The following is a 57,671-nucleotide window of genomic DNA, read 5'->3' as shown; positions in this document are numbered from 1 at the left end:
ATCCGTTCCACGGCCAGGAAGCGCAGGATGAACAGATCGCGCAGCGCGCGGCCGCGCGGCACCTCGGGCGCGCGGTCAGCGGGCCCCGAGCCGTGCGGCTCGCCGAGCGCGAAGTCCCCGCAGCGCAGGCAGCGCCACACCTCGCCGAGCGCGGTCTCGGCACGCAGTCGCTCGCGCAGGTGCGTCTCGTCGGGCGCGTACGTGATGTGCCCGCGCCGGGCGCAGTGCCGGCGGTCCCAGTCGAACGTCATGTGGTGCAGGACGCCGGGGAGGCGTACTTGGTTCATCCGGTCCGCGCCGCACCCGGCCCCGGGCGCGGGGCGGCGCGGGGGTGGGGTGATAATGGCCAGGGCCCTTGTGAGCACATTCACAATCGCCCCGGCGCCGTACCGACCGCTCCGCCGCTCGCCCCTGCCCCGTTAGTGAGGTCCCGTGGACGTCAAGACCGCATCCGCCCTGAACCGGCTCCGCCTGGTCTCCGCCCCGGAGGCGGTGTCCTTCCTGCTGCTGCTGATCTGCTCGGTGCTCAAGCGCACCACGGACTTCAACGCGGTCCCCGTCATGGGGGCGGTCCACGGCGTCCTGTTCATCCTCTACGTCCTGTTCTGGCTGGACGCGTGGGTCCGCGCCAAGTGGTCGATCGGCCGCGCCGCGCTCTACTTCCTGCTGTCCGTCCTGCCCACCGGCGGCTTCTTCGCCGAGCGCAGGCTGCGCCGCGAGGCCGAGGACAGCGTGATCGCCGCCCGTGCCCGCAAGGAGCTCAAGGACCTCGGGCGAGGGGCGGCCGAGGCATGATCGTCGCCTTCTCCGTCAGCCCGGTCGGCGTCGGCGAGGACGTCGGTGAGTACGTCGCGGACGCGGTCCGCGTGGTCCGCGAGTCGGGGCTGCCCAACCGCACCGACGCGATGTTCACCTCGATCGAGGGCGAGTGGGACGAGGTCATGGACGTCGTCCGCCGCGCCGTCGCCGCCGTCGAGGCCCGCGCCCCCCGGGTCTCCCTCGTCCTCAAGGCCGACATCCGGCCGGGCGTCACGGACGGACTGACCTCGAAGGTCGCCACCGTCGAGCGGTACCTCGCGGGCGAGTAGCGGGAAGCCATCCCGGAACGAACGCCGGGGCGGGCTGGACATCCAGCCCGCCCGGCGTCTTTTGCGCCCGCACACGTCTTGAGCGGTCGCTGTGGACGCGGGAGATCGAGCAGGTGCTCGCCCGGGTCCTGGGCGGCACCCCGCTCGCCGAGTTCGTGGACACCGCGGGGTTCGCCAAGGCCGTGGCGGCGGGCTTCGTGGGACTGGAGCTGTACGAGGGCGTCGACCCCGAGGGCGCCGAGCGCGCCTTCGCCGCGGTCGAGCAGGTCGCGGCTCTGGCCGGCGCTCTGGAGGAACTCGGCCCCGTCGCCCAGCGGGCGGTACGGGCGCGGCTGCGGCGCTCAGTCGCCCGTCAGGGCGGTGCCCAGTGGGGTGCGCTCGTAGAGGACCTGGTGGCTGTAGCGGCGTGAGGTGAGCAGGCCCGCGTCGCGGAGCACCGACAGGTGGGAGGACACGGACGACAGGGCGAGGCCGTGGCGGTGGGCCAGTGCGGTGGTCGTCGCCGGTTCGCCGAGACCGGCGAGGATGGCGGCCCGGTTGGCGCCCAGCAGGCGTTCGAGGGTCTCCGAGCCGGCCCGCGGGGCCTGCCAGAGTCCGCCGATGCCGCGCGCCGGGTAGACGACGGTGCCCTGCCAGGGCGGGTCGAAGCCCGATGCCACGTCCGGCCAGACGAAGACGCTGGGGGCGAGGACCAGGCCGTCGCCACCGAGGTCCCGGTCGTGCTCGGTGGTGCGGCGGTGCAGCGTCAGGGTGCCGTTCGCCCAGCTCAGCGACGGGTGCAGGTCCGCGAAGAGTCCGGTCAGGCCGTCGTCCGCGAGCCGGCGGGCCCGGAAGGCGACGTCGGCCTCGAGCACGGCGCGCAGCCGGGGCCAGTACGGAGCGATCAGCGCGTGCCAGGCCCGCTCGTGGAGATCGGCCAACTCCCGCACCGCACGGGCCGGATCGGCGAGCATGGCGCGGCCCTGCGGGGTGTCCGCGACGCCCGGGGTGTCGGCCAGGGAGCGGGCCAGGTCGTCGCGGGCGGCTCCGGGGTCGGTGGCCCGCATGCGGGCCAGTTCCTCCTCGATGGAGGCCAGCGGGCCGCCCGGCGGCGGGCACAGGAAGTCCGGGATGTGACCGCGGCGGGGCATCAGCAGCCACAGCGGCGTGAGGTCCAGTTCCCGCGCCGCCGCCTCCGTCTGCCGCAGCCAGGGCACGTGGTACGCCTGCAGCCGGGTCTCCTTGAGCGTGCGGACCGCGCCCGCGACCTCCCACAGCGGGGAGATCCCGAAGCGGCAGCGCAGCAGGTCGTCCGGCCCGAACCGCAGGTGGAACGGCATCGGGGACCTCCTCGGGATGCGGAGTTTCGGCTGCAGCCGAAAGACTACGGCGGCCGGTCCCGGCCCGCCACGCTGCGAACCATGACGCTGAATGCCGACGCCGTACCCGCCGCCGCGTCCGCGGGATACCGGGCCGTCTTCGCCGTGCGCGAGTTCCGGGCCGTCTTCGCGGCGCACGTGCTGTCCTTGCAGGGCACGGTCGTGTCCCAGATCGCGCTGTCCGTGCTGGTGTTCCGGCTCACCGCCTCGCCGCTGCTGTCGGCGCTGACCTTCGCGCTGGGCTTCGTGCCGTACGCGGTCAGCGGCACGCTGCTGGCCGGCGTCGCGGACCGCTTCCCGCCGCGCCGGGTGCTGGTGCTCTGCGACCTGCTGTGCGCCGCGTGCGCGGCCGGGATGGTGCTGCCGGGGACGCCGATCGCCGTCCTGCTCGCGCTGCGGGGCGTGATGGCGCTCGTCGGCCCGGTGTTCACCGGGACGCGGGCGGCGAGCCTGGCCGACATCCTGCCGGGCGACGCCTTCGTGCTGGGGCGCTCGCTGATCCGGATCGTGGCGCAGGGAGCGCAGGTCGTCGGGTTCGGGCTCGGCGGGGTCCTGCTGGTCTTCCTCACCCCGCGCGCCGCGCTGCTGCTCACCTCGGCCGCGTTCCTCGGCTCGGCGCTCCTGCTGCGCCTGGGCACCCGGCGGCGGCCCGCGCGCGGCGCTCGGGAGCGCGATGGCGGCGGTGGCGGCACGGGACGGCTGCTGGCCGACCGCCGGGTGCGCTCGCTGCTGCTGGTCGGGTGGGTGCCGTCGTTCTTCGCCGTCGTCCCGGAGGCGCTGGCGGCGCCGTACGCGGAGTCGGTCGGGGCGGGGACGACAGGGCTCGGGCTCTTCATGGCGGCGATGCCGGTCGGCATGGTCCTCGGTGAGTTGCTGGCGGGCGGGTACCTGAGCCCGGCGGCCCGCGGCCGGATCGCCGGCCCGCTGGTGGCGTGCACCCTGCTGCCCTACGCCGTCTTCCTGCTGCGGCCCTCGCTGCCGTGGTCCCTGGCCGCGATGTTCGTGGCCGGGCTGACCGGTGCCTGCACCCTGGGCGTGGACCAGTGGTTCGTCGAGGCCGTCCCGGAGGGGCTGCGGGGCCGGGCGATGACCGTGCAGTCGGCGGGCGTGATGTCGGTCCAGGGGGCGGGGATGGCGGCGGCCGGCGCCGCCGCGGAGTTCGTGCCCGTCCATCTGGTGAACGGGTGGGCCTGTGTGATCGGCACCCTGTGCGTCCTCGCGGTGCTGCGGACCGTATGGGGCGGTCCGCAGCACCGCGAGTGATCAGGGGGCCGGCCGGGTCAGCCGGTCACCGGGCCACCGTCAGGCGACGTTGACGCCGGTCCAGGCGGCGGCGACCGCGTTGTACTCGGCGGAGCCGCTGCCGTACAGGTCCTTGGCCGCGTTCAGCGTCGCGGTGCGGGCCTTGGCGTAGTTGGTGGACGAGGTGAAGTACACCGTCAGGGCGCGGTACCAGATGGCCGCGGCCTTGGCGCGGCCGATGCCGGTGACGGTGGAGCCGTTCTTCGTGGGGCTGTTGTAGCTGACACCGTTGATCGTCTTGGCGCCGCTGCCCTCGGAGAGCAGGTAGAAGAAGTGGTTGGCGACGCCCGACGAGTAGTGCACGTCGAGGTTCTTCACCGAGGAGGACCAGTAGTCGGCGGAGGCGCCGTCCTTGGACGGCTTGTCCATGTAACGCAGCGGGGTGCCGTCCCCGTTGATGTCGATCTTCTCGCCGATGAGGTAGTCCGGGGTGTCCGAGGCGAGGTTGGCGTTGAACTCGACCATCGTGCCGAAGATGTCGGAGGTGGCCTCGTTCAGGCCGCCGGACTCGCCGGAGTAGGTCAGGCCCGCCGTGGCGCTGGTCACGCCGTGGGATATCTCGTGGCCCGAGACGTCGAGCGCGGTCAGCGGGTGGGTGTTGCCCGAACCGTCGCCGTAGGTCATGCAGAAGCAGCTGTCGTCCCAGAAGGCGTTGACGTAGTTGCTGCCGTAGTGGGCGCGCGACACCGAGCCCTTGCCGTCGTTCCTGATGCCCGAGCGGCCGAAGGTGTTCTTGTAGAAGTCCCACGTGGCCGCGGCGCCGAACTGGGCGTCCACGCCCGCCGACTGGCGGTTGGACGCGGAGCCGTTGCCCCAGACGTCGTCGGTGTCGGTGAACGTGGTCCCGGTGCCGCTGGTGCGGTTGTTCAGGTCCGTGGTGGAGATGCCGCCGCGGCTCGCGTCCTTCAGCGAGAAGGTGCTGCCGGACTTGGTGGTGGTGAGGGTGACCGAGCCCACGTGGACGCCGGTGCCGGTACCGGTCTGGATGCCCTCGTACTTCTGGATCACCGCGCCGGTGCGGGCGTCGGTGATCACGTTGAGCTCGCTGGGGGTGCCGTCGGCCTGGGTGCCGTGGACGACGGTCCGGTAGGCGAGCCGGGGCGTGCCGCTGACGGCCCAGACGACCTTCTGCGGGGCGGTGGCCGTGCCGACCGCCTTCAGCGGCTCCTCGCCCTTGACCAGCGGCGTCTTCAGCAGTCCCTTGACCGTGGCGGCGGCCGCGTCGCGGGCCGCGGAGGGCGTCACGGCCGGGGTGAGGGTGGCGGGGGCGATGTCCGCGGTGACGGCCCGCGAGACCGACCGGGTGGCGCCGTTCTCGTCCTGGTGCACCACGAGGTCGCCGCCGAGCACCTCCAGGCCCGCGTAGGTGCGGTCGTACCGCAGGTGGCGCGTGCCGTCGGGGTCGACGACGACGTCCTTGACCGTCAGCCGCTCCTGGGCGCCGAGGCCGAGGGAGCCCGCCAGCGCGGCGGCCTGGCCGTGGGCGTCGGTGAGCGCCTTCGCGTGGGAGGCGGCGAGTGCGGTGGCGGACGGCGCGGGCCGCGCGGTCGCCGCGAAGGACTGGAGACCGCCGGCCAGAAGTGCCGATGCGGCCACGAGGGTGCCGAGTGCCAGCTTCTTGCGCAATGTGACTCCTTGTGTCCCGCCGTGTGGGGACGGCAGGGCCGGTCCCCGGGCGGACAGCACCCGGGGGTGTGGGGGGTGCGCGGTGTTCCGCGCGGCAAGGAGCCTCGCACTGAACGGGCCGTTAATGACAGGTGCATTTCATCGATTGGCCGGTTGTCGCGAGCGGGTGCGGCGCCGCGTCGCAGGTCATCCGGGCCAAAGGGTGCCAAGCCCGGCCCGGAAGTAGGGGAAACCCTGCCCGGCAGGGGAAGGATTTCGGTCGGAACCCCCGTCCGGGGTGGCTGAAACACTGCGTTCACACGGGTGCGGCGGGTGGCCGGTACGATCACGAACCCGCGGTCCCTGACGTGCCGTTGTCCCGCCCCGCGAGACACGGCTGCCCGCCATGTGACCGGCGGGTAGGCTCGGGCCTGTGTCCAAGCCGCTCAGCCTGCCCTTCGACCCCATCGCCCGCGCCGACGAGATCTGGACCCGGCGCTGGGGGCGTGTGCCGTCGATGGTCGCGATCACGTCGATCATGCGCGCCCAGCAGATCCTGCTGGGTCAGGTCGACGCCGTGGTCAAGCCCTACGGGCTGACCTTCGCCCGTTACGAGGCGCTGGTGCTGCTCGCCTTCAGCAAGGAGGGCGAGCTGCCGATGTCCAAGATCGGCGAGCGCCTGATGGTGCACCCGACGTCGGTCACCAACACCGTCGACCGCCTGGTCGCGGCCGGCCTCGTCGCCAAGCGCCCCAACCCCAACGACGGGCGCGGCACGCTGGCCTCCATCACGGCCAAGGGCCGCGAGGTGTGCGAGGCCGCCACCGACGACCTCATGGGGATGAAATTCGGCCTGCAGGCCTACGACGACGACGAGTGCGCGGAGATCTTCGCGTTGCTGCGGCCGCTGCGGATATCCGCCGGGGACTTCGAGGCGTGATCCCGCAGGCGTGACCCCCGCGGGACAGGGCGCCGTCCGCTTCGGGGCGGCCCGGGGCAAACCGGCGGAAGGGCACCGGTTAGGCTTCGGCGCATGAAGCAGAGTGTCCTGACCCGGTACCGCGTCCTCGCCTATGTGACGGGTGTGCTGCTGGTCCTGCTGACCGCCGGCGTGATCGCCAAGTACGTCCTGGACATCGACGGCGCCCAGGGCTTCACCCGGGTCGTCGCCATCGCCCACGGCTGGCTCTACGTCCTGTACCTGGTGTTCGCCTTCGACCTCGGCTCCAAGGCGAAGTGGCCCTTCGGCAAGCTGCTGTGGGTGCTGCTGGCCGGGACCGTGCCCACCGCCGCGTTCTTCGTCGAGCGCAAGGTGACCCGCGAGGTGGCCCCGCTGGTGGCCCCCACGGGTGAACCCGTCAAGGTCTGACACTCGCCTGACCTGCGGATACCCCCCTTCCCTGCTGGGATGGGGGGTATGACCGTCGACAAATACTAGGACGTCCTAGTATTTTCGGCCCACAGGGGTACACCTCCTTGTACAAGGACGTGCGAGGACGGCCCCGCACCGATGAGAGGCGGACACCGGCATGGACGCTGCAGCCATTGACGAGGGGCGCAGCCGCTGGCAGGCGCGCTACGACGCCTCCCGCAAGCGCGAGGCGGACTTCACCACGCTCTCGGGCGACACCGTGGAGCCGGTGTACGGGCCCCCGGCCGGCGCCGAGGTGCCCGGTTTCGAGCGCATCGGCTGGCCGGGCGAGTACCCGTTCACCCGCGGTCTGCACGCCACCGGCTACCGGGGCCGCACCTGGACCATCCGCCAGTTCGCCGGCTTCGGCAACGCCGAGCAGACCAACGAGCGCTACAAGATGATCCTGGAGGCGGGCGGCGGCGGCCTGTCCGTCGCGTTCGACATGCCCACCCTCATGGGCCGGGACTCCGACGACCCCCGCTCGCTGGGCGAGGTCGGGCACTGCGGCGTGGCCGTCGACTCCGCCGCCGACATGGAGATCCTCTTCAAGGACATCCCGCTCGGTGACGTCACCACCTCCATGACGATCTCCGGCCCCGCGGTCCCCGTCTTCTGCATGTACCTGGTGGCCGCCGAGCGCCAGGGCGTCGACCCCGCGGTGCTCAACGGCACCCTGCAGACCGACATCTTCAAGGAGTACATCGCGCAGAAGGAGTGGCTCTTCGCCCCCGAGCCGCACCTGCGCCTGATCGGCGACCTGATGGAGCACTGCGCGACGGGGATCCCCGCGTACAAGCCGCTGTCGGTCTCCGGCTACCACATCCGCGAGGCCGGCTCCACGGCCGCGCAGGAGCTCGCCTACACCCTGGCCGACGGTTTCGGCTACGTTGAGCTGGGCCTGTCACGCGGGCTGGACGTCAACACCTTCGCCCCCGGCCTGTCCTTCTTCTTCGACGCCCACCTCGACTTCTTCGAGGAGATCGCCAAGTTCCGCGCCGCACGCCGGATCTGGGCCCGCTGGATGCGCGACGTGTACGGCGCGACGTCCGACAAGGCGCAGTGGCTGCGCTTCCACACCCAGACCGCGGGCGTCTCGCTCACCGCGCAGCAGCCGTACAACAACGTGGTCCGTACCGCGGTCGAGGCGCTGGCGGCGGTGCTCGGCGGCACGAACTCGCTGCACACCAACGCCCTGGACGAGACGCTGGCGCTGCCCAGCGCCCAGGCCGCGGAGATCGCGCTGCGCACCCAGCAGGTACTGATGGAGGAGACCGGGGTCGCCAATGTCGCCGACCCGCTCGGCGGCTCCTGGTACGTCGAGGCGCTGACCGACCGCATCGAGGCGGACGCGGAGAAGATCTTCGACAAGATCAAGGAACTGGGCGCCCGCGCGGTGCCCGACGGCAGGCACGCGGTCGGCCCGATCACCTCCGGCATCCTGCGCGGCATCGAGGACGGCTACTTCACCGGCCGGATCGCCGAGGCCGCCTTCGAGTACCAGCGCTCCCTGGAGAAGGGCGACAAGCGGGTCGTCGGCGTCAACTGCCACACCGGATCGGTCACCGGGGACCTGGAGATCCTGCGGGTGAGCCACGAGGTGGAGCGCGAACAGGTACGGGTCCTGGCCGGCCGCAAGGACCTGCGGGACGACGCGGCCGTGCGCAAGGCGCTGGACGCGATGCTCACCGCCGCCCGCGAGGGCACCAACATGATCGAGCCGATGCTGGAGGCGGTGCGCGCCGAGGCGACCCTCGGCGAGATCTGCGGCGCGCTGCGCGACGAATGGGGCAGCTACACCGAGCCCGCGCGCTTCTGAGCAGGAGCGGACCACCGCAACACCGCGGCGCCGGGGGCCGGCGGGAACCCAGGGTTCCCGCCGGCCCCCGCGACTCGTGTCGCTGTGCGCCGTGCCGGCTCAGAACTCCTGCACGAAGTACGGCTCGACGGTCATCCAGCCGTTGCCGCGGGCGCCGTAGCGGGTGCCGTTGTCGCTCTGCGCCAGGGTGTACCAGGAGTCGACGTAGTCCGGGTCGTCGGTCCACCAGTCGTCCGGGATCGCGTCCAGGACCGCGGTCACCAGTGGGATGTAGGTGCCCTGGTCGGTGATGGTGAGCAGCGCCGTGGCGATGGCCTTGGCCAGGTCGCGGTAGTTGGTGCTGCCGTCCTCCTCCATCATCACGGCGTCGGCGAGGTTGTACTTGTAGTTCGACCAGTTCACCAGGATCTGGTTGGGCCGGTACACCGTGCCGTCGTTGTCCAGGTACGGCATGTCGACGGGGTCGACGCGCACCGCGCCGTCCTGCCCGAAACCGGTGACCAGGGTGTAGATCTCGGCGTCGCCCTTGACCCAGGGCTCCTCGTCGTCCGACAGCTCGACCGAGGTGATGCGGGTGGTCCAGAAGCCGCCCGCGGCCGCCTGCGCCCGCGCCCCGGCCGCGGGGGCCTCGGTGCGGGACGGCGTGGCCTTGGCGGAGGCCACGCCGTAGCGGGTGAGCTCCTTGTTCATCACGGCCAGACCGGCGGCCAGCGCCTTGGAGCCGTCGATGTCCACGACGTACACCGGGTGCGAGGGCGCCTTGCGGGCGTCCAGCGTGTGGGCGCGGCCCCGGCTGTCCCAGGCGGTGACGGTGGCGGCGTCGTCGTCCAGGGAGGCCGCGGTCACCCACGGCGCCACGCCGGCGGCCAGCGCCGCGCGCATGGAGTCGTCGCCGAGCCGCAGCCGCAGCAGCGGGCCGACACCGGAGTCCAGGCCCTTGGCGGCGGCGATCCGCCGGTCGGCGGCGGCCAGTTCGGCCTTCAGGGAGCCGCCGGCCCTGCCGGCCAGAGCGGTGACGGCGACCTCGTCGGAGGCGAGCGTCGCCCTGCCGACCCGGGCGCGCCAGGCGGAGTCGGTGAGCGAGCCGGCGATCGCACGCGCCGCCTGCTCCTCGGCCGCGGAGACCGCGGAGGCGGGTGTGTGGGGGTTGGGGGCGGCCGTGGCGGGCAGGGCGCTCACGGTCTGGCCGGCCGTCAGGGCGAGCAGGGAGGCGGCGAGGGAGACGACGGCGCCGCGCCGACGAGGGTGATGACGTCTCACGTGGATCGATCCTCCTGGGGGCGAGCGATCTGTGACGCACTGTCAGGACAGAGCAGTGCGGAACTGCGACGAGCTGGGCAGGACTTCGCGGAACTGTGCTGAACTGCGCGGAGCTGTGCGGAGCTGTGCGGAACCGGTGAGGAATCTATGCGAGTAGATACCCGCGGGTAAGCATGGCGGTGCCATGACATCCCGGCAAGAGGTCGGCGCCGCGTGATCGGTGAACTTCCGGGAACGCCCGCCGGAAGACGTCCTGCCGAACGGCGCCCGGACGCACAGGAGTTGCCGTCCCGCCGGAGCGGGCCGCAACGGCCGGCGGCGGTCAGTCCGCGGCGGCCGAGAGCCCACCGAGCAGGACCGTGGTGAAGCGGGACGCCCAGTCGGCGTCGACCGGCTCGCAGGAGACAAGGGTCCGGTGCACGACGGCCCCGGCGATGACGTCGAAGATGAGATCGATCTGCGGCGTCGGGTCGCCGTTGTCGGGCGGGATCTCGCCGCGCGCCTGGGCCCGCCGGCGGCCCTCGATCACCAGCCGTTTCTGCCGGTCGACGATCGCCTCGCGGATCCGCTCCCGCAGCGCCTCGTCGTGCGTCGCCTCGGCGACCACCGCCATCAGCGCTGTCTTGGTGGCGGGTTGCTCCAGCAGGGCCGCGAACTGCAGGACCACGCCCTCCACATCGGCGCGCAGAGTGCCGCGGTCGGGAAGTTCCAACTCGTCGAAGAGCGCGGCCACCGCGTCCACCACGAGTTCGCTCTTGCCGGCCCAGCGGCGGTAGAGAGTGGTCTTGGCCACCTTCGCGCGCGCCGCGACGTCGCCCATGGTCAACTTGCCCCAGCCGGTCTCGACCAGGGCCTGCCGCGCGGCGTCCAGGATCGCCCGGTCGGCCTCCGCACTGCGGGGGCGGCCGGTCCTTCGTCCTGTTTCACGCGGGCACATGGCTGGGCACCCTATCCCCGTTGCGCGGTGCGCGACCATGGAGTTACGCTACGACCCGTATCGAAACAGGCGGCAGCCACGAGGCGTGGGCGGGGACCCCGCGTCGTGCTTCCACCATGATGACTCGCCAGTGCGGCGCTTTCGGGGGGCGATTCCCCGGGAACCGCGACGAGGGGGGAGGATTGGTCCCATGCAGCCACGGAACATGTCCATGAGCGGCGTGGTCGACCTCGCCGCGGTGAAGGCGGCCGGTGAGGCCAAGGCGAAGGCCGAGCAGGCCCGTGCGGAAGCCGCCCGCACCGGGGTGGTACCCACCCCCGTCCTGGTGACCGAGGTCACCGAGGCCACCTTCGAGACCGACGTCCTGCAGCGCTCCACCGAGGTCCCGGTCGTCGTCCACTTCTGGACCGACCGCGCGGACGCCAGCGTGCAGTTGGAGGACGCGCTGGAGCGGCTCGCCGCCGAGTACGCGGGCCGGGTCGTCGTCGCCAAGATCGATGTGTACGCGAACCAGCTGCTGGTGCAGCAGTTCGGCGTGCAGGGGATTCCCGCGGTGTTCGCGGTGCTGGCCGGCCAGGCGATGCCGCTCTTCCAGGGCGCGGCCCCGGAGGACCAGATCCGCGAGGTGCTCGACCAGCTGATCGCCGTCGCCGAGCAGCGCTTCGGCATCGTCGGCGTCCCGGTCGAGGGCGGCGCGCCCGCCGCACCGGCCGAGGAGCGCCCGCCGAGCCCGCAGGAACTGGCCCTGACCGCCGCGCACGACGCGCTCGACCAAGGCGACCTCGGTGGCGCGATCCAGGCGTACCGCAACGTGCTGTCCGGCGACCCGGGCAACCTGGAGGCGAAGCTGGGCCTGGCCCAGGCGGAGCTGCTGCAGCGCGTGGAGGGGGCCGACCCGCAGGCGCTGCGCAAGGCCGCCGCGGACCGCCCCGACGACGTTCCGGCGCAGATCGCCGTGGCCGACCTCGACCTGGTGGGCGGACATGTGGAGGACGCCTTCGGGCGGCTGGTGGAGGCGGTGCGCCGCTCCACGGGTGCGGACCGTGACGCCGCCCGGACGCGCCTGCTGGAGCTGTTCGAGGTGATCGGCCCGGACGATCCGCGGGTGACCGCGGCCCGCTCGGCGCTTGCCCGCGTGCTCTTCTGACCTGATCGCGCCGACCCTCCCCACCTCGAAAGACCTTTCGAGCCGAATGTGACCCCGGCCGCGCTTTACCAAATCTTGATGAAGCGCGGCCGCTGTTACTTCCGGTAAGAGAGTGACGGACTTCTGTCCGGATCTATCACCCCTTGAGGCAATTTCACACCCTCATCGCAACCACCCTGCGTAGTCGATCTGGTCCAGACCATGCGAGCTGGGTTATCGCACCGTTACCCGCTAGTAACGAAGCCCCTTGTGCAGCGGCGCCGAATGGACCACGATCGGCCAAGCTCGGTCCGTTGCCGAGGTGTCGGCATCCAGCCGCCCGCTCGTCGTACGGGTCCCCACCGGGCCGGGACGCGAAGGCTGTGCCAGCAGCGGCCGCGTCTCGTGGACAGGGGGGTCTCTGCCACCCGGCAGGGCCTGTCCAGCAGGTTGCGCGAGAGCGTGGCCAGTGGTTGTCGCTCGGGGGTGATCGCCGAATTCCGGACAACGCCGTCCGCCATCCCGCGTGCGGCCGTCTGTACGGCGCTCTCCTTCCCGAGGACGTAGCTCTTCTCCCATCCCGCCGCAATCCCCACGATTCCGGCCGGAGATGTACGTCCGAGAAGGAGGAAAGTCATGGAGTCGCTCATTCGCGGCGGTACCAGATGGAAGCGGTTCGCCGTTGTCATGGTGCCGAGCGTCGCGGCCACCGCCGCGATAGGCGTGGCCCTGGGTCAGGGCGCGCTTGCCGCGTCGTTCAGCGTGTCCGGCCAGCAGTTCAAGGTGAAGGCCGACAGCCTGCACGGTGAGGGCTTCGTCCAGTACGGAGCCATCGACGTCCAGCACGGCGGCAAGCCGATCCCGGTCGCGGTCTCCGCGTTCAGCAACGCCCAGATCTCCGGGCTGTGCCAGTCCGTCGTCGTGCCGGTTCCGGTCTTCGGCGACGTGACGCTGAAGCTGGGCGCCGGCAACGGTGACAAGAAGGTCGAGGCGAAGAACCTCTACATCGACCTCGACCAGCTGAACGCGGACGCCACGTTCACCAACATCAACATCGGCGTGGCGGCCGGAGACAGCAAGAAGGGCCCCGGCATCAAGGCCGGCGACCAGTCGGACCCGGGTTCCTTCGCGCAGGAGGCCGACTCGGCCGACCTGACCGACGTGAAGCAGACCGCCTGGGCCACCAGCGCGGGAACCTTCAAGCTCAGCGGGCTGAGCATGTCGGTCAAGAAGGGCTCGGGCGCGGGCTACGAGTGCTTCTAAGCACCGCCAGGGGGGTGAGGGGCGCGGGACGCCCCTCACCTTCCCCCGACCACTCGCTTTTTTCTTTGTAACGCCAGTCCCAGGGAGCAGTTTTCCATGAGCGCCGAGACACATGGACTGAGCGGGTTCGACTATTGGCGGTTCCGCTTCCGCGTATGGCGCGGGCAGCGGCCGTTCTGGGCGGGCCTGCTGACGGTTCTGGCCGGACTGCCCATCGCCTACTTCCCGTACGCCAACATCACCCTTGGCTCGCTCAGCCTGACCATGGCCACCACGGCCGGCTCCGGTTCGCTGATCATCGGCGTGCTGCTGGTCGTCCTCGGTCTGACCATGTGGTTCCAGTCGGCGGTCCGGGTCTTCGCGGGCATCGCCTCGATCCTGCTCGCCCTGGTCTCCCTGGTGGTCTCCAACTTCGGCGGCTTCTTCGCGGGCTTCGTGCTCGGGCTGGTCGGCGGAGCGCTCTCCGTGGCGTGGGCCCCGGGTGTCCCGCCCGCCGAGGGCGGCCCGCAGGCGGCGGAACTGCCCGACGGCGGCAAGGGGTACGACGGCGACACCGGCTACGTGCCCCCGCCGGACTCGCCCTACGCGCAGGCGTACGGCGAGTACCGCGCCGAGGCGTCGGACGGCACCGTCTCACAGGAGGCGGCGGACGGCACAGAGCGAACCGCAGACGCGAACGGGAGGCACAGTGCGGGGTGATGAGGATCAGCCGGCTTCCGCGGCCGCCGGTAGCGGCACCCGCGTGAGACCGGGGCCGCGGCACGCGGCCCCGAGGAAGTCGCTGCTGACCAAGCTGCAGATGCCGGCGGGCAAGGCGATAGCCCTGGCCGCGATGCCGACGGCGGTCCTGATGGGCATGGGACTGACCCCGAGGCTGGCCTCTGCCGACGAACTGCCGAAGAACCCGTTCTCGGGTACGAAGTGCGTGGAGCAGCCCGACGAGCCCTCGCCGTCCTCGACGCCGAGCAGCACGCCGGGCAACGGTGGCAAGCAGGACGGGCAGGACAGGCCGGAGACGCCGAAGCCCTCGGTGACCCCGACGCCCGGCACGTCCGACTCCGGCACGGGTACCGGGGACGGCAAGGGCGACGGCAACGGGTCGACGACCGTGCCGGCCTCCCCGTCGACGCCGTCCGCGCCGGCCTCCCCGTCGACGAAGCCGTCCTCCGACCCGCTGGACCCGCTGGGCCTCGGCGACGCGCTGGGCGACCTGCTGGGCGTCAACAAGAAGAGCACGGACGCCGCCCCGGCGGACACCGCGCCCTCCGCGACGGCCACGCCGGCCCCGAGCGCCACGTCGCAGACCCCGACGACGGACACCACGGACAAGCCGGCCGACACGACCGTCAAGGACACCACCGACAAGGTCAAGAAGGCGCTGTCCGAGGTCACCAAGGCCGCGGGCGACGCCACCGGCAAGGCGACGCAGGCGCCCGACAGCACGCCGAGCCCCCTGGTCACGTCTGCGGACGGGAAGACCCCGTTCCCGTGCCCGACGCACGACGCGCAGGCTCTGGCCGACGCGGCGTACCAGGAGACGCCCGCCCTCCTCGCGGACGACCCCTGGACGCTGCACAGCAGCCTGCTGACCCTGACGGGCCTGGACTACAAGGGCATCGTCGAGGTCAAGACCTGGAGCGGGAAGGTCAAGCCGGTACTGAAGTTCACGGCCTCCACCCTGGACATCAAGGACCTGCACCAGGAGGTCGTCGGCCCGAACGGCACCGTCGGCCACGTCGAGGCGCGCAAGGGCAGCACGTCGACCATCCGCGGCGGCACGGTGACGATGTACACCGAGTCGCTGAAGGGCAACCTCTTCGGGCTCATCCCGATCGAGTTCACGCCCGACACCCCGCCGCCGGTCAACGTGCCGATCGCCTTCTTCACCAACGTCACGGTGAAGCAGGCCGGCCAGTTCGGCGGCACCCTGAAGGTCCCCGGTATGCACGTGTACAACACCCAGGACTGACCGGGCCCGGACCCGTCCGGGAGCCGCACACGGCGGAGGGCGCCCACCCCTTGCGGGGGAGGCGCCCTCCGCCGTTCTCCGTCGGCGCGGTGCGGGTCAGACGGCGCGGTGGCCGAGGTGGTGCACCCGCACGAGGTTGGTGGTGCCGGCCTCACCGGGAGGCGAGCCGGCGGTGATGATCACCGTGTCGCCCTCGGCGTAGTCGCTGAGCTTCAGCATCTCCTCGTTGACGATCTCGACCATCTCGTCGGTGGTGCTGACGTACTGCACGACGGTGGTCTGCACACCCCAGGTCAGCGCGAGGAAGTTGCGGGTCGACTCGTCGGTCGTGTACGCGACCACCGGCTGCGGCACGCGGTAGCGGGCCAGGCGGCGCGCGGTGTCGCCGGACTTGGTGAAGGCGACCAGCGTCTTGGCGTCCAGGTAGTCCGCGAGCTCGGCGGCGGCACGGGCGACGGCGCCGCCCTGGGTGCGCGGCTTGCGGCCGTTGAGCGGCCACAGGCCCTGCTTGAGCAGCTCGACCTCGGCGGCCTCGATGATCCGCGACATGGTCTTCACGGTCTCGATCGGGTACTTGCCGACGCTGGACTCGGCGGACAGCATCACCGCGTCCGTGCCGTCCAGGATCGCGTTGGCGACGTCGGAGGCCTCGGCGCGGGTGGGGCGGGAGTTGGTGATCATCGACTCCATCATCTGGGTCGCCACGATCACCGGCTTGGCGTTGCGGCGGCACAGCTCGATGAGCCGCTTCTGCACCATGGGGACCTTCTCCAGCGGGTACTCCACCGCCAGGTCGCCACGGGCCACCATGACGGCGTCGAAGGCCGCGACGATGTCCTCCATGTTGTCCACCGCCTGCGGCTTCTCCACCTTGGCGATGACCGGCACGCGGCGGCCGACCTCGTCCATCACGCGGTGCACGTCGCGGATGTCCTTGGCGTCGCGCACGAAGGACAGCGCGACCATGTCGACGCCCATCCGCAGCGCGAAGCGCAGGTCGTCGATGTCCTTCTCGGACAGCGCGGGGACGTTGACCGCCGCGCCGGGCAGGTTGATGCCCTTGTGGTCGGAGATGACGCCGCCCTCGACGACCAGGCAGCGCACACGGGCGCCGTCGACCTCGGTCACGCGCAGCGCGACGTTGCCGTCGTTGATCAGGACCGGGTCGCCGGACCGGACGTCGCCGGGCAGGCCCTTGTAGGTGGTGCCGCAGATGGTCTTGTCGCCCGCCACGTCCTCGGTGGTGATGGTGAACTCGTCACCGGCGACCAGCTCCACGGGGCCGTCCGCGAAGGTCTCCAGGCGGATCTTGGGGCCCTGGAGGTCGGCCAGCACACCGATGGCACGCCCGGTCTCCTCCGAGACCTTGCGCACCCGGTGGTAGCGCTCCTCGTGCTCGGCGTGGCTGCCGTGGCTGAAGTTGAAACGGGCCACGTTCATCCCGGCTTCGGCCAGCGTTTTCAGCTGGTCGTAGGAGTCGACGGCGGGACCCAGGGTGCAGACGATTTTCGCTCGGCGCATGAGGACGATCCTATCAATTTGTTCCGCTCCGGAATTTTCCCGTGCGGGGGAGTCGTGGACGGTGCGGACGGCGGCCATAGACTAGAGCCTCCAGGTGACCTGGAGACGTCACGGGCCGGTCACCAGCGCGTACGTCTGCCGGGCGATCTCCTGCTCCTCGTCGGTCGGCACGACCGCCACCGCCACCTTGCTGCCGGCGGCCGACACCAGTCGCGCGGAGCCGGCGCGCACCGCGTTGCGCACCCCGTCCAGCTCGATGCCCAGGGCTTCCAGGCCGCGCATCGAGGCCTCCCGCACGGCGGGGGAGTTCTCCCCGACACCCGCGGTGAAGGCGATCGCGTCGACCCGGCCCAGGACGGCGGTGTAGGCGCCGACGTACTTGCGCAGCCGGTGCACGTAGACGTCGAAGGCGAGCTGCGCGCTCTCGTCGCCCTCCGCCATCCGCCGGCCGATCTCCCGCATGTCGTTGTCGCCGCACAGGCCCAGCAGACCGGAGCGCTTGTTGAGCAGGGTGTCGACGTCGTCCACCGACATCCCGCCCACGCGGCTGAGGTGGAAGACCACGGCCGGGTCGAGATCACCCGAGCGGGTACCCATGACCAGGCCCTCCAGCGGGGTCAGTCCCATGGAGGTCTCCACGCACGCGCCGCCGCGCACGGCGGAGGCGGAGGCGCCGTTGCCGAGGTGCAGCACGATCACATTGACCTCGGCGGGGTCCTTGCCCAGCAGTTCGGCCGTGGCCCGGCTGACGTACGCGTGCGAGGTGCCGTGGAAGCCGTAGCGGCGCACCTGGTGGGCGTCGGCGGTCTCCCGGTCGATCGCGTAGCGGTACGCGTGCTCGGGGACGGTGGAGTGGAAGGCGGTGTCGAAGACCGCCACTTGGGGCAGGTCGGGGCGCAGCGCGCGGGCCACCCGGATGCCGGTGATGTTGGCCGGGTTGTGCAGCGGGGCGAGCGGCACGAGCTCCTCGACGGCCGCGAGCACGGCGTCGTCGACCAGCACCGGCTCGGTGAACCGGGTGCCGCCGTGCACCACGCGGTGCCCCACGGCGGCCAGTTCGGGGGAGTCCAGGCCGAGGCCACGGGCGGCCAGCTCGTCCGCGACGACCCCCAGCGCCTCGGCGTGTCCGGCGACCCCGCCGCGCTCACCGATGTGCTCCACGATCCCGGCCGCCGGGCGGCTGCCGTCGGCCATGTCGATGAGCTGGTACTTCACCGACGAGGAGCCGGAGTTGAGGACGAGGACGCGGGTCGCTGTCACGGTGCCTTCCTTGTTGCGGTCGGACCGGCCGGACCGGCCGGAGCGGTGGTTCCCTGCTCGCCCTGGGCCTGGATCGCCGTGATGGCGACCGTGTTGACGATGTCCTGCACCAGCGCTCCGCGCGACAGGTCGTTGACGGGCTTGCGCAGGCCCTGCAGCACGGGGCCGACGGCGACGGCGCCGGCCGAACGCTGCACCGCCTTGTAGGTGTTGTTGCCGGTGTTGAGGTCCGGGAAGATCAGCACGGTCGCGTTCCCCGCCACCTTCGAGCCGGGCAGCTTGGTCTCGGCCACCTGCGCGTCCACCGCCGCGTCGTACTGGATCGGGCCCTCGACCAGCAGCTCCGGGCGGCGCTCGCGGACCAGTTCGGTGGCCCGGCGCACCTTGTCGACGTCCACCCCGGAGCCGGAGGTCCCGGTGGAGTACGACAGCATCGCCACCCGCGGCTCCACCCCGAACTGGGCGGCGGTCTCCGCCGACTGGATCGCGATGTCCGCCAGTTGCTCGGCGTCGGGGTCCGGGTTGACCGCGCAGTCGCCGTACACCAGCACCTTGTCGGCCAGGCACATGAAGAAGACCGAGGAGACGATCGACGCGTCCGGCACCGTCTTGATGATCTCGAACGCGGGCCGGATGGTCGCCGCGGTGGAGTGCACCGCGCCGGAGACCATGCCGTCGGCCAGCCCCTGCTGCACCATCAGCGTGCCGAAGTACGACACGTCGGCGACGACGTCGTAGGCGAGTTCGTAGCTCACGCCCTTGTGGGCGCGCAGCTTGGCGTACAGCTCGGCGAAGCTCTCGCGCAGCGGTGAGGTCTGCGGATCGGTGAGCACCAGGCCGGGGACGTCCACGTCGATGCCGAGTTCGCCGGCCCGGCGGCGGATGGCGTCCTCGTTGCCCAGCAGCACGATGTCGCAGACGTTGCGGCGCAGCAGCACCTCGGCGGCGTGCAGGATGCGCTCCTCGGCGCCCTCCGGGAGCACGACGCGGCGCCGCCCCGAGCGGGCCCGCTCGATGAGTTCGTGCTCGAACATCATCGGGGTGACGCGTTCGCCGCGGACCACCGACAGCCGCTCGGTGAGTTCGGCGCTGTCGACATGGGTCTCGAAGAGGCCGAGCGCGGTCTCGGCCTTGCGCGGGGTGCCCGCGCCGAGCTTCGCCTCCAGGGCGAACAGCTCGGCGGCGGTCGGGAAGCTGCCGGTCGGCACCGACATCACCGGGGTGCCGGGGGCGAGCCGGGCGGCGAGCGCCATGATCTCGGGGCCGGGCACCTCGTCGAGGGTGAGCAGGATGCCCGCGATGGGCGGGGAGCCGGCCGAGTGCGCGGCGAGCGAGCCGATGATGAGGTCGGCGCGGTCGCCCGGGGTGATCACCATGCAGCCGGGGGTCAGCGCGCGGATGAAGGTGGGCAGCATCGCACCGCCGAAGACGAAGCCCAGGACGTCCCGGGAGAGCCCGCTGCTGTCGCCGAGCAGCACCTCCGCGCCGAGGGTCTCGACGATCTGGGAGACCGTCGGCGCCGACAGCGCGGGCTCGTCGGGCAGTACGTACGCGGGGACCGGCAGCAGCCGGCGCAGCCGCCCGGCGACCTCGTCCAGGGTCTCCGGGGGCACCCGGTTGGCGATCATGGCGACGATGTCGCAGCCGAAGCCGGAGTAGGACTGGTGGGCGTTGCGCACCTCGTCCACCACCGACTCCGCGGTCTGGTCGCGCCCGCCGACCACCGGGACCACGGAGGCCCCGAACTCGTTGGCGAGGCGGGCGTTGATGCCCATCTCGCCCGGCAGGTTGGTCTCGTGGAAGTCCGAGCCGAGCACCAGCACGGTGTCGTACTCACCGGCCACCAGGTGGTAGCGCTCCACGAGCACGGCGATCATCGCGTCCCGGCCCTGCTCGGCCTGGAGGGCCGCGGCCTCCTCGTAGCTCAGGCCGAAGGCCGTCGCGGGGTCCTGGGTGAGCCGGAAGCGGCTGCGCAGCAGGTCGAACATCCGGTCGGGGGTGTCGTGCACCAGCGGGCGGAACACGCCCACGCGGTCGACCTGGCGGGTGAGCAGCTCCATGACGCCGAGCTCGACGACCTGCCTGCCGTCCCCCCGGCCGACCCCGGTTACGTACACGCTGCGCGTCACGCGCTCTCTCCGTTCCTGCCTGGTGGAATCACCCATTCGGGTGGCGGGTGCCTCTTGACATTACAGTCCGCTGTGCGTATGACGCGCGGTGGGTCAGGCACGGATCTACGATGCGAAAGAGGCGACCTGGGACGCTACCGGAGGGAGCGCGCAGCGCCATGCGTATCGGAGTGCTCACCGCGGGCGGCGACTGTCCAGGGCTCAACGCTGTCATCCGTTCGGTGACCCATCGCGCGTTGACGTACCACGGCGACGAGGTCATCGGTTTTGAGGACGGCTTCAAGGGACTGCTGGAGGGCCGCTACCGCACCCTCGACCTGAACTCCGTCAGCGGCATCCTGGCCCGCGGCGGCACCGTGCTCGGCTCCACCCGGCTGGAGCGCTCCCGGCTGCACGAGGCCGCCGACAACTGGCGCACCGTGTGCGCGGCGTACGGCCTCGACGTGCTCATCCCGATCGGCGGCGAGGGCACCCTCACCGCGGCCCGGCTGCTCGCCGAGGCGGGCATGCCGCTCGTCGGCGTCCCCAAGACCATCGACAACGACATCTCGGCCACCGACCGCACCTTCGGCTTCGACACCGCCGTCACCGTGGCCACCGAGGCCATCGACCGGCTGAAGACCACCGCCGAGTCGCACCAGCGCGTCATGGTCGTCGAGGTGATGGGCCGGCACGCCGGCTGGATCGCCCTCGAATCCGGTATGGCCGGCGGCGCCCACGGCATCTGCCTGCCCGAGCGGCCCTTCGACCCCGCCGACCTCGTCGCGATGGTCGAGGAGCGCTTCGCGCGGGGCAAGAAGTTCGCCGTCGTCTGCGTCGCCGAGGGCGCCCACCCCGCCGAGGGCACCATGCCGTACGTCCACGGCGAGATCGACGCCTACGGCCACGAGCGCTTCGCCGGCATCGGCACCCGGCTCGCCGCCGAGCTGGAGCAGCGCCTGGGCAAGGAGGCCCGCCCGGTCATCCTCGGCCACGTCCAGCGCGGCGGCGTCCCCACCCCCTACGACCGGGTCCTGGCCACCCGCTTCGGCTGGCACGCCGTCGAGGCCGCGCACAAGGGCGCCTTCGGCAACATGACGGCGCTGCGCGGCACCGCGATCGAACTGGTGCCGCTCGCCGAGGCCGTGACCGTCCTCAAGCGGGTCCCCGAGGACCGCATGCAGGAGGCCGAGTCCGTCTTCTGAGGCGGACCCCGTGACACGGCGCCGGCGTCGGCACCGGCGTCACGGCTTGCGCGCGGTCGCCCATCGGTAGGTGAGCTCGGGCCGTCCCACCTGGCCGTACTGCGGGGCGCGCACGGCGCGGCCGATGTCGACCAGGTGCTCCAGATAGCGGCGGGCGGTGATCCGGGAGACGCCGACCTGCTGGGCGGCCGCGCTCGCCGACAGGCCCCCCTCGGCATCGCGCAGCGCGGTGGTCACCGCCTCCAGCGTCGGACCGCTCAGGCCCTTGGGCAGCGCCGAGGCCTCGGGGCTGCGCAGTGCCGCCAGCGCGCGGTCCACCTCGTCCTGCCCGGAGGCCTCGCCGCCCGCCAGCTCGTCGCGGTAGCGCGCCCAGCGCTCCAGCCGGTCGCGCAGCGCCGGGAAGGGGAAGGGCTTGAGCAGGTACTGCACCACGCCCACCGAGACCGCCTGGCGCACCACCCCCAGGTCGCGGGCCGAGGTCACGGCCACCACGTCCGCGGTGTGCCCGGCCGCCCGCAGCTTGCGGACGACCTGCAGCCCGTGCCCGTCCGGCAGATTGAGGTCGAGCAGGATCAGGTCCACCTCGTGCCGTTCCAGTGCCCGCAGCGCCGCCCCGCCGGAGTGCGCGACGGCCGCGACCTCGAAGCCGGGCAGCCGCTCCACGTACAACCGGTGGGCGTCGGCCGCCACCGGGTCGTCCTCGACCACCAGTACCTTGATCATGTCCGCACCTCCCCGCGCAGCGGCAACCGCACGGTGAAGGACGCGCCGCCGCCCACCGCCCGCTCCAGGTCCACGCTGCCGCCCGCGCGCCGGGCGGTCTGCTCGACGAGCGCGAGCCCGAGGCCGTGCCCCTGGCTCTTGGTCGTCCAGCCGCGCCGGAAGACCTCGCGTACCGCGCCCGGGTCCACCCCGCGTCCGCTGTCGGTGACCCGCAGCGTCAACTCGCCCTCGCCGGTGCGGGCGGTGACCTCGACGTGCGGGGGCGCGGTCGTCTGCGCGGCGCCCTCGATGGCGGCGTCCAGGGCGTTGTCGATCAGGTTGCCCAGGATGGTGACAAGGTCCCGGGAGGTGAGCGAGGCCGGCAGCACCCCGTCGTCGATGCTGCTGTCCTCGGTGACCGTCAGCTCCACACCGCGCTCGTTCGCCTCGGCCGCCTTGCCCAGCAGCAGTGCGGCCAGCACCGGTTCCGCCACCGCCGCCACCACGCGGTCGGTCAGCGCCTGGGCCAGTTGCAGTTCGGCGGTCGCGAACTCCACCGCGTCCTGGGTGCGCCCCAGTTCGATCAGCGAGACGACGGTGTGCAGACGGTTGGAGGCCTCGTGAGCCTGCGAGCGCAGCGCCTCGGCGAAACCGCGTACGGAGTCGAGCTCACCGGTGAGCGACTGCAGGTCGGTGTGGTCCCGCAGGGTCACCACCGTGCCCCGGCGCTCCCCGCCGCGCACCGGCGAGGTGTTGACCACCACCACCCGCTCCGCGGTCAGGTGCACCTCGTCCACCCGCGGCTCGGCGGCCAGCAGCGCGCCGGTCAGCGAGGCGGGCAGCCCGAGGTCGGCGACGTACGAGCCCACCACGGCGCCGGGCAGGCCCAGCAGTTCGCGGGCGGCGTCGTTGCACAGGGCGACCCTGCGGCCGGCGTCCAGCAGGATCAGCCCCTCGCGTACCGCGTGCAGCGTCGCCTGGTGGTAGTCGTACATGCGGCTCAGCTCGTCCGCGGCCATGCCGTGCGTGTGCCGGCGCAGCCGGGCGTTGGCGAGGTAGGTGCCGAGGCCGCCGACGGCCAGCGCCGCCGCGGCGATCCCGATGAGCAGGGCCAGCTGGCCCCGCACCTGGTCGGTGATGGCCTCGACCGTGATGCCGACGCTGACCAGGCCGACGATCCGGGAGCCGTCCCGGATGGGGGTGACGACGCGCACGGACGCGCCGAGCGTGCCGGTGTAGGTCTCGGTGAAGGTGACGCCGCGCTGGGCGGGGCCTATGTTCCCGAGGAAGGGGCGGCCTATCTCGGCGGTGTCCGGGTGCGTCCAGCGGATGCCGTCCGGGCTCATGATGGTGATGAAGGACACCCCGGTGTCCAGGCGGACCCGCTCGGCGTACGGCTGGAGCGCGGCGCTGGGGTCCGTGCCGCGAATCGCGGCCGCGACCGAGGGGGCGTCGGCCACCGCCCGCGCCGCCGCCGTGACCCGGTCCCGCGCGGCGTCCTCCGCCCGTGCGGCGGCGTTGGCGTAGACGAGCACCGCGATGCCCGCGACCACCATGGCCACGATGACCACCTGCATCGCGAACAACTGGCCCGCCAGGCTGTGCGCACGGCGGCGCGGCCGGGGGCTGCGGAGGCGGGTCGGGAGCGGCATGCCCACCAGTGTGCACGGGTCCCGCGAACTCAATGAACGCAAACGTGACCTGGCTCACTGGGCGGGCGCATAGTCACCGGGACTTATCCAATCGCGGGCGTCCGGGACGGCGTCCGGCTGGACCGAGGAGACAAAGGTGTCAGTGCCGGTGCAGAGCCGCAGCCAGGGTCGCAGGGACCGTACCCACTACCTCTACATCGCGGTGGTCGTCGCCGCGATCGCGGGCGCCGTCCTCGGTCTTGTCGCCCCGGACGCGGCGGTCGAGTTGAAGCCGATCGGCACCGGCTTCGTCAACCTGATCAAGATGATGATCTCGCCGATCATCTTCTGCACGATCGTGCTCGGCGTCGGTTCGGTACGGAAGGCCGCGAAGGTCGGCAAGGTCGGCGGGCTCGCCCTCGGGTACTTCGTCGTCATGTCCTTCGTGGCGTTGGGCATCGGCCTCGTCGTCGGCAACATCCTCCAGCCCGGCGACGGGCTGCACCTGACCGACGCCCTGAAGGACGTGGGCCAGGCCCAGGCCAAGGACGCGCCGGCCGAGTCGCTGCCGGACTTCATCCTCTCGATCATCCCGGTCACCTTGATCTCGGCGTTCACCGAGGGCCAGGTGCTGCAGACCCTGCTGGTGGCGCTGCTCGTCGGCTTCGGCCTGCAGGCCATGGGCTCGGCGGGCGAGCCGGTGCTGCGCGGCATCGGACACATCCAGAAGCTGGTCTTCCGGGTCCTTTCCATGATCATGTGGGCCGCGCCGGTGGGTGCCTTCGGCGCCCTCGCGGCGGTGGTCGGCTCGGCGGGCGTGGACGCGCTCAAGGCGCTGGCCACGATCATGCTCGGCTTCTACGTGACCTGCCTGATCTTCGTGGTCGTCGTGCTCGGCCTGATCCTGCGGCTCGTGGCCGGGGTCAACCTCTTCCAGCTGCTGAAGTACCTCGGCCGGGAGTTCCTCCTGATCGTCTCGACCTCCTCGTCGGAGTCGGCGCTGCCCCGCCTCATCGCCAAGATGGAGCACCTCGGCGTCAGCCGCCCGGTCGTCGGCATCACCGTGCCGACCGGCTACTCCTTCAACCTCGACGGCACCATGATCTACCTGACCATGGCCTCGCTGTTCATCGCCGACTCGATGGGCCAGCCGCTCTCCATCGGCGAGCAGATCACCCTCCTGCTCTTCATGATGATCGCCTCCAAGGGCGCCGCCGGTGTCACCGGCGCGGGCCTGGCGACGCTGGCCGGCGCGCTCCAGTCCCACAAGCCGGCCCTCGTCGACGGGGTGGGCCTCATCGTCGGGATCGACCGCTTCATGAGCGAGGCGCGCGCCGTCACCAACTTCGCGGGCAACGCGGTCGCCACCGTCCTGATCGGCACCTGGACCAAGGAGTTCGACCGCGAGCGGGCCGAGCGCGTCTTCGCCGGAGAGCTGCCCTTCGACGAGACCACGCTCGTCGACGACGGCCACGGCGAGCCGCCGTCCGAGCCGGTGTCCACGGAGAAGGAGCCGGTGCCGGCGGCCTGACCCGCCGCCCCCCTCACGTCCCGCCGGGCCGCTCCCCCCGTCGCCCGGCGGGACCGGACGTTCCGTTCGTGGCGGTCCCGGCTCCCGGCAGGAGCCGGGACCGCCGGTGCGTGATGATCGCTCCATGACGACGCACACCGGCTACGCCTCCGCGTCTTTCGACACGTACGCCTCCAACACCGCGTTGTACGCCGACACCGCCCTGACCGAGGGCACCGACTGGGCCCGGCGCTTCCGCCGGCACGCCGCCGGCGACCCCGCCGCCCGGCCCGGCGACACCGTGGTCGTCGCCCCGCACGCCGGCGGCATCGAGGCCGGCACCTCCGAACTCTGCCTCGCCGTCGCCGGGTACCACCCCGCCGATCTCGCGCCCACCCCGCCGGGCGGCCCGGTGTACGACTACTGGATGTTCGAGGGCCTGCGCGTCACCGGAAACGCCGCCCTCCACGTCACCTCTACCCGCTGCGACGACCCGGTCGCCCGCGCGATGGCGGCGGGCAGCCTGCGGGTGCTGTCGCTGCACGGCTGCACGGCCCGGCAGGCGGGTCTGCCGGAGGGGGCCGGGGCCGTTCTCGTCGGCGGCGCGGACACCGCCTTCGCGGGCCAACTGACCGCCGCCCTCACCGATGCCGGTCTCCACGCCGTCGACGCGTCGGAGGTCGGGGAACTCGCGGGCCGCTCCCCGGCCAACATCTGCAACGGCACCCGGCGCGGCCGCGGCGCCCAACTGGAGATCACCGCCCCGCTGCGCACCGCGATGTTCGGCACGCACACCCGTGCCGGGCGGGGCGGCACCACGCGACCGGTCTTCTGGAGCCTCGTGGCCGCCGTGCGCGCGGCGATCGCGGCCGCGTCCTGAGGTCCCGCCGGCGTCACGCCCTCGGCGAACCGCCGTATCGCTACGCCCGGCCGCGGGCATGCTGCCGGCATGCTGCAACGCGTCGCGGTCCTGGCCGACATCCACGGCAACCTGCCCGCCCTTGAGGCGGTGCTCGCCGAGCCCGATGTGCGGGACGCCGACCGCGTGGTCCTGGCCGGGGACCACGCGGCGGGACCGCTGCCGGGACCCACCCTGGAAAGGCTGCGGGCGCTGGGGGACCGGGCGGTGTGGATCGGCGGCAACGCGGACCGGGAGCTGGTGGAGCACCGGCGCGACGGCCGCGCGAGCGGCTACGAGGTGTCGGACTGGGCCGCGGCGGAACTGACGGACGATCATGTGTCGTGGCTGGCGCGGCTGCCGCTGACCGCGGAACTGGAGGTCGCGGAGGCGGGGCGCACGGTCTTCTGCCACGCCACCGTGCGCGACGACGAGGAGATCGTGCTGGTCGACTCGCGTGCCGCGCGCTGGGCCGAGGTCATGGCGGGCCTCGGCCCGGACGTGGAGACCGTGGTCTGCGGCCACACCCACATGCCCTACGTCCGGCTGGCATTCGGCCGCCTCGTCGTCAACCCGGGAAGCGTGGGCATGCCCTACGGGCGCCCTGGCGCCCACTGGGCCCTGCTCGGCGCGGGCGGCGTCCGGCTGCGGCGCACGGTGTACGACCGGGAGGCGGCGGCCGCGCGGATCGCCGGGGAGTCGGGCTTCGCCGGGGCCGCGCGGTGGGCCGAGGAGTACGTGCTCGGCACGTACTCCGCGGAGGAGGTCGTCGCTGCGTGGGGCCCGCGCGACGGGCGGCCGGAGTGAGGGGCACGCGCTCGTCGCCCGGCCTGGTCGGGCCGACGTCAGTCCCACCACATCACGACGTACTGCCCGCGCCGCGCCGCCTCCGCACAGAACGCGCACAGCGCGCGAAAGTGCCCGGTCAGGTACGCCTGCGGATCGCGGACCCCGTCGAGCCCGCGGACCCCCGGCCGCGGCGGCAGCACCGCCGGCCGGTCGATCGCGGCGAGCGCGTGCGCGACGGCGGCCACGCCCTCGGGGGCCAGGGCCGCAGGGGGAGGGCCGAAGATCCCGACGGCGTCCGGGTGGTCGAGGAAGGCCACGTCCACCTCCGGGTCGCCCGTCGTGGCCCGCCGGAGGGCCGCGAGCAGACGGCCGTCGAGTCCGGCGCGGCGGCAGGCGTCCTCCAGGGGGTGGGGCGCCCAGTCGAGATCGAGGACGTCCCCGGCGGGCGGGGCCCAGCCGGGGTCGGCGTCCGGACGGCCGGCCGCCGTCGCGCGGCAGTGGGCGAGGTCCGCGGCGTGCACACGGGCGAGGAGCTGGGTCACGGCCATGAGGGGCCCCGCACGGCCCAGTGGCCGGCCCGGCCGCCGCTGATGCGTTCGTGAACCGACCTGGGGGAAGGGTGCCTTGGGCGTCGGTCATGCGTCCGAGCGTCGAGGGTCCGCAGCGGGTCCTGCCACGGGATTTGCGGGTCCGTACGGGCGTGAGCAGTGCCACAGGGCGATCGTTCAATCCTGTACTTCTTCTGTGCGACCATCGCTGTGGGGAGAGGAACCGGGGACCCGGACAGCACCCGGCCCCTCTCCCCTCGGCCGGGCCCGCGACTGCTCCCGACGGGTGGGTGTTCCCCCGCTTGGTGCAGGGTTCCGGGTGGATTTCGCGGTGTGCGCCGGGCGTGGCCGGGCTGCTCGGAGGGCCGGTGCGCGAGGCTCGTGCGCGGGTTCGCGGCATCGACCGGGACGCGCCGGAAGGCGGGGCCCGGGGGTGCGTGCGGCAGGGCGCGCGAACCGCTTCAGAAAGTTCGTCTCGGTTCTTGGATATGGCCAATTCCCGCTCCCTGTAAGGGAGATAATCACACAGCCCGGCGTTGGGGTGGGGCGTGCGCGCGTCCGCTGTGCCGCGCGTCTACTGCATGTGGCGTAAATCGTGCACTTGTGGTCGTTTCGCTCGCGCCCTTGTGGTCCGCTCGCTCGTTATGGGCGTGCTAAGTCGCCTCTGAAGGTCGCGCGCGTGTCGCGTGCTGCGTCGCGCCTTCGGGGGTCCGGGATGCGATGATTTTGGTGTATTTCGGACAATCGGCGTGCGCCCCAACGCACCTTTAGTCACCAAGGACCACTATGACTGCCAATCTCGCTGTGAAGGCCGACAATGGCGCCCCGGCCGGGCGTCCGCAGGTGCAGCGGAGGATCCCGCTGGCGGAGCTGGCGTCCCGCGGCAGCTCCGTGGCCTCGCCGGCCCTCGGTCGCGTGATGCCCGCCGCGGCCTCCGCCGGGAGCGTCCCGGTCGCGGCCTTCCAGTCGTTCAGCAGCAAGTAGCCGACCGACTCGGGGATTCCGCGCCGCAGTCATGGAGTCATCAGCGCCGACCAGGCCGTTGTCACAGTTTGTCCTGAAATTGCACAGCCGGTGCGATTTGGCATGCGACCACTGCTACGTGTACGAGCACGCGGACACGAGCTGGAAGCAACGGATCCGGGCGACTCCGGACGAGGTGTTCGACCGTGTGGCGGCACGGATCGCTGAGCATGCAGCGGTGCACCACCTGGACGCCGTCCAGGTGGTGTTCCACGGGGGAGAACCCCTCCTGGCCGGCCCGGCACGCATCCGCCGGGCCGCCGAGGCGTTACGCGGGGCGCTGGACGGCCGGTGCGCCCTGGAGCTCGGTATCCAGACCAACGCCGTCCTTCTGAACGAGCGATTTTGCGACATCTTCGATGAGTTCGGCATCTCGGTCGGCGTCTCCCTCGACGGCGGACGGGCCGAGAACGACCGCCACCGGCGGTTCGCGGACGGGCGGAGCAGCTACGACCGCGTGGTGAGATCGATCGGGCTGCTCCGTGAGCCGCGCTACCGCCATCTCTACGGCGGCCTGCTCTGCACGATCGACGTGGACAACGACCCCCTCGCGGTGTACGACGCACTCATGGCGCTGGAACCGCCCCGTATCGACTTCCTGTTGCCCCACGCCACGCACGACGTGCCGCCCGTACGCCCCGGCGGCGCCCCGGCGCCCTACGCGGACTGGCTGCTGACGATCCACCGGCGCTGGACCGCCCAGGGGCGCCCGGTGCCCGTGCGGGTCTTCGACTCCGTGCGCCGGATGCTGCGCGGCGGGAGCAGCCTGGTGGAGTCGATCGGCACCGATCCGGTCGACCTCGTCGTCATCGAGACGGACGGGACGTTCGAGCAGGCCGACTCGCTCAAGACCGCCTACGACGGGGCCCCGGCCACCGGCATGGACGTCTTCACGCACTCCCTGGACGAGGTGGCCGCCCATCCCGGGATCACCGCCCGGCGGCAGGGCAGAGCCGGACTGGCCGAGGAGTGCCGCCGGTGCCCGGTGGTCGACGTCTGCGGCGGGGGACTGTACGCGCATCGCTACCGCACCGGGAACGGATTCGCGAACCCGTCCGCGTACTGCGCCGACCTGATGGAGTTGATCCTCGGCATCCGCGACGCCGAGGACGAGGAAGTGGATCGGGAGATTTCGGTGACCACCGCGCCGGGGCAGCAGGACGGGTCCCCGCTGACCGAGGAACAGATCGACCAGCTGGCCGCCGGGTACGGCGACGCCGGCACGGTCGCGGCGCTCGCCGCCGAGCAGCTCGGGATCACCCGCGGCCTGCTCACCGCGGTCTGGGAACGCGCCCCGCGGGACGCCAGGACCGCCGCCGTGTGGCGGGTGCTCGCCGAGGTCGACGAGGCCGCGCCGGAGGCCGTGGACATTGTGCTGGCTCATCCGTACGTCCGGCCGTGGGCCCGGCACTGCCTGGAGACGGGCGGCGACGGGGGCGCGGACGTCGCGGGGCTCGCCGAGGTCGCGGCCGCCTCCCTGGTGCGGTCCGCGGGCCGGTACGGGGCGACGGTGCGGGTCCCCGTGCGCGACGGCGCGGTACGGCTGCCGGGTCTCGGCCGCGTGCTGGTCGGCGCCGCCGACGGTGAAGAGGCGGAAGTGGCCGCGGACGCCGGCGGATTCCGTGTGAGCGCCGCGGGCCGTACGCTCAGGATCCCCGCGCAGGGCCCCGCGGACGCGTGGTGGCACCCCGTACGCCGGGTCGGCCCGGCCGGCTGGACCGTGGCGCTGGAGGACACCGACCCCTACCGCGACGCCCATCAGTGGCCGCCGGTGTCCCGGCAGGACGAGTCCGAGGTCAAGGCCTGGCACGAGGACCTGGTCGCGGCCTGGGACTTCCTCGGCGGCGAACTGCCCCGCTACGTCCCGGGGCTGGCCGCCGGGCTCGGGACCATCACCCCGTTGGTCCCGCCGGGCGACGGGAGCGACGTCAGCGGGGCCGCCCGGCAGGCGTTCGGCGCCGTCGGCATCGCACGGCCGGCGACGCCGGTCACGCTGGCCCTGCTGGTGGCCCATGAGTTCCAGCACGTGAAGCTCGGTGCCGTGCTGGACCTGATGGACCTGTTCGACCCGGACGACACCCGCCTGTTCCACGCGCCGTGGCGGCCCGACCCGCGTCCACTGGAGGGCCTGCTCCAGGGGACGTACGCACACATCGCCGTCGCCGAGTACTGGCGCGCTCTGGCCCGCCGGGGCGTCCCGGAGGCGGCCGCCCCCTTCGCCCGCTGGACCCGCGAGACGGCGGAGGCGGTCGACCGGCTCGCCGGCAGCGGATCGCTCACCCCGCTGGGCGAGCGCTTCGCGGCCCGGATGGCCGGCACCGTCGCCCCCTGGCTCTCCGAAGTGAACGGGGTCTGAGGTGCACACTCGCGAAAGCCTGACCCGGGACCTGCGCGCGCTGGGTGTCGGGGCGGGGGACGTGCTGCTGGTCCAGGGCTCGCTGAAGGCGGTCGGCGCGGTCGAGGGCGGCGGGCGCACCGTGGTCCAGGCGCTGCGGGCGGCGCTGGGCGACGCGGGCACCCTCGTGGCGTACGCGGCGACCCCGGAGAACTCCGTCACCTCCCGGGTGGACCGGCGACGCACCGAGGGCATGAGCGATGCGGAACTGGCCGCGTACCGCGAGGCGATGGAGCCCTTCGACCCGCTGACCACCCCCGTGTCGCCCAGTGTGGGGCGGCTGGCCGAGGAGGTCCGGCTGCTGCCGGGCGCCCTGCGCAGCGCGCACCCGCACACCTCCTTCACCGCCTTCGGTCCGGCCGCGCGCTTCGTCACCGAGGGCCACGCGCTGGAGAGCCACCTGGGCGAGGACTCGCCCACCGCCCGGCTGTACGACCTGCGGGGCCGGGCCCTGCTCATCGGCGTGGACCTGTGGGTGTGCACGGCCTACCACCTCGCCGACTACCGCGCCGTCCCGCCGCCGGACCGCCCCTACCGGGCACTGGTGCGGGGCGCGGACGGCGGCAAGGAGTGGGTGACCTTCGAGGCACCCGACATCGACGACCGTCATTTCCCGGGACTCGTCCCGGTGGTGGCCCGCGGGTGCGCGGTGCTGAACGGCCCGTTCGGTGACGCGTCCTGCCATCTCGTGCCCATCGCCGACGCTGTGGATGTCATCGCCAAATGGTTGGTGAAGAACGGGCGTTGACCATCCGCGCGGAAAATTGATGGTCATGCGGTATTCCGCCGGAGAAACAGCGGTTCCTACACTGAGGTTCCCTCACGAGGGGCGCGGGACGGGGACCTGTAGGTCGGGCGGGGGAGATGGCGCATGGCATTACCCGTGGGGCAGGGAGACGCCTCGGACAAGCCCTATTTCTTCCTCAGCTATGCGCACACGCCGAGGAACGACCCCTCGGATCCCGACCCCGACCTGTGGGTCGCCAAGCTCTACAACGACCTGTGCGCGCACATCCTGCAGATGACGACGCTGCCCGCCGGAGTGAGGGCGGGCTTCATGGACCGGGGGATGAATGTCGGCGAGGGGTGGCCGGAATCGCTGGCCGAGGCGCTGGCGCACTGCAGGGTCTTCGTCCCGCTGTACTCCCCGCGCTACTTCCGCAGTCAGCAGTGCGGCAAGGAGTGGTACGCGTTCTCGCAGCGCGCCGTGTACCACCGGGCCGTGCACGAGGGCCCGATATCCGGCATCGTGCCCGCGCTGTGGGTGCCGGTGGCCGCGAACGACATGCCCGGCCCGGCCGAGGGGCTGCAGTTCAACCACGCGGATTTCGGTGAGGACTACGCCGCCGAGGGCTTCTACGGGCTGATCAAGCTCAGCTACCTCAAGCACGAGTACGAGCGGGCCGTCTACCGCCTGGCGCAGCGCATCGTGCAGGTGGTCGAGGAGACCAAGATCGCCAAAGGGCGGCACGTCGACTACCACCACGTCCCCAGCGCCTTCGGCCCCCCGGGCGCCAGCCGGCCGCTGCGCGTGACGGTGCTCGCCTGCTGCAGCTCCGAGGAACTGCCGGAGGGGCGCAGCGGCACCTGCTACGGCCCCTCGCCGCGCGACTGGAACCCGTACCACCCGCAGAGCAACCGGCCGCTGGCCGACCACGCGGCCGATCTGGCGCGCAACCTCGACTACCGGGTCACGGTGGGGGTGTTCGAGGAGGAGCTGGACCGCCTGCTGGACCCCACGCCCAGTGCCCCGGGACTGCTGCTGCTCGACCGCTGGGCCATGGACTCGCCCGACCGGCGGGAGATGCTGACCCGCTTCGGCAACGGGCACCGGCCCTGGATCAGCGTCCTCGTGCCCTGGAACAGGGCGGACCCGGAGTCCAACGGCCACGAGGAAGGGCTGCGCCGCATCGCCGACGCGGCCCTGGAACCGGGCCGGACGGACGGCCCGACCGGGCTGCGGTTCATCCGCAACAACATCCCGAGCCTGGAAGCCTTCAGCGACGACGTGCCCAAGGCCGTGGGACTCGCCGCCAAGCACTACGCCGCCCACGCCCCGGCGTTCCCGCCGCAGGGGCCGCGCACCGCCCGCCCCAGACTGCGTGGTCCGTCCGCCGGAGCGTACGGACCCGAACGCTCCTCCCCGTACGGCCCGTACGACGACCGCGGCACCACGGAACCCGACAAACCGGAGGGCCAGGATGACCGAGAGCCGTAACGGACGTGTGATCACGTTCTACTCGTACAAGGGCGGCACCGGACGGACCATGGCCCTGGCGAACACCGCCTGGATCCTCGCGGCCAACGGTCACCGGGTGCTGACCGTGGACTGGGACCTCGAAGCACCGGGGCTGTTCCGCTTCTTCCACCCCTTCCTGGACTCCTCGGCGCTGGCGGCCACCACCGGCATGATCGACCTGATCACCGAGTACCGGGAGGAGGCGCTGCGCGACGTACCGCGCCCACCCGACTGGCACCGCCAGTTCGCCCGGGTGCGCCCGCACGCCATCTCCCTCAACTGGGGCTTTCCCGAGGGCGGCAGCCTGGACTACCTGTCCGCGGGCCGCCAGGACCGCAACTACTCCACCGCCCTGACCGGCATCGACTGGGACGTCTTCTACGACCGCTTCGGCGGCGGCCAGTTCCTCGACGCCATGCGCGCGGACATGCGGCGGCACTACGACTACGTCCTCATCGACAGCCGTACCGGCCTCAGCGACATCGCCGACATCTGCACCGTGCACATGCCCGACGAGCTGGTGGTCTGCTTCACCCTCAGCGACCAGAGCATCTACGGCGCCGCCGCCGTCGCCCGCGACATCGAGGAGCGGTACAGCGGCCGCGGCATACGGATCTTCCCGGTGCCCATGCGCATCGACGACGGCGAGAAGGAGAAGGCCGACGCCGGACGGGCGCTGGCCCGCGCGCAGTTCGAGGGGCTCCCGGCCGGCCTGGGGGACGAGGAGCGCGTCGCCTACTGGGGGTCGGTGGAGATCCCGTACCGGCCCTTCTACGCCTACGAGGAGATCCTGGCGACGTTCGGGGACGCGCCCGGCCTGTCCAGTTCGATGCTGTCCGCCTGCGAGCGCCTGACCGCCATGGTCTCGGGCGGCGCCGTCACCTCGCTGCCCCCGCTCCCGGAGCCGGAACGGCTGCGGTGGGCGGCGGAGTTCACCCGGCGGCGACCCGTCCCGCCGTCCGGTCTGGTGCTGGCGTACGTGCCCGAGGACCGCATGTGGGCGGACTGGATCGAGTGGATCCTCACCCGGGCCGGCTTCCGGGTCGTGCCCTGGGACGTGGAGACCCACGCCGCCCCCACGGAACAGCCCGCGGGCGCCGGCGCCGGCTCCCGGACCCTCATCGTGCTCTCCGCCGCCTATCTGCGCTCCCGCCGGGCCATGCGGGTGTGGGAGTCGAACTCCGGCACCGACCCGTCGGGCCAGCAGCACCAGCTGCTGCCGATCCGGGTCGGCGACGTGCGCCCCGGCCCGCCGCTGGCGCAGCGCAGTCCGGTGAGCCTGGTCCGGCTCGACCACTTAGCGGCCGCCACCACGCTGCTGCGCGCCCTCGGGCGCGACGAGACGGACCTCAACCAGGCGTCGATGGCGGGCGGCCCGCGCTACCCGGTCGGCGACCCCAAGGTGTCCAACCTCCGGCCCCGCAACACCTTCTTCACCGGCCGCTCCACCGTCCTGGACCGGCTGCGCGACCGCCTGGGCGGCGGCAACCCCTCCGTCCAGCCCTTCCCGCAGACGCTCCACGGGCTGGGCGGCGTCGGCAAGACCCAGGTGGCGCTGGAGTACGCGCACCGCTTCAAGGCCGACTACGACCTCGTGTGGTGGATCGAGGCGGAGCAGGAGGACCGGATCGCGCCCTCCCTCGCGGAGCTCGCCCGCCGCCTGGAGCTGAGGGTCGGCGACAGCGTCTCCGAGGCCGCAGAGGCGGCCCGCGAGGAGCTGATGACCGGCACCCGCTTCTCGCGCTGGCTCCTGGTGTTCGACAACGTCGAGGACCCCGAGCGGGTGCGCCGGTACTTCCCCGGAGGACGCGGCCACATCGTGGTCACCGCCCGGAACAAGCCGCCGACCGGACCGACCGAGCCCCTGGAGATCGAGGTCTTCAACCGGGCGGAGAGCGTGGAGCACCTGCGCCGCCGGGTCGGCGGCATGAGCCGTGAGGACGCCGCGCAGGTGGCCGAGGCGGTCGGGGACCTGCCCCTGGCGGTCGAGGTGGCCGCCGCATGGCTCGCCGAGACCGCCACCCCGGTGGACGTCTATGTGCAGCAGCTCAAGGAGCAGACCACCAAGGCGCTGTCGGTCACCACGGCCGCCGGCTACCCGCGGGAGGTCGGGGCGACCTGGAGCATCTCCATCAGCCGGCTGCGCAACCAGTCCAAGGCGGCCGTGCGGCTGCTGGAGCTGTGCGCGTTCTTCGCGGCCGAGCCGATCTCGATGACCCTCATCGAGAGCGACTCCATGATCCAGGCGCTGCTCCCGTACGACCCCCAGCTGCGTGACCGCTACATGCTCGGCAAGGTCATCCAGGCGGTCAACCGCTTCGCGCTGGCGAAGGTCGACCCCGCGGACAGCAGCATCCAGGTGCACCGGCTGGTGCAGGCGGCCGTGCGCTCGGAGATGTCCGAGGACGACCAGCAGGAGACCATGCACGAGGTGCACCGCATCCTCGCCGAGGCCCGGCCGCCCGAGGACGCCATCAACGACCCCGCGAACTGGCCCGGGTTCGAGCTGATCTGGCCGCACCTCGCCCCGTCGCAGGCCGAGGACTGCCGCGAGGAGAAACCGCGGCAGCTGCTGGTCAACCGCGTCCGCTACCTGTGGAAGAGCGGCGCGCTGGAGCAGGCCCGGATCCTGGCCGAGCAGTTGCTGCACAACTGGAAGCAGTCCCTGGGCGAGGACGACCTGCAGACCCTCAACCTGCAGTTCGAGCTCGCCAACGTGCTCCGCTCCCAGGGCAGGTACCAGGAGGCACGGCAGTACGACGAGGACACCCTCGCCCGGCAGACCGCCCTGCTGCCGGCCGGCCACCCCCACACCCTGATCACCGGCGGCAGCCTCGCCGCGGACCTGCGGGCGCTCGGCCGCTTCCAGGAGGCCCGGGAACGCGACGAGCAGATCTACGCGGGCTTCAAGGACATCTTCGGCGAGCAGCACCCGCGTTCGCTCGTCGCGGCCAACAACCTCGCCATCGACTACCGGCTCACCGGGGACTCCGAACTCGCCCGGCGGCTGGACCAGGAGACCGTCGACCGGCGCAGCCCGATGCTCGGCGACCGCCACCCGTACACCCTGTCGACCAAGGCCAACCTCGCCCGCGACCTGCGGGAGATCGGCGACTACACCGGCTCGGTCGCCATGCTCGAAGAGGTGATGGACGTCTTCCAGGACGTCCTCAACCCCGACGTGCCCGAGACGCTGCGCAATGCCAAGAGCCTCGCGGTCTCGCTGCGCAAGGCCGGCCGCGCCGCCGAGTCGATGCGGCTCACCCAGGTGACCTACGACCGCTACCTGGAGCGGTACGGCCCCGACGTGCCGGACACACTCGCCTGCGCGCTCAACCTCGCCGCCGAGTACTCGGCGGCCGGCGACAAGGGGAAGGCCCGCGACCTGGCGCTGGACGCGCTGTCGTCCTACCGGCGGCTGCTCGGCGACGACCACCCGTTCACCCTGGCCTGCCGCAACAACCTGGCCATCTACCTGCGCGGCAGCGGCGACGCCGCGGAGGCCGTCGCGGTCGGCACCGACACCCTGGCCCGGCTGGAGCGCGCGGTCGGCCCCCGCCACCCGTACACCCTGAACTGCATGATCAACCTGGGCAACGCGCAGGGCGAGCTCGGTGAGACCGACCGCGCGGTGACCCTGCTGGAGACCGCCCTGCGCGGACTCACCGAGCGGTACGGTCCCGAGCACCCGGACGCCCTGGCCTGCGAGATCAACCTGGCCTACGCGCTGCGGCAGTCCGGCCGGCACGCCCAGGCCCAGCAGATCCGCGGCAAGGTGCTGCCCGAGTGCGTACGGCTGCTGGGCGAGGAGCACCCCCTCAGCCGGGCCGCCCGCGAGTGGTTCCGGGTCAACCGGGACCTGGAGCCGCAGCCGGTGTGAACGCGGCGGCGGCGGTCAGGCGGGCATCGAGTGCGCCTGACCGCCGCCGCCGGCGGCAGCCCAGGCCAGCACCCGCGGCAGCACCGACAGGGCGGCGAAGTGCGCGGCCCCCGGCTGGACCACCATGGTCGCGCCCGGGATGTGCTCCGCCAGCCAGCGGGAGTGCGCCACCGGCGAGAACACGTCGGCCTCGCCGTGCCACAGCAGCACCGGCACCGCGATCCGGTCCAGGCCGAACCCCCAGCTCCGGTTGAACGCCAGGGTGTCGTCGATCCAGCCGTCGGCCGATGTGCGCAGCGCCTCCGCGTAGGTGCGCAGCAGCATGGTGCGCAGGCCCGCGTCTGCGATCACCCGCTGGTCCGGCTCCGGCATCTCCGGCCGGAGCAGGGCGAGCAGACTGGCCGGGTCGTCGCGGATGGTCCGCGAGCGCAGTTCCAGCCGGGCGGCGAGCCGCCGCTGCGCCGCGTCGGCGGTGGAGTGGTCACGGACGTTGGAGCGGGTCATCCCCGCGTACCAGGCCAGGCCCCGGGCGTCCCGGGGCGCGAGCCCCACCAGCACCGCCACCCGGGTCACCCGGTCCGGCAGCAGTGCGGCGCAGGCGAGCGTGTGCGGCCCGCCGCCCGAGCGGCCGACCACCGCGAACTCCTCCAGGCCCAGGGCGTCGGCGATCGCCGCGACGTCGGCGGCGGCGTCCGCGACCCGGCGGCCGGGCTGCCGCTCGGAACCGCCGTAGCCGGGCCGGTCGAACGAGATCATCCGCACCCCCAGCCGGTACAGCACCGCGCTGCGCGGCACCGGCCCGAGCCTGCTGCCGGGAGTGCCGTGCAGCAGGAACACCGGTCTGCCCCGGGGATCGCCGAGGGTCTCCACCGCCAGTGCCCGCCCGTCCCCCGCACGTACCAACAGCACTCCGAGGGGCCCCCTTTCGTGTGTTCCGCGCCGGAACGCCCGTCCTCACACGCGCATCTCGCGCCTGGCCTGCCAGGTGGTGTGCTCCCGGGACACCGCGTCCTCGGCGTCGCGGGTCAGCTGGGACCACAGGTGCTCGGCGTTCGGGTCGTTCAGGTCCAGTGCCGACAACTGGACGCGGATCAGCTCCAGTTCGTCCGCGGCCACCCGGTACGCCGCGGCCAGCGGGCTGTACTGGCGCAGCTGCGACCAGGCCGCGACGGACGCCGTGATGGCCGACACGAAGCCCAGCGTGTCGAAGGGGGACCAGCCGCCCGCCCGCAGGATCAGGAAAAGGACGCCGAACAGCGGGAACGCCATCGCGAGGTGTCCGGCCCGGCGTCCGTTCACCTCGCAGCGGGCCGCCTTCACGGTGTACCACTCGTGCTGGATCCGGATGCGCTCACGCAGGTACACGTCGTGCCGCACGCCGAGCGGGGCGTCCCGCAGACGCCGCATCGCCGGGGTGATGCCGGAGTCCACGTGGGAGGGCAGGGCCCTGCTGCGGCGGAAGGTGTGCAGGACGTCGCCGAGCTGCAGCCGGTACAGGGCGTCGGGGTCCCGTTGGTTGCCGGGCGGGGTGAAGGGGTCGGCCCGTATCGAGTACTTCCAGGCGAGTGTCTTCATGGACTCGGCCAGCGCCCTGCCCTCGTACCAGAGGGCCTGCGGGTCCTGGCGGTGGATCACCCAGGTGGTCCACGCGGCGAGCGCGAACAGGACGGCCGCGAGCCACGAGGCCCAGTGCAGACGGCCCGCGGTGGGGTCGAACGAGCTGAAGACGGAGGCCGCCGTGAGCAGACCGAGCTGCTGCCGCGACAGCCGTACGGTCTGAAACTGGCCCCGTAAGGACGCCCGGTCCGCCGCCCGGAACAGTTCCGGGAGCAACTCGCGTTCGGTCACCATCGGCAGCGGCCCCCCGCACTCGCTGAATTCCCGCGTCATCCCAGTATGGGGGCATCGGGGGCGGCGGCCCAGTAGGCGTTCGGCCGAACTGCCGTCGCCCGTAAGGGGCTTGGACATCCCGGGCCGCGGGTGTACGGGCGGCGGGGAGAGGGGCCGGCCCCGAAGGGCGTCCGGTCCCTCTCCCCGCGAGAGTTCCGGTCAGGCCGGCCGCAGCCAGACCGTGGCCAGCGGCGGCAGCGTGAGCTGCACGCTCTGCCGGCGGCCGTTCCAGCCGACGGGCTCGGACTTCAGCGGCTCGGGGTTGACGACGTCACCGCCGCCGTACACCGCGGCGTCGGTGTTGAGCACCTCGCGCAGCGCCTCCACGCCGTCCGGCACGCCGATCCGGTACCCCTGGCGGACCACCGGCGAGAAGTTGCTGACGGCGATCAGCGGGTCCCCGGCCGCGTCGAGGCGGACGAAGGAGAACACGTTGTCCTCGGCCGCGCCGCCGTCGATCCAGGCGAACCCCTCCGGCGAGGTGTCGCGCTGCCACAGCGAGGGCGTACCCCGGTACACCGTGTTGAGGTCGCGCACCAGGTCGCGCACGCCCCGGTGGTCGCCGGCCGCCGAGTAGGTCTCGTCGAGCAGCCACCAGTCCGGGCCGTGGTCGTGCGACCACTCGGCGCCCTGCGCGAACTCCTGCCCCATGAAGAGCAGTTGCTTGCCCGGATGGGCCCACATGAAGCCCAGGTACGCGCGGTGGGTGGCGCGCTGCTGCCACCAGTCGCCGGGCATCCGGTTCACCAGCGATCCCTTGCCGTGCACGACCTCGTCGTGCGAGATCGGCAGCACGTAGTTCTCGCTGTAGGCGTACACCATCGAGAACGTCATCTCGTTCTGGTGGTACTTGCGGTGCACGGGCTCGTGCTTGATGTACTCCAGCGAGTCGTGCATCCAGCCCATGTTCCACTTCAGGCCGAAGCCCAGCCCGCCGAAGCCGGTGGGGCCGACCTCGTGGGTGGCGCGGGTGACGCCGTCCCAGGCGGTGGACTCCTCGGCGATGGTGACCACGCCGGGGCAGCGGCGGTAGACGGTGGCGTTCATCTCCTGGAGGAAGGCGACGGCGTCCAGGTCCTCCCGGCCGCCGTACACGTTCGGCGCCCAGTCGCCGTCCTCGCGCGAGTAGTCCAGGTAGAGCATCGAGGCGACGGCGTCCACGCGCAGCCCGTCGATGTGGAACTCCTCGCACCAGTAGACCGCGTTGGCGACGAGGAAGTTGCGGACCTCGGTGCGGCCGAAGTCGAACTCCAGCGTCCCCCAGTCCGGGTGCTCGCCGCGCCAGGCGTGCTCGTAGACGTTCGCGCCGTCGAAGTGCGCCAGCGCCCACTCGTCCTTGGGGAAGTGGGCCGGCACCCAGTCCATGATCACGCCGATGCCCGCCCGGTGCAGGGCGTCCACCAGGTACTTGAAGTCGTCCGGGGTGCCCATCCGCGCGGTGGGGGCGTAGTACGAGGTGACCTGGTAGCCCCAGGAACCGCCGAAGGGGTGCTCGGCGACCGGCATCAGCTCCACGTGCGTGAAGCCGAGGTCGCGCACGTAGGCCGGCAGCTGCTCGGCGAGCTCGCGGTACGACAGCCCCGGCCGCCAGGAGCCCAGGTGCACCTCGTACACCGAGAGCGGCGCCTCGTGCACGGGCACGTCGCCGCGCCGGGCCATCCACTCGGTGTCCTGCCACTCGTGGTGGGATGCGGTGACGACGGAGGCCGTCGCGGGGGGCGTCTCGGTGCGGCGCGCCATCGGGTCGGCCTTGAGCCGGTGCGCGCCGTCCGGGCCGCAGATGTCGAACTTGTAGCGCTGCCCCTCGCCGACCCCGGGCAGGAACAGCTCCCACACCCCGGTGGAACCCAGCGAGCGCATGGGGAAGGCCGTGCCGTCCCAGTAGTCGAAGTCGCCGACGACGCGCACGCCGCGGGCGTTCGGCGCCCACACGGTGAAGCGGGTGCCCTGCACCCCGTCGTGGGTCATCGGCTCGGCGCCGAGCGCCTTCCACAGCTGCTCGTGCCGGCCCTCGCCGATCAGGTGCAGGTCGAACTCGCCCAGCGTGGGCAGGAAGCGGTAGGGGTCGTGGACCTCCTGCTCCTGGCCGTCGTACGTCACGAGCAGCCGGTGGACCGGCAGCTCCGGCAGCGGCAGCACGCCGGCGAACAGCCCGTCGCCCTCGTCCCGCAGCGCCGCCCGCGTGCCGTCCCCGGTGAGGACCGCCACCGCCTGCGCGTACGGGCGCAGGACGCGCACCAGCACGCCGTCCGCCACCGGGTGCGCGCCCAGCAGGGCGTGCGGGTCGTGGTGGGACCCGTCGAGCAGCCGCCACCGCTCACCGGCGTCGAGTGCCGGGGCGGGACGCACGTCCGAGGGGGCGGCGGCCGGTGCCGGGCGGGTCACCTCGGGCCCGGGCGGCGGCGCCTGGTGGCCGACCGCGACGGTGCCGGGCACCGCGGCGGGGACGGTGCGGGGCGCGCTGCCGGAGGCCGGCGGCCGGTCGGAGCCGGCGGGGTCGTAACCGCGCGCGACGGCCTCGGAGGTACGGGCGTCGGAGGCGGACGCCTCGGACGGACGCTCGGCCTTGCGACGGGAGTTCGCCGCCCCGGCGGCGTCCGCGGACCGGGCCGTGCGGCCGGACGGACCGGACGGCCGGGACGGCGCGGCCTTCGGGGAGTTCGCCCCGCGGGCCTGCTTGGCTCCCGCGGGCCTCGGCGGACGCGCGGACGGGGCCGGCGTCGCCGCGGGGGGCGGTGGCACTGAACCCTCGGGCCCGCCGCCGGGTGCGGAACGCGCGGCGCGGGACGGCCCGTTCCCGCCGGGGCCGGGGGTGCCGGGGTCGGCGTCGGGGAACGGCTGACGATCGGTCACGATCAGGTCCTCCTCGGTAGGGCGCGGGGGTGCCCGGTCACGGGGTGGCGCCGCGGAGCGGCTGCGAGAGGCGCCGCACGGCCGCCATGGGGATGGGGAGCCAGGCGGGCCGGTGCCTGGCCTCGTAGAGCACTTCGTAGACGGCCTTGTCGGTCTCGTAGGCGCGTATCACGACGGGCTCGTCCCGGGGATCGGTCCCGGCGGCCTCCGCGTATCCCGCGCAGAACGCGGCCCGCTGGGTCTCGGCCCACTCGGGAGCGCCGGGGGCGGCGGGATCGTGGTGCCGGGCGGCGTAGTCGAACGACCGCAGCATTCCCGCTACGTCCTGCACCGGCGGCGCGGGGCGGCGGCGTTCGGGGAGCGGCCGGGCCGGCTCCCCCTCGAAGTCGATGAGCACCCAGCCCTGCGCCTGGGTCAACAGGGCCTGGCCCAGGTGCAGGTCGCCGTGGATGCGCTGGGCCGCCAGTTCCGTGCCCTGCTCGCCGAGCACCGCGAGGTCCTCGAAGGCGGCGTGCAGCCGGGCGCGGTACGGCCGCAGCGCGGGCACCGCGGCCGCCGCGGCGTCCAGCCGGTCGGCCATCGCGCGGGCGATCAGCTCGATCTGCGGACGGCGCAGGGTGCTGGTGGGCAGGGCACGCGCCAGCGCGAGATGCACCTCGGCGGTCGCGCGCCCCAGCGCGTGCGCGTCGCCGGAGAAGTCGGTGTCCTTCTCGACCGCTTCCAGGGCCAGTTCCCAGGCACCGGCCGAGCCGGGCAGGTAGCGCTGCAGCACACCCAGGGTGGCGGGCTCGTCGTACAGGCCCACCGCCTCGAACCAGGCGGCGGGCGCGGCGATGCGCCGCGACCCGGCGCGGGCCAGGGCGAGCGACAGTTCCAGGTCCGGGTTGGGACCGGGCGCGACCCGCCGGAAGAACTTGAGGATGTGGCTGTCGCCGTAGATGACCGAGCTGTTGGACTGCTCGGCGGTGGACAGCCGCGGTGCCGGGCCGGCCGGGATCGCCGCGTCCGGCTCCGCGCCGAACAGCAGGTGCCCGGTGCGCCCGGGGGCGCGCAGCCGCTCCAGCAACAGGGAGGTCAGCCGGGGGTCGTGCAGCGCCTCGTAGATGGTGAGGCCGTCCAGCGGGCCGCCGATCGCGTGCCCGATGAGGGCGGGCGCGAGCGCCGGCGGCAGCAGGGCCCGGGAGCCCAGCAGCAACTGGTAGGTGTCGGGCTGCCCGTGGCCGCGGCCTGGCCGCGGTACCTCGTGCGGGCCGTCCTGATGGACGTCGAGCAGCAGATGGAGCAGCCCAGGGGTGCCGAGCCGGCCGTCGGCCGGCAGCAGCTCGGTCGCCGAGACCAGGCCGAACGCGGTGATCGGCCGCCCCTTCCCGGCGAACCACCGCTGCCGGGGCAGCCATTCGCGCAGCATGGGGCCGAGAGTGGAGAGCAGTCCTGGGGCCGGGGGCACGGTGGTGCCGGCGGGGGCTGCGGAGGAGCGAAGCCACGAGGTGTCCGACATGACGTCCTTTCCTCGGGTGCCGGGCCTGCTGGTTCCCTAAGTGAAGGGGTGCGCTGCGGCGACTGTCCGACTCACGGGACGTGTCGGACGAATATCATCCGAGCTGGTGGTGCAATTGGCGTACTGGCCTACAAGGGGCCAAGCGCCCGACAAGCATCCGATGTGACGCTGGATTCGGCAGGGGGAGCCTGCCCCGGCGGTCCGGTACGAAACCGCACCGGACCACCGGGTCGCCGTCCTCCGGCGGGCCGGCTAGGCCGCGTCGCGACGCAGCCGGAACCAGTAGAAGCCGTGACCGGCGAGAGTGAGCAGGTAGGGCAGCTCCCCGATGGCCGGGAAGCGGACCCCACCGATGAGCTCGACCGGGTGACGGCCGGCGAACGACCGCAGATCGAGCTCGGTGGGCTGGGCGAAGCGCGAGAAGTTGTTCACGCACAGGACGAGGTCGTCGCCCTTGCCGTCCATCGAGGGCGCCTCGCGCAGGAAGGCCAGGACGGCCGGGTTGCTGGAGGGCAGCTCGGTGTACGAGCCCAGGCCGAAGGCCGGGTTCTGCTTGCGGATCTCGACCATCCGGCGGGTCCAGTGCAGCAGTGAGCTCGGCGAGCTCATCTGCGCCTCGACGTTGGTGACTTGGTAGCCGTAGACCGGGTCCATGATGGTCGGCAGGTACAGCCGTCCCGGATCGCACGAGGAGAAGCCCGCGTTGCGGTCCGGCGTCCACTGCATCGGGGTGCGCACCGCGTCGCGGTCACCGAGCCAGATGTTGTCGCCCATGCCGATCTCGTCGCCGTAGTAGAGGATCGGCGAGCCGGGCAGGGAGAGCAGCAGCGCGGTGAAGAGCTCGATCTGGTTGCGGTCGTTGTCCAGCAGCGGGGAGAGCCGCCGCCGGATGCCGATGTTGGCCCGCATGCGCGGGTCCTTGGCGTACTCCGCGTACATGTAGTCGCGCTCTTCGTCCGTCACCATCTCGAGCGTCAGCTCGTCGTGATTGCGCAGGAAGATGCCCCACTGGCAGTTCTTGGGGATGGCCGGGGTCTTGGCCAGGATCTCCGAGACCGGGTAGCGCGACTCCCGGCGCACCGCCATGAAGATGCGCGGCATGACCGGGAAGTGGAACGCCATGTGGCACTCGTCGCCGCCCTTGGCGTAGTCGCCGAAGTAGTCGACGACGTCCTCGGGCCACTGGTTGGCCTCGGCGAGCAGCACGGTGTCCGGGTAGTGGGCGTCGATCTCCTCGCGGACCCTGCGCAGGAAGCCGTGGGTGCGCGGCAGGTTCTCGCAGTTGGTGCCCTCCTCCTGGTAGAGGTACGGCACCGCGTCCAGCCGGAACCCGTCGATGCCGAGGTCGAGCCAGAAGCGCAGGGCGGCCAGGATCTCCTCCTGGACCTTCGGGTTCTCGTAGTTGAGATCCGGCTGGTGGGAGAAGAAGCGGTGCCAGTAGTACTGCTTGCGCACCGGGTCGAACGTCCAGTTGGAGCTCTCGGTGTCGACGAAGATGATCCGGGCTTCCGGGTACTGCTTGTCGTCGTCCGCCCAGACGTAGTAGTCGCCGTAGGGTCCGTCGGGATCGCTGCGGGACTGCTGGAACCATTCGTGCTGGTCGCTGGTGTGGTTCACGACGAAGTCGATGATCACCCGCATCCCGCGCTGGTGCGCGGCGTCCACGAACTCCACGAAGTCGGCCAGGTCGCCGAACTCCGGTAGTACCGCCGTGTAGTCGGAGACGTCGTAGCCGCCGTCACGCAGCGGTGACGCGAAGAACGGCGGCAGCCACAGGCAGTCGACGCCCAGCCACTGCAAATAGTCCAGCTTGGCGGTGAGCCCCTTGAGGTCGCCGACCCCGTCGCCGTTGCTGTCCTGGAATGACCGTACGAGTACCTCGTAGAAGACCGCCCGTTTGAACCAATCGGGATCCCGGTCTTTCGCCGGGGTGTCTTCGAACGTGTCAGGTACGGGTTCGTTGACGATCAAGTGGGTGACCCTCCTGTCGATGGAGTAGGTCGCAGGGTGAAGATGTGCGCGGGCACGCGGCCCGGCTCGAGGCGCACATAGTTGTTCCTGCCCCAGTGGTAGGTCTCGCCGGTGAGCTCGTCGCGCACCGGGGTGGACTCGTGCCATGCGAGGCCGAGTTCCGGCATGTTCAACGAGACGGTCGCCTCCTGGGTGTGGTGCGGGTCCAGGTTGACGACCACCAGTACGACGTCACCGCGATCGCCCGAGCGCTTCGAGTACGCCAGCACCGCGTCGTTGTTCACGTGGTGGAAGCGCAGGTCTCGCAGCTGCTGGAGCGCGGGGTGGCGGCGCCGCAGCCGGTTGAGCGCGGTGAGCAGCGGCGCGAGGGAACGGCCCTCGGCCTCGGCTGCCGCCCAGTCACGGGGCCTCAGCTCGTACTTCTCCGAGTGTAGGTACTCTTCACTGCCCTCGCGCACCGGCACGTTCTCGCAGAGCTCGTATCCGGCGTACACCCCCCACGTGGGCGAAAGGGTCGCCGCCAGCACCGCGCGCACCTCGAAGGCCGCGCGTCCCCCCTGTTGCAGGTACGCATGCAGGATGTCGGGGGTGTTGACGAAGAAGTTCGGGCGCATGTAGCTCGCCGCGTCCCCACTGAGCTCCGTCAGATAGTCGACCAGTTCCTGTTTCTCGTTACGCCAGGTGAAGTACGTGTACGACTGCTGGAAGCCGATCCGGGCCAGCGTGTGCATCATCGCCGGACGGGTGAACGCCTCGGCCAGGAAGATGACGTCGGGGTCGGTGCGGTTGATGTGCGCGATGACCTTCTCCCAGAAGACCGCCGGCTTGGTGTGCGGGTTGTCCACCCGGAAGATCCGCACCCCGTGGTCCATCCAGTGCCGCAGCACCCGTTCGGTCTCCCGGACCAGCCCGGCCATGTCGGAGTCGAAGGCGATCGGGTAGATGTCCTGGTACTTCTTCGGCGGGTTCTCGGCGTACGCGATCGAGCCGTCCGGCCGGCGGGCGAACCACTCCGGGTACTTCTCCACCCACGGGTGCTCGGGGGAGCACTGCAGGGCGAAGTCCAGGGCGATTTCCAGCCGCAGTTCCCGGGCCCGTTCGACGAAGAAGTCGAAGTCCTCCAGGGTGCCGAGGTCCGGATGGACCGCGTCGTGGCCGCCCTCGGGGGAGCCGATCGCCCAGGGCGAGCCCACGTCGTGCGGACCCGCCGTCAGGGAGTTGTTCGGCCCCTTCCGGAAGGCCGACCCGATCGGGTGAACGGGCGGCAGATAGACCACGTCGAAGCCCATGGCGGCGATCGCCGGCAGCCGGTCGGCCGCCGTGCGGAAGGTGCCGGACCGCGGGGGGTGCTTCCCGGACGGGTCCACCACCGCGCCCTCGGAGCGGGGGAACATCTCGTACCAGGAGCCGAACAGCGCCCGCCGGCGCTCGACCTGGAGCGCCGCCGGGCGCGAGGCGCTGACCAGTTCGCGCAGCGGGTGGCGGTCCAGCACGGCCACCACGTCGGGGGCCAGCGCCGCGGCGTGCCGGGCCGCGGGGGGCCGGCTCTCGTCGCGCAGCGCGTCGGCGGCGGCGAGCACGACGGCTCTGCCGTCCTTCTTGGGGACCTTGGCCGCGGCGCGCTCGTGCAGAGCGGCGCCGTCGGCGAGGACCAGTTCGGTGTCGATGCCGGCGGGGATCTTGATGCCCGCGTGGTGCCGCCAGGTGGCCACCGGATCGCTCCAGGCCTCCACCGTGTACGTCCAGCGGCCCTCGGCGGTCGGGGTCACTTCGGCGCCCCACCGGTCGGTGCCGGGGGCGAGTTCGCGCATCGGGGTCCACGGGCCGCTGCGGCCCGAGGGGTCCTTCAGGACCACATTGGCCCCGACGGCGTCATGTCCTTCACGGAACACCGTCGCCGTCACCTGAAAGGTCTCGCCGGCCACCGCCTTCGCGGGGCGGCGGCCGCAGTCGACCAGCGGGCGGACGTCCAGGACGGGGATACGACCGATCATTGCGCCTCACCTGTTCGAGCTGGTGGCCGGGCGGGTGACGTGCACTCTTTTTATCTGCTCCTTCGGTTGGCTGCCTGGGGGCATGACCGCTCCTGTCCGCGTTCACTCGGGTGGGCGGATGTGAGTTGGGGTATGAGGAGGAGAAGTGGCGCCGCGTCGCGCAAGGGTGAGCCTGCCCATTGGATGCCGACCGAATACCCCTCGGAAAGGGGTACTGGCGCGTAGCTTGCAAAGCCTCCGGAAAGACGGCGGACCCCGCGGACACCGTGGAACTGGCCGATTGTCGACGGGTGCGACCGGCTGCCGGGAGGGTCCGCACGGGTGGCGCGGGAGGCCGGGGGAGCGGTCCCGGCGCCACCGCCGGCGCGCGTTCGCGCCCCCCGGTGGTGCGCCCCCGGCGTGCACCGGCGCGGAACGCATCCGGTCGTCGGTTGCCACCACCGGGCCGGGGGATGCCGCTACCGTCGAAGAGTGAAGGCTATTCGTCGATTCACCGTGCGAACTGTCCTGCCCGAACCACTACGTCCGCTCGGGGAGCTCGCGCAGAATCTGCGCTGGTCCTGGCACCCCGAGACCCGCGAGCTGTTCCAGGCGGTCGACCCGGAGGGCTGGCGGGCGGCGGCCGGCGACCCGGTGCGCCTGCTCGGCGCCGTCTCCAAGGACCGGCTGAACGCGCTCGCCAGGGACCGCCGCTTCCTGCGCCGGCTCGGTACCGCCGTCGAGGACCTCCACGACTACCTCGCCAATCCCCGCTGGTACCAGGGTGCCGGCGGCACCGGGGAACTCCCGGCCGCCATCGCCTACTTCTCGCCCGAGTTCGGCATCACCGCCGCGCTGCCCCAGTACTCCGGCGGCCTGGGCATCCTGGCCGGCGACCACCTCAAGGCCGCCAGCGACCTCGGCGTCCCCCTGATCGGCGTCGGCCTGCTCTACCGGCACGGCTACTTCCGGCAGTCCCTGTCCCGCGACGGCTGGCAGCAGGAGCACTACCCGGTGCTCGACCCGAACGAGCTGCCGCTGTCCCTGCTGCGCGACGACGGCGGCACCCCTGTCCTGATCGTGCTCGACCTGCCCGGCGGCCGCAGCCTGCGCGCCCACGTCTGGCTCGCCAGGGTCGGCCGGGTGCCGCTGCTGCTCCTGGACTCCGACGTCGAGGAGAACAACCCCAGCGAACGCGACGTCACCGACCGGCTCTACGGCGGCGGCAGCGAGCACCGGCTGCTCCAGGAGATGCTGCTCGGCATCGGCGGCGTCCGCGCGGTGCGTACGTACTGCTCGCTGACCGGCCACCCCGCGCCCGAGGTCTTCCACACCAACGAGGGGCACGCCGGCTTCCTCGGCCTGGAGCGGATCCGCGAGCTCACGGCCGAGGACGCCGGGACGGACTTCGACTCCGCGCTGGAGGCGGTCCGGGCCGGGACCGTCTTCACCACGCACACCCCGGTGCCCGCGGGCATCGACCGCTTCGACCGCGAGCTGGTCGCCCGCCACCTCGGCGACGACGGCGAACTGCACGGCGTGGACGTGCAGCGGGTGCTGGAGCTGGGCATGGAGACGTACTCCGGGGGCGACCCCAATGTCTTCAACATGGCGGTGATGGGCCTGCGGCTGGCCCAGCGCGCCAACGGCGTCTCCACCCTGCACGGCCAGGTCAGCCGGGAGATGTTCGCCGGGCTGTGGCCCGGCTTCGACCCGGAGGAGGTGCCGATCACCTCCGTCACCAACGGCGTGCACGCTCCCACCTGGGTGGCGCCCGAGGTGTTCCGGCTCGGCGCCAAGCAGGTCGGCTCGCAGATGGCCGAGGACGCGATGACGGTCGGTCTGGCCGACACCTGGGAGAGCGTCGGCGCCATCCCCGACGCGGACATCTGGGAGCTCCGCCGCGAGCTGCGCGACCAACTGGTGTGGGAGGTGCGCCGCCGGGTGCGCGCGTCCTGGCGGCAGCGCGGCGCCGGCTCGGCCGAGCTGGGCTGGGCCGACGACGTGCTCGACCCCGATGTGCTCACCATCGGCTTCGCCCGCCGGGTCCCCTCGTACAAGCGGCTCACGCTCATGCTGCGCGACCAGGACCGGCTGATGGACCTGCTGCTGCACCCGACCCGGCCGGTCCAGATCGTGGTCGCGGGCAAGGCCCACCCGGCCGACGACAGCGGCAAGCGCCTGGTGCAGGAACTCGTGCGGTTCGCCGACGACCCCCGGGTACGGCACCGGATCGTCTTCCTGCCCGACTACGACATGGCCATGGCGCAGCACCTGTACCACGGGTGCGACGTCTGGCTGAACAACCCGCTGCGCCCGCTGGAGGCCTGCGGCACCTCCGGGATGAAGGCCGCGCTGAACGGCTGCCTCAACCTCTCCGTCCTCGACGGGTGGTGGGAGGAGTGGTTCGACGGCAACAACGGCTGGGCCATCCCGACCGCCGACGGTTTCGGCGCCCAGGGCGACCCGGACCGGCGCGACGACATCGAGGCGGCCGCGCTGTACGACCTGATCGAGAACCAGGTCGCCCCGCGCTTCTACGACCACGGCACGCACGGGCTGCCCGCGCGCTGGATCGAGATGGTCCGGCACACCCTCACCACCCTGGGGCCCAAGGTGCTGGCCGGCCGCATGGTCCGTGAGTACGTCCAGCGGCTGTACGCCCCGGCCGCCGCGGCGCACCGCCTCGCCGCCGGCGGCGACGCGGCCGAACTGGCGGCGTGGAAGCGGCGGGTGCGCGAGCAGTGGCCGCGGATCGCCGTGGACCACGTGGAGACCGGCGCCGCGGTCGGCGGCTCGCCGGAACTCGGGACGACGCTCACCCTGCGGGTCCAGGTCGCCCTCGGTGATCTGGAGCCGGGCGATGTCGACGTCCAGGTGGTGTCCGGCCGGGTCGACGACTCCGACCGCATCGCCGACCCCACGGTGGTCTCCCTCAAGCCGGGCGGCCGGCCCGACCTGGAGGGCCGCTGGCTCTACGAGGGGCCGCTGGCGCTGGACCGCACGGGGCCCTTCGGCTACACCGTGCGGGTGCTGCCCACCCACCGGCTGCTGGCCTCGGCCGCCGAGCTGGGGCTGATCGCGGTGCCCGCCGAGGCCGCGGGCATGACGGCGGGCGTGCTGCGCTGACCCCGCGCACCGTACCCCGCACATGACCGGGCCCCGGCCGTCGAGGACGGCCGGGGCCCGGCGCATGTGTCACCCGGTGGGGCGGGCGGCGGTCAGTTGCTGGTGGTGACGGCCGTGTCGTCGACCACGAAGCTCGTCTGCAGCGAGGAGTCCTCGGTGCCGGTGAACTTCAGGCTGACGGTGGAGCCGGCGAAGCCGTTCAGGCTGAAGGACTTCTGGGTGTAGCCCGTGGCCTTGTTGAGGTTGGAGTAGGTGGCCAGGGTGGTCGAACCGGCCGTGACGGTCAGCTTGTCGTACTGGGTGCTGGTGGTCGTCTCGGCGGAGTCGACGTGCAGCCAGAAGGTGAAGGTCGCCTTGCAGCCGGCCGGGATGGTCACCGACTGGGACAGGGTGTCGGTGTGGGTCGAGCCGTAGCCGTCCAGCCAGGCCTTGTACGAACCGCCGTGGGCGGCCTGGCCGCTGTCATTGGTGATCACACCGCTGGTCGCCGTCCAGGAGGCGCTGCCGGACTCGAAGCCCGCGTTGCCGAGCAGCTGCCCCGAGGTGCAGGTGCCGCCGCCACCGGTGGTGACGGTCCAGGTGAAGGCGGCGGTACCGGTCTTGGACGCGGAGTCGGTGACCGTGACCGTGGTGTTGTACGTGCCCGCGGTGGTCGGGGTGCCGCTGATCAGGCCGGTGGAGGCGTTGATCGACAGCCCGGACGGCAGACCGCTCGCCGCGTAGCCGAGCGCCCCGGAGTTGGTGCTGCTCGCCGAGATCTGCAGGCTGACGGCGGTGCCGACGCTGCTGTTCTGGTTGCCCGGGTTGGTGACCGTGACGCCTGAGGCCGGGGCGTGGCTGCCGACGCCGATGCCCGCGAAGGCGTTCTGCACGCCCGCGTACTGGGCGGAGGAGGCGCCGTACAGCGCGGAGGCGGCGTTGAGGGCGGCGGTGCGGGCGGCCGCGTAGTTGGTGCTGCTGGTCATGTAGGTGGTCAGCGCCTTGTACCAGATCTGGAGCGCGGCGGCGCGGCCGATGCCGGCGACGGCGATGCCGTCAGCGGTCGGGCTGTTGTAGCTGACGCCGTTGATGACCTTGGCGCCGCTGCCCTCGGAGAGCAGGTAGAACATGTGGTTCGCCGGGCCCGAGGAGTAGTGGACGTCCAGGTTGCCGATGCCGGAGTACCAGCTGTCGGGTGACGTGCCGTCACGGGACGGCTTGTCCTGGTAGCGCAGCGGGGTGCCGTCGCCGTTGATGTTGATCTTCTCGCCGATGAGGTAGTCACCGACGTCGCTGCTGTTGTTGGCGTAGAACTCGACGCCCGTTCCGAAGATGTCGGAGGTCGCCTCGTTCAGGCCGCCTGACTCACCGGTGTAGTTGAGCCCCGCGGTGTTGGACGTGACGCCGTGGCTCATCTCGTGGCCCGCCACGTCCAGCGAGGTCAGGGCGTGGGTGTTGCCCGAGCCGTCGCCGTAGGTCATGCAGAAGCAGCTGTCGTCCCAGAACGCGTTGACGTAGCCGCTGCTGTAGTGCACCCGCGAGTACGCCGCGGCACCGTCGTTGCGGATGCCGCTGCGGCCGAAGGTGGTCTTGTAGAAGTCCCAGGTCTCCTGGGCGCCGTAGGCGGCGTCGGCGCCGGCGGTCTGGGTGTTGGAGCCCGTCCCGTCGCCCCAGACGTCGTCGGCGTCGGTGAACAGCGTCCCGGTGCCGGACGTCGCCCGGTTGAGGTTGTACGTCTTGTGGCCGCCGCGGGTGTTGTCGGTCAGCTGGTACGTCGAGCCCGACAGCGTGGTGCCGAGGGTCACCGATCCGCTGTACTGGGTGTTGCCGGTGCCGGTCTTGATGTCCTGGAACCAGTACAGCTCCTTGCCGGTCATGGCGTCGGTGACGACGTGCAGCCGGCTCGGCGTGCCGTCGTCCTGCAGACCGCCGACCACGGTCTCCCAGGCGAGCTTCGGGGTGCCCTGCCCGGCCCAGATCACCTTGCGGGCGCCGTCCGCGGCGGGCGCCTTCGCGTCGAGGGACTTGGCGGCCCGGAGGGCCGTGCCGGTGGCGGCGGACTCGGCGACCTTCGGCGTCGTCGAGGCGACCGTGATCGTCTTGTTCGTGTTGAACGTGGTGCCCAGCGTGCCGGTGCCCGTGGCAGGCGTGTGCACCACGAGGTCACCGCCGAGCACGGGGAGGCCGGCGTAGGTGCGCTCGTAGCGCGTGTGCAGGGTGCCGTCCACGTCCTTGACGACGTCCCGGACGACCAGCTTCTCCTTGCTGCCCAGGCCCAGGGACTCGGCCGTCACGGCGGTCCGGGCGCTCGCGCTCTTGATCAGCGAGCTGTGCTGGGCGGGGGTGAGCGTGGCCTCGAGCGCTCCGGCGCGGACCTGGCTCGTGTGGGGGGCGGGCTTCGCCGCGGCGGTGGTCGACGGTATGCCGACGGCGAGGAAGGCGGCGGTGGCGACCAGGCTGGTGGCCGCGACTGCCTTGCGGGGGGATCGTCTCACTCGGACTCCTACTGCGTCGGCCGCGGTTGGCGGCCGGGGACAGCCGGGCAGACAGGGTGTGCTGCCCGGGCGGAACTAGCCGTGCAAGCCGTGCGGGTGGGACGTGCGGAGCTGTGGCCGGCGCGACAGCGCGCGGAGGTGCCCCGGGCGCGGGCGCGTTCTGTGCCGACCGGGGGAAGAGTGCCACTACTCACGGGTTGATGTCATGTACGTGTCGAGAAGTTGGCCGAATACGTCCTTTCAGGAGGACAGTCGATCCGCATAACGGACGACGGGCTCCGCAGGACGTGACAGCGCGCGCCGCGGCCTCACCCCGAGCAGTGCGCGACGTCTCCCGGCGCGGGCTGTCGCTGTCGGAGACGGGGTCGGCGGGGTGCCGTCCTGCACGGTCCGGGCCCGGTCCGTGGCGGGGACGCGGTTGTCCGGTGGGACGTGAACGGGACGGGCCGCGGGGTCGGGTGCGGGGCGAGCCCGGACGCGGTACCGATCGGCCGGGTCCGGCCCGCGGGCACAACGCGACGCCCCCCGGCGCGGAGCCGGGGGGCGGGGGAGGCGGGTGTCAGACGAGGCTGTCGCGCCAGGCCTGGTGGAGGTCGGCGAAGCGGCCGCTGCCGGAGATGAGGTCGGCGGGGGTGCCGTCCTCCACGATCCGGCCCTGGTCCATGACGAGGACGCGGTCGGCGATCTCGACCGTCGACAGACGGTGGGCGATGATCACCGCCGTGCGGCCGCGCAGCACCTCGCTCATCGCGCGCTGCACCGCGCGTTCGCCGGGCACGTCCAGCGAGGAGGTGGCTTCGTCGAGGATGAGCACGGCGGGGTCGGCGAGCAGCGCCCGCGCGAAGGCGACCAACTGCCGCTGGCCGGCCGAGATCCGGCCGCCGCGCTTGCGGACGTCGGTGTCGTAGCCGTCCGGGAGGGCGGCGATGAACTCGTGGGCGCCGATGGCGCGGGCGGCGTCCTCGACCTCCTCGCGGGTCGCCTCCGGGCGGCCGATCGCGATGTTCTCGGCGACCGTGCCGGAGAAGAGGAACGCCTCCTGGGTGACCATGACCACACCGCGGCGCAGGTCCGGCAGCGCCAGGTCGCGCAGGTCCACCCCGTCGAGGGTGACACGGCCCGAGGTCGGGTCGTAGAAGCGGGCCAGCAGCTTGGCGAGCGTCGACTTGCCGGCGCCGGTCGCCCCGACCACCGCCACCGTCTGGCCCGCGGGCAGCCGCAGGTCGAAGCGGGGCAGCACCTCGCCGCCGGTGCGGTAGGCGAAGCGGACGTCGTCGAAGACGACCTCGCGGCCCGGGATCTCCACCTCCGTGGGCGGCAGGGCGCGCGGTGCCTCCGGCTCGGGGACCGAGGGCCGCTGGGCGAGCAGGCCGGCGATCTTCTCCAGCGAGGCGGCGGCCGACTGGTAGGAGTTGAGGAACATGCCGAGCGGGTCGATCGGCGCGTACAGCCGGCGCAGGTAGAGCACGAAGGCCGCGAGCACGCCCAGTTCCAGCGAGCCGGAGGCCACCCGGTACGCGCCCCACAGGACCACCAGCGCCACCGAGGTGTTGGCGATCAGCCAGGAGGAGACGGTGAACCGGCCCATCTCCAGGATCGCGTCGCCGTTGGCCTTGCGGTGCGCGGCGTTCAGCTCGCCGAAGGCCTCGTCGTTGGCGTGCTCGCGGCGGAACGCCTGCACGGGCCGGATGCCGTTCATCGTCTCGGTGAAGCGCACGATGACCGCGGCGGTCGCGGCCGAGCGCCGCGTGTACACCCGGGCGGAGCGGCGGCGGAACGCGCGGATGGTGAACACCAGCGGCACCCCGCTCGCCAGCGTGAACAGGCCGAGCGGCCAGTCCAGCCAGAGCAGCACCGCGGAGATGTAGAGCACCGACAGCCCGACGTTGAGCAGTTCCTGCAGGCCCTCGGTCAGCAGTTCGCGGATCGACTCCACGTCGGAGGTCGCGCGCGCGATGATCCGGCCCGAGGTGTAGCGCTCGTGGAAGTCCAGGCCCAGCGCCTGGGCGTGCCGGAAGATCCGGCTGCGCAGCTCCACCAGGACGTCCTGGCAGATCACCCCGGCCCTGCGGATGAACGTGCGCTGCAGCAGGCCGCCCGCGACGGCGCACCCGATGTAGCCCACCGCCACCGCGATCAGCGGCCCGTGGTCGCCCCGGCGCAGCGCCGGGATCGCCCGGTCGATGGCCACCGCCACGATCAGCGGGCCCGCCTGCACGGCGGCCTGCTGCAGGAGCAGCATCACGGCCGCGAACCAGACCCGCCCGCGGTGCGGGCCGACGAGGTCGCGCAGCAGCCGGCCCGACGCCCCGGGGGGCGTCGGGAGGGTGTCCCGGTCGAAGGGATCGTCGCCGCCCGGTGAGCCGGCCGGCTTGTGCTCCTCGGCCGGCTCACCGGGCGGGGCGGGTTCGCCGGGGCGGCCCGCCTCACCGGGTTCGCCGGTGGAGGGCCCTGACTCCGCGACGGAGGTCATCGTGCGCTGCTCCCTTGGGATCGGATCCTGCTGCGGCCGGTGCGGGACGGGGTCATCCGGCCGCGCCTCCGCCGGAGGGGACGGCGGCGGGCTCGTCCTGGCCGGACATCAGACGGCGGTACTCCGCGGAGGTGGCGAGCAGTTCGTGGTGCGTGCCGACCTCGGTGACCCGGCCGTCGGCCATCAGGGCGACGCGGTCGGCCAGCATCACCGTGGAAGGACGGTGGGCCACGACCAGCGCGGTGGTGGTGGCGAGCACCTGGCGCAGGGCGGCCTCGACCAGGGCCTCGGTGTGGACGTCCAGCGCGGACAGCGGGTCGTCCAGGACGAGGAAGCGCGGCCGTCCCACCACCGCGCGGGCCAGGGCGAGTCGCTGCCGCTGGCCGCCGGACAGGCTCAGGCCCTGTTCGCCGACCTGGGTCTCCACCCCCTGCGGGAGCTTGTGGACGAAGTCGCACTGGGCGATCTCCAGGGCCCGCAGCAGATCGGCCTCGTCCGCGTCGGGGGCGCCCATCAGGACGTTCTCCCGGACGCTGGCGGAGAAGAGCGTGGGCTCCTCGAAGGCCGTGGCCACGATGCGGCGCAGCGCGGACCGGCTCAGCCCGGCGGAGTCGGCGCCGTCCAGGGTGATGCGGCCCCCGGTCGGTTCGTACAGCCGGGGGATCAGCGAGGTGAGCGTGGTCTTGCCGCTGCCCGTGGAGCCGACCAGGGCGACCGTCTCACCGCTGCGGATGTGCAGGTCGATGCCGGTGAGCAGGTCGGGGGTGCCCTCGGGGGCGTCGGGGTAGCGGAAGCGGACACCGGAGAAGCGGATGCCGTCGCCACCCCCGGCCGTCACCTCCGGCCCGGTGCCTTCGCCGGTCTCCGGGGGGATCTCGGAGTCCAGCACCTCGAAGACGCGGTCGGCGGCGGTGGCCGCCTCGTTGCTGAACGACAGCAGCCAGCCCAGCGACTCCACGGGCCAGCGCAGCGCCAGCGCGGTGGAGAGGAAGGCCACCAGCGTGCCGGCGGACAGGTCGCCGTCGGCCACCTGCGTCGCGCCCAGCACCAGCGCCGCGCCGAGCGCCACGTCCGGCAGGGCGGTGATGACCATCCACAGGTCGGCCAGCAGCCGGGCCTTGCGCAGCTCGGTGCCGCGCAGCTCGCGCGACTGGCGGCGGAAGGCCTCGGCCTGGCTGCGGTGCCGGCCGAAGGCCTTGATGATCCGGATGCCGAGCACGGACTCCTCGACCAGCGTGGTCAGGTCGCCGACCTGGTCCTGGGCGAGCCGGGAGGCCTGCTGGTAGCGCGCCTCGAAGTACGCGCAGAGGAACACCAGCGGTACGACGGGCACCAGCAGGATCAGCCCGAGCGACCAGTGCTGGAAGAACAGGATGGCGAAGCCCGCCACGATCGTCGCGCCGTTGACCGCCAGGAAGACCATCGGGAACGTCAGGAACATCCGCAGGATCTGCAGGTCGTTCGTGGCGCGCGAGAGCAGCTGTCCCGATCCCCAGCGGTCGTGGAAGGCCACCGGCAGGCGCTGCAGCCGCTGGTACAGCTCCGCCCGCATGGACGCTTCCAGCCCCGCCATCGGCCGGGCCACCAGCCAGCGCCGTATGCCGAACAGCCCTGCCTCCAGGAGCCCGAGCAGCAGTACGACGCCGCCGCCGAGCCAGACGCCGGAGGGGTCGTGGTCGGCGACCGGGCCGTCCACGATCCACTTCAGGACCAGCGGGATGAGCAGCGCGAGGCACGACGCGACCACGGCCACGCCCGCGGAGCCGAACAGCCGGTGGCTGACCGGTCTGACGTACGGCCACAGGCGCAGCAGGGAGCGGACGGCGGATCGGGGACGGTCGGGCGCGGGATGGATGGTCGACTCAGGCATCGTTTCAGAGAGTACGGCCGACCACTGACAACGCTCATCCGGATTTTCGGCCGAGGTCGCGCACGGCGGGTACCGACAGCAGCGCCGCACAGACCCCCAGGGTCACCACGCCACCGGCCAGCAGGACCGGGCGGGCCCCGAGGATTCCGGCCGCCGGCCCCGCCAGCGCCTGCCCGACGGGCAGCATGGCGACCGACCCCGCGACCTCGTACGCGTGGATCCGGTTGAGGATCTCGCCGGGCACCTGGGTCTGCACGCTGGTGGCCCACATCACACTCCAGAACGCCCAGGCCGTCCCGGCGACCAGCACCGCCGCCGCGACCACCGGCACCGGCAGCCCCGCGCCGACCGCCGCCGGGTAGAGCGCGAACCCGAACAGCGCCAGGGCCCCGCCCCGCAGCGGACGGGCCGGCCGGACCCGGATCGCCAGCAGTCCGCCGAGCGCGGTGCCCGCCCCCAGGGCGGAGGAGACCAGGCCGTACGCCTTCGGACCGTGCGCGGGCAGGATCTCACCGGCCGCCAGCGGGGTCACCGGGCCCATGACCATGATCATGAAGGCCATCCAGATCACGATCACCGACCACATCCAGGTGCGGGCCCGGAACTCCCGCCACCCCTCGGCCAGGTCGGCCCGGAAGCTGCCGCGCCGGACGGCGTCCCGCGGCTCCTCCGCGGTCCGCCCGGGCAGCCGGA

General features: G+C 72.3%; 41 protein-coding genes and 1 pseudogene (2 of these 42 running past the window's edge). 21 read left to right on the top strand and 21 right to left on the bottom strand.

The annotated features are described in order from the left end of the window. Window positions 1-251: the beginning of a DUF2127 domain-containing protein gene (locus PV364_RS12395; RefSeq protein WP_319660053.1), read on the bottom strand. The gene continues 622 nt to the left of window position 1, outside the view; 251 of the gene's 873 nt are visible here — the first part of the coding sequence; the start codon lies at window positions 249-251; its stop codon lies beyond the left edge, outside the window. 181 nt (window positions 252-432) lie between these two features. On the opposite strand from PV364_RS12395, the gene PV364_RS12390 reads away from it, so the two are divergent. The 3 genes and pseudogenes from PV364_RS12390 to PV364_RS12380 all read left to right on the top strand — a co-directional run. Continuing rightward, on the top strand, window positions 433-795 hold the full coding sequence (locus tag PV364_RS12390) for a DUF3817 domain-containing protein (protein WP_319659932.1): 363 nt from the start codon (window positions 433-435) through the stop codon (window positions 793-795). Beyond that, window positions 792-1,088 carry an MTH1187 family thiamine-binding protein gene (locus PV364_RS12385; RefSeq protein WP_319659931.1) on the top strand — a complete coding sequence of 99 codons (297 nt, stop codon included), beginning with the start codon at window positions 792-794 and terminating at the stop codon, window positions 1,086-1,088. The genes PV364_RS12390 and PV364_RS12385 overlap by 4 nt, the downstream gene beginning before the upstream one ends. Before the next feature lie 89 nt (window positions 1,089-1,177). Continuing rightward, a pseudogene (locus PV364_RS12380) lies at window positions 1,178-1,498 on the top strand (hypothetical protein); the annotation flags it as partial. On the opposite strand, the gene PV364_RS12375 reads toward PV364_RS12380, so the two are convergent. Next, on the bottom strand, window positions 1,430-2,407 hold the full coding sequence (locus PV364_RS12375) for a DUF5937 family protein (RefSeq protein ID WP_319659930.1): 978 nt from the start codon (window positions 2,405-2,407) through the stop codon (window positions 1,430-1,432). The pseudogene PV364_RS12380 and the gene PV364_RS12375 overlap by 69 nt on opposite strands. Window positions 2,408-2,488: 81 nt before the next feature. Between PV364_RS12375 and PV364_RS12370 the strand changes: the two genes are divergently transcribed. Continuing rightward, a complete protein-coding gene (locus PV364_RS12370; RefSeq protein ID WP_319659929.1) occupies window positions 2,489-3,709 on the top strand; it encodes an MFS transporter in 1,221 nt (406 codons plus the stop codon). Window positions 3,710-3,748: 39 nt separating this feature from the next. Here PV364_RS12370 and PV364_RS12365 read toward each other — a convergent pair whose 3' ends face one another. Then, on the bottom strand, window positions 3,749-5,374 hold the full coding sequence (locus PV364_RS12365) for a M4 family metallopeptidase (RefSeq protein ID WP_319659928.1): 1,626 nt from the start codon (window positions 5,372-5,374) through the stop codon (window positions 3,749-3,751). Window positions 5,375-5,786: 412 nt separating this feature from the next. Here PV364_RS12365 and PV364_RS12360 point away from each other — a divergent pair, with 412 nt between their 5' ends. The 3 genes from PV364_RS12360 to PV364_RS12350 all read left to right on the top strand — a co-directional run bounded on the left by PV364_RS12360 (window position 5,787) and on the right by PV364_RS12350 (window position 8,583). Further along, window positions 5,787-6,293: a MarR family transcriptional regulator gene (locus tag PV364_RS12360; protein WP_319659927.1), complete on the top strand. Its 507-nt coding sequence runs from the start codon at window positions 5,787-5,789 to the stop codon at window positions 6,291-6,293. A gap of 93 nt (window positions 6,294-6,386) precedes the next feature. Beyond that, window positions 6,387-6,722 carry a DUF3817 domain-containing protein gene (locus PV364_RS12355; protein WP_319659926.1) on the top strand — a complete coding sequence of 112 codons (336 nt, stop codon included), beginning with the start codon at window positions 6,387-6,389 and terminating at the stop codon, window positions 6,720-6,722. 160 nt (window positions 6,723-6,882) lie between these two features. Next, window positions 6,883-8,583, top strand: a complete 1,701-nt coding sequence (locus PV364_RS12350; RefSeq protein WP_319659925.1) for a methylmalonyl-CoA mutase — start codon at window positions 6,883-6,885, stop codon at window positions 8,581-8,583. A 99-nt stretch (window positions 8,584-8,682) separates the two neighbouring features. On the opposite strand, the gene PV364_RS12345 is transcribed toward PV364_RS12350, so the two are convergent. Together PV364_RS12345 and PV364_RS12340 are read right to left on the bottom strand one after the other, a co-directional pair. Continuing rightward, window positions 8,683-9,843 (bottom strand): DUF3103 family protein, encoded by a 1,161-nt coding sequence (locus PV364_RS12345; protein ID WP_319659924.1) that lies wholly within the window; start codon window positions 9,841-9,843, stop codon window positions 8,683-8,685. 322 nt (window positions 9,844-10,165) lie between these two features. Continuing rightward, window positions 10,166-10,780: a TetR/AcrR family transcriptional regulator gene (locus PV364_RS12340; RefSeq protein ID WP_319659923.1), complete on the bottom strand. Its 615-nt coding sequence runs from the start codon at window positions 10,778-10,780 to the stop codon at window positions 10,166-10,168. A gap of 190 nt (window positions 10,781-10,970) precedes the next feature. On the opposite strand from PV364_RS12340, the gene PV364_RS12335 reads away from it, so the two are divergent. The 4 genes from PV364_RS12335 to PV364_RS12320 all read left to right on the top strand — a co-directional run bounded on the left by PV364_RS12335 (window position 10,971) and on the right by PV364_RS12320 (window position 15,138). Continuing rightward, window positions 10,971-11,927: a tetratricopeptide repeat protein gene (locus PV364_RS12335; protein ID WP_319659922.1), complete on the top strand. Its 957-nt coding sequence runs from the start codon at window positions 10,971-10,973 to the stop codon at window positions 11,925-11,927. A gap of 615 nt (window positions 11,928-12,542) precedes the next feature. Further along, complete coding sequence (locus tag PV364_RS12330) at window positions 12,543-13,169, top strand: DUF6230 family protein (RefSeq protein ID WP_319659921.1); 627 nt, start codon at window positions 12,543-12,545, stop codon at window positions 13,167-13,169. 96 nt (window positions 13,170-13,265) lie between these two features. Beyond that, window positions 13,266-13,868 (top strand): DUF6114 domain-containing protein, encoded by a 603-nt coding sequence (locus tag PV364_RS12325; protein ID WP_319659920.1) that lies wholly within the window; start codon window positions 13,266-13,268, stop codon window positions 13,866-13,868. Further along, window positions 13,858-15,138, top strand: a complete 1,281-nt coding sequence (locus PV364_RS12320) for a hydrogenase expression protein HypF (protein ID WP_319659919.1) — start codon at window positions 13,858-13,860, stop codon at window positions 15,136-15,138. Before PV364_RS12325 ends, PV364_RS12320 begins: the two co-directional genes overlap by 11 nt. A gap of 96 nt (window positions 15,139-15,234) precedes the next feature. Here the strand turns inward: PV364_RS12320 and pyk are convergent, their stop codons facing one another. The 3 genes from pyk to pta all read right to left on the bottom strand — a co-directional run bounded on the left by pyk (window position 15,235) and on the right by pta (window position 20,048). After that, on the bottom strand, window positions 15,235-16,659 hold the full coding sequence (gene pyk, locus PV364_RS12315; RefSeq protein WP_319659918.1) for a pyruvate kinase: 1,425 nt from the start codon (window positions 16,657-16,659) through the stop codon (window positions 15,235-15,237). Window positions 16,660-16,767: 108 nt separating this feature from the next. Then, the gene (locus tag PV364_RS12310) at window positions 16,768-17,919 is read right to left on the bottom strand and encodes an acetate kinase (protein WP_319659917.1); all 1,152 of its coding nucleotides are present in this window, start codon (window positions 17,917-17,919) and stop codon (window positions 16,768-16,770) included. Next, the gene (gene pta / locus PV364_RS12305) at window positions 17,916-20,048 is read right to left on the bottom strand and encodes a phosphate acetyltransferase (RefSeq protein ID WP_319659916.1); all 2,133 of its coding nucleotides are present in this window, start codon (window positions 20,046-20,048) and stop codon (window positions 17,916-17,918) included. Before pta ends, PV364_RS12310 begins: the two co-directional genes overlap by 4 nt. Window positions 20,049-20,206: 158 nt before the next feature. Here pta and PV364_RS12300 point away from each other — a divergent pair, with 158 nt between their 5' ends. Beyond that, window positions 20,207-21,232 (top strand): ATP-dependent 6-phosphofructokinase, encoded by a 1,026-nt coding sequence (locus tag PV364_RS12300; RefSeq protein ID WP_319659915.1) that lies wholly within the window; start codon window positions 20,207-20,209, stop codon window positions 21,230-21,232. Between the two features lie 39 nt (window positions 21,233-21,271). Here PV364_RS12300 and PV364_RS12295 read toward each other — a convergent pair whose 3' ends face one another. Together PV364_RS12295 and PV364_RS12290 are read right to left on the bottom strand one after the other, a co-directional pair. Next, window positions 21,272-21,955 carry a response regulator gene (locus tag PV364_RS12295; RefSeq protein WP_319659914.1) on the bottom strand — a complete coding sequence of 228 codons (684 nt, stop codon included), beginning with the start codon at window positions 21,953-21,955 and terminating at the stop codon, window positions 21,272-21,274. After that, complete coding sequence (locus tag PV364_RS12290; protein WP_319659913.1) at window positions 21,952-23,586, bottom strand: sensor histidine kinase; 1,635 nt, start codon at window positions 23,584-23,586, stop codon at window positions 21,952-21,954. Before PV364_RS12290 ends, PV364_RS12295 begins: the two co-directional genes overlap by 4 nt. 142 nt (window positions 23,587-23,728) lie before the next feature. Here PV364_RS12290 and PV364_RS12285 point away from each other — a divergent pair, with 142 nt between their 5' ends. The 3 genes from PV364_RS12285 (at window position 23,729) to PV364_RS12275 (ending at window position 26,780) form a co-directional block, all read left to right on the top strand. Beyond that, a complete protein-coding gene (locus tag PV364_RS12285; RefSeq protein ID WP_319660052.1) occupies window positions 23,729-25,096 on the top strand; it encodes a cation:dicarboxylate symporter family transporter in 1,368 nt (455 codons plus the stop codon). Between the two features lie 124 nt (window positions 25,097-25,220). Beyond that, window positions 25,221-25,955 (top strand): poly-gamma-glutamate hydrolase family protein, encoded by a 735-nt coding sequence (locus PV364_RS12280; protein ID WP_319659912.1) that lies wholly within the window; start codon window positions 25,221-25,223, stop codon window positions 25,953-25,955. Window positions 25,956-26,024: 69 nt separating this feature from the next. Beyond that, complete coding sequence (locus PV364_RS12275; protein ID WP_319659911.1) at window positions 26,025-26,780, top strand: metallophosphoesterase family protein; 756 nt, start codon at window positions 26,025-26,027, stop codon at window positions 26,778-26,780. A 38-nt stretch (window positions 26,781-26,818) separates the two neighbouring features. Here PV364_RS12275 and PV364_RS12270 read toward each other — a convergent pair whose 3' ends face one another. Next, window positions 26,819-27,310 carry a DUF1877 domain-containing protein gene (locus tag PV364_RS12270; RefSeq protein ID WP_319659909.1) on the bottom strand — a complete coding sequence of 164 codons (492 nt, stop codon included), beginning with the start codon at window positions 27,308-27,310 and terminating at the stop codon, window positions 26,819-26,821. 786 nt (window positions 27,311-28,096) lie between these two features. Here PV364_RS12270 and fxsA point away from each other — a divergent pair. From fxsA to fxsT, 5 genes are all read left to right on the top strand, one after another. Beyond that, window positions 28,097-28,294, top strand: a complete 198-nt coding sequence (gene fxsA, locus PV364_RS12265; RefSeq protein WP_319659908.1) for an FxSxx-COOH cyclophane-containing RiPP peptide — start codon at window positions 28,097-28,099, stop codon at window positions 28,292-28,294. A 31-nt stretch (window positions 28,295-28,325) separates the two neighbouring features. Next, entirely contained in the window at window positions 28,326-30,689 is a 2,364-nt protein-coding gene (locus tag PV364_RS12260; RefSeq protein WP_319659907.1) for an FxsB family cyclophane-forming radical SAM/SPASM peptide maturase, read from the top strand. Window position 30,690: 1 nt separating this feature from the next. Beyond that, window positions 30,691-31,476 (top strand): AAC(3) family N-acetyltransferase, encoded by a 786-nt coding sequence (locus tag PV364_RS12255; protein WP_319659906.1) that lies wholly within the window; start codon window positions 30,691-30,693, stop codon window positions 31,474-31,476. Between the two features lie 123 nt (window positions 31,477-31,599). Next, window positions 31,600-32,946: a TIR-like protein FxsC gene (locus PV364_RS12250; protein WP_319659905.1), complete on the top strand. Its 1,347-nt coding sequence runs from the start codon at window positions 31,600-31,602 to the stop codon at window positions 32,944-32,946. Beyond that, window positions 32,930-36,847: an FxSxx-COOH system tetratricopeptide repeat protein gene (gene fxsT / locus PV364_RS12245; protein ID WP_319659904.1), complete on the top strand. Its 3,918-nt coding sequence runs from the start codon at window positions 32,930-32,932 to the stop codon at window positions 36,845-36,847. The genes PV364_RS12250 and fxsT overlap by 17 nt, the downstream gene beginning before the upstream one ends. 15 nt (window positions 36,848-36,862) lie before the next feature. Here fxsT and PV364_RS12240 read toward each other — a convergent pair whose 3' ends face one another. The 6 genes from PV364_RS12240 to PV364_RS12215 form a co-directional block, all read right to left on the bottom strand. Next, window positions 36,863-37,756, bottom strand: a complete 894-nt coding sequence (locus tag PV364_RS12240) for an alpha/beta hydrolase (protein WP_319659903.1) — start codon at window positions 37,754-37,756, stop codon at window positions 36,863-36,865. Between the two features lie 45 nt (window positions 37,757-37,801). Continuing rightward, window positions 37,802-38,737, bottom strand: coding sequence for a DUF4231 domain-containing protein (locus PV364_RS12235; RefSeq protein ID WP_319659902.1), 936 nt, complete (start codon window positions 38,735-38,737; stop codon window positions 37,802-37,804). 159 nt (window positions 38,738-38,896) lie between these two features. Then, window positions 38,897-41,590, bottom strand: coding sequence for a 1,4-alpha-glucan branching enzyme (gene glgB, locus PV364_RS12230; protein ID WP_319659901.1), 2,694 nt, complete (start codon window positions 41,588-41,590; stop codon window positions 38,897-38,899). Window positions 41,591-41,627: 37 nt separating this feature from the next. Next, the gene (locus PV364_RS12225) at window positions 41,628-43,088 is read right to left on the bottom strand and encodes a maltokinase N-terminal cap-like domain-containing protein (protein ID WP_319659900.1); all 1,461 of its coding nucleotides are present in this window, start codon (window positions 43,086-43,088) and stop codon (window positions 41,628-41,630) included. Between the two features lie 252 nt (window positions 43,089-43,340). Continuing rightward, entirely contained in the window at window positions 43,341-45,059 is a 1,719-nt protein-coding gene (treS, locus tag PV364_RS12220; protein ID WP_319659899.1) for a maltose alpha-D-glucosyltransferase, read from the bottom strand. After that, entirely contained in the window at window positions 45,056-47,053 is a 1,998-nt protein-coding gene (locus PV364_RS12215; RefSeq protein ID WP_319659898.1) for an alpha-1,4-glucan--maltose-1-phosphate maltosyltransferase, read from the bottom strand. The genes treS and PV364_RS12215 overlap by 4 nt, the downstream gene beginning before the upstream one ends. 471 nt (window positions 47,054-47,524) lie before the next feature. Here PV364_RS12215 and glgP point away from each other — a divergent pair, with 471 nt between their 5' ends. Further along, window positions 47,525-50,161, top strand: coding sequence for an alpha-glucan family phosphorylase (glgP, locus tag PV364_RS12210; RefSeq protein WP_319659897.1), 2,637 nt, complete (start codon window positions 47,525-47,527; stop codon window positions 50,159-50,161). A 92-nt stretch (window positions 50,162-50,253) separates the two neighbouring features. On the opposite strand, the gene PV364_RS12205 is transcribed toward glgP, so the two are convergent. The 4 genes from PV364_RS12205 to PV364_RS12190 form a co-directional block, all read right to left on the bottom strand. After that, the gene (locus PV364_RS12205) at window positions 50,254-52,635 is read right to left on the bottom strand and encodes a M4 family metallopeptidase (RefSeq protein WP_319659896.1); all 2,382 of its coding nucleotides are present in this window, start codon (window positions 52,633-52,635) and stop codon (window positions 50,254-50,256) included. A 559-nt stretch (window positions 52,636-53,194) separates the two neighbouring features. Then, window positions 53,195-55,108 (bottom strand): ABC transporter ATP-binding protein, encoded by a 1,914-nt coding sequence (locus PV364_RS12200; RefSeq protein ID WP_319659895.1) that lies wholly within the window; start codon window positions 55,106-55,108, stop codon window positions 53,195-53,197. Between the two features lie 52 nt (window positions 55,109-55,160). Beyond that, window positions 55,161-56,978 (bottom strand): ABC transporter ATP-binding protein, encoded by a 1,818-nt coding sequence (locus PV364_RS12195; RefSeq protein WP_319659894.1) that lies wholly within the window; start codon window positions 56,976-56,978, stop codon window positions 55,161-55,163. Window positions 56,979-57,012: 34 nt separating this feature from the next. Next, window positions 57,013-57,671: the 3' portion of an MFS transporter gene (locus tag PV364_RS12190; RefSeq protein WP_401978949.1), read on the bottom strand. It continues 613 nt past the right edge of the window; the window shows 659 of its 1,272 coding nt (coding positions 614-1,272); the start codon falls outside the window, past its right edge; it ends in the stop codon at window positions 57,013-57,015.

This window comes from Streptomyces sp. MI02-7b (assembly GCF_033793585.1).
GTDB lineage: Bacteria > Actinomycetota > Actinomycetes > Streptomycetales > Streptomycetaceae > Actinacidiphila.
This window is presented reverse-complemented; position numbering and strand designations above follow the sequence as displayed.

What these genes read in the sequence shown, in the direction of transcription:
- PV364_RS12385 (WP_319659931.1), top strand. Translation starts at nt 792, where the DNA reads ATGATCGTCGCCTTCTCCGTCAGCCCGGTCGGCGTCGGCGAGGACGTC.
- PV364_RS12375 (WP_319659930.1), bottom strand. Translation starts at nt 2,407, where the DNA reads ATGCCGTTCCACCTGCGGTTCGGGCCGGACGACCTGCTGCGCTGCCGC.
- PV364_RS12370 (WP_319659929.1), top strand. Translation starts at nt 2,489, where the DNA reads ATGACGCTGAATGCCGACGCCGTACCCGCCGCCGCGTCCGCGGGATAC.
- PV364_RS12355 (WP_319659926.1), top strand. Translation starts at nt 6,387, where the DNA reads ATGAAGCAGAGTGTCCTGACCCGGTACCGCGTCCTCGCCTATGTGACG.
- PV364_RS12350 (WP_319659925.1), top strand. Translation starts at nt 6,883, where the DNA reads ATGGACGCTGCAGCCATTGACGAGGGGCGCAGCCGCTGGCAGGCGCGC.
- PV364_RS12340 (WP_319659923.1), bottom strand. Translation starts at nt 10,780, where the DNA reads ATGTGCCCGCGTGAAACAGGACGAAGGACCGGCCGCCCCCGCAGTGCG.
- PV364_RS12335 (WP_319659922.1), top strand. Translation starts at nt 10,971, where the DNA reads ATGCAGCCACGGAACATGTCCATGAGCGGCGTGGTCGACCTCGCCGCG.
- PV364_RS12330 (WP_319659921.1), top strand. Translation starts at nt 12,543, where the DNA reads ATGGAGTCGCTCATTCGCGGCGGTACCAGATGGAAGCGGTTCGCCGTT.
- PV364_RS12325 (WP_319659920.1), top strand. Translation starts at nt 13,266, where the DNA reads ATGAGCGCCGAGACACATGGACTGAGCGGGTTCGACTATTGGCGGTTC.
- pyk (WP_319659918.1), bottom strand. Translation starts at nt 16,659, where the DNA reads ATGCGCCGAGCGAAAATCGTCTGCACCCTGGGTCCCGCCGTCGACTCC.
- PV364_RS12300 (WP_319659915.1), top strand. Translation starts at nt 20,207, where the DNA reads ATGCGTATCGGAGTGCTCACCGCGGGCGGCGACTGTCCAGGGCTCAAC.
- PV364_RS12295 (WP_319659914.1), bottom strand. Translation starts at nt 21,955, where the DNA reads ATGATCAAGGTACTGGTGGTCGAGGACGACCCGGTGGCGGCCGACGCC.
- PV364_RS12290 (WP_319659913.1), bottom strand. Translation starts at nt 23,586, where the DNA reads ATGCCGCTCCCGACCCGCCTCCGCAGCCCCCGGCCGCGCCGCCGTGCG.
- PV364_RS12280 (WP_319659912.1), top strand. Translation starts at nt 25,221, where the DNA reads ATGACGACGCACACCGGCTACGCCTCCGCGTCTTTCGACACGTACGCC.
- PV364_RS12275 (WP_319659911.1), top strand. Translation starts at nt 26,025, where the DNA reads ATGCTGCAACGCGTCGCGGTCCTGGCCGACATCCACGGCAACCTGCCC.
- PV364_RS12270 (WP_319659909.1), bottom strand. Translation starts at nt 27,310, where the DNA reads ATGGCCGTGACCCAGCTCCTCGCCCGTGTGCACGCCGCGGACCTCGCC.
- fxsA (WP_319659908.1), top strand. Translation starts at nt 28,097, where the DNA reads ATGACTGCCAATCTCGCTGTGAAGGCCGACAATGGCGCCCCGGCCGGG.
- PV364_RS12260 (WP_319659907.1), top strand. Translation starts at nt 28,326, where the DNA reads ATGGAGTCATCAGCGCCGACCAGGCCGTTGTCACAGTTTGTCCTGAAA.
- PV364_RS12250 (WP_319659905.1), top strand. Translation starts at nt 31,600, where the DNA reads ATGGCATTACCCGTGGGGCAGGGAGACGCCTCGGACAAGCCCTATTTC.
- fxsT (WP_319659904.1), top strand. Translation starts at nt 32,930, where the DNA reads ATGACCGAGAGCCGTAACGGACGTGTGATCACGTTCTACTCGTACAAG.
- PV364_RS12235 (WP_319659902.1), bottom strand. Translation starts at nt 38,737, where the DNA reads ATGACGCGGGAATTCAGCGAGTGCGGGGGGCCGCTGCCGATGGTGACC.
- PV364_RS12225 (WP_319659900.1), bottom strand. Translation starts at nt 43,088, where the DNA reads ATGTCGGACACCTCGTGGCTTCGCTCCTCCGCAGCCCCCGCCGGCACC.
- PV364_RS12215 (WP_319659898.1), bottom strand. Translation starts at nt 47,053, where the DNA reads ATGATCGGTCGTATCCCCGTCCTGGACGTCCGCCCGCTGGTCGACTGC.
- PV364_RS12200 (WP_319659895.1), bottom strand. Translation starts at nt 55,108, where the DNA reads ATGACCTCCGTCGCGGAGTCAGGGCCCTCCACCGGCGAACCCGGTGAG.
- PV364_RS12195 (WP_319659894.1), bottom strand. Translation starts at nt 56,978, where the DNA reads ATGCCTGAGTCGACCATCCATCCCGCGCCCGACCGTCCCCGATCCGCC.